This is a genomic window from Vibrio atypicus (genome assembly GCF_009811315.1).
Lineage (GTDB): Bacteria > Pseudomonadota > Gammaproteobacteria > Enterobacterales > Vibrionaceae > Vibrio > Vibrio atypicus.
This window is the reverse complement of sequence record NZ_BLID01000001.1, coordinates 749,730-807,400: the sequence shown is the minus strand read 5'-3', so window position 1 is coordinate 807,400 and position 57,671 is coordinate 749,730. Positions and strand designations below refer to the sequence as shown.

The following is a 57,671-nucleotide window of genomic DNA, read 5'->3' as shown; positions in this document are numbered from 1 at the left end:
TCAGGGCCTTGGCAACATTCTGCTTAAAGGTATCGTGGCACGTGATTACCCACTCATTCAAGCCATTCTGTTGATTCTGGTATCAGCTGTTTTAACAGCCAACTTCATCGCCGACCTGCTCTATGTTTGGCTCGATCCACGTATTTCGAATTAAGGGTGCATCATGGACAAACTCATTAACACAACGTCGTCTTCTGCCCATGCTTTGACTAAACGTGAATCAAAGTTTTCGTGGCAACAAATTAAGAAAACATTGGGTAAAGCTTACGCTTTCTTTTACGGCAATCCACCAGCGATCATCGGCGGCTTGTTGCTCTCTATCGTACTTGCTGGCGCTATCTTTGCTCCAGTACTCGCAACCCACAATCCAGAAAAGCGCGTGGCTCGCCCACACCAGCCACCAAGTGCAGAGCACTACTTAGGCACAACTCGAAGTGGTCGAGATGTATATAGCCAGGTTCTATACGGCGCACGCAAATCACTGTCTGTTGCGATATCTGCAGGTGTGATTGCGATGAGCTTGGCAGTCATTGTCGGCGTTTCTTCTGGTTACTTTGGTGGCAAAATCGATGACCGTCTGAACTTTTTAACCAATGTTTTCTTGGTTTTCCCTCAGCTTCCATTATTGATCGTACTCGCCGCATTTTTGGGGCAAGTCGGGTCCCTGGTGATAACCATACTGCTAGGGGTCACCTCCTGGCCCTGGGGGGCGCGGGTAATTCGGGCACAGACAATGGCAATTCGAAGCAAAGAGTTCATCATTTCAGCTGAAGTTATGGGTGAGTCGAAAATCCGCATCATCCTAGTCGAAATCTTACCGAACCTAGTCTCAATCGTATTTGGTGGTTTCTTAGGCACCGTTATCTACGCAATGGGTTCTGAAGCTGGCCTAGGGATTCTTGGATTGGGTGACGCGACGGAAGTGAGCTGGGGTTCAATGCTCTATTGGGCTCAGACATCATCATCACTCTACACTGGTGCATGGTGGGAGATGTTAGTTCCGGCAATGGCTCTTGCAATTACGGGGGGCGCTCTAGCCCTAATCAATATGTCTATTGACCAAGTCAGTAACCCGAAACTGCGTACTGGCCCACACATCAAACTATGGCATCAACTGAAAAAAGAAGCTGATAAACGCAGAGGTCTAAGATGAGTAAGTTACTAGAAATCAATAATCTATGCGTTGACTATGTCTCACCAAATGGCGTAGCTCGTGCGGTCAATAATGTCAGCGTTTCCATTGCTCCTGGTGAAACTCTTGGTATTGCTGGCGAATCCGGTTGTGGTAAGAGTACATTAGCTTTTGCGATTTCTCGTCTGCATAAGGCTCCGGCTCTGATTTCGGAAGGTGAAATCATCTACAACGGCCAAGACGTGTTAAAGATGAATGATCGCCAACTACGTAAGTTTCGTTGGAATGATGTATCTGTCGTCTTTCAAAGTGCGATGAACTCACTCAACCCAGTCATTACTATTGGTGAGCAATTAACTGACGTGATCCTGGCGCACCGCAAGATCCCGTACAAACAAGCTCATGAACGTTCGGTAGAACTGCTCAATATCGTGGGTATTCACGGCGACCGCATGGCAAGTTTTCCTCACCAATTAAGTGGTGGCATGCGCCAACGAGTGGTGATTGCCATTGCTTTGGCTCTTGAACCTAAACTCATCATCATGGATGAACCAACAACAGCACTCGATGTGGTTGTCGAGCGTGAAATTCTTAATGAACTGTACGAACTTAAAAACAAGTTTGGCTTTTCTATTTTATTCATCAGTCATGATTTGAGCTTGATGGGTGAGATTGCTGACCGCATCGGTGTCATGTATGCGGGTAACCTGATTGAGCTCGGGGACGCTCAACAAGTCTTTGGCGATCCTCAACATCCATATACTAAAGGCCTTATCTCATCGTTTCCGACCATCCATGGGCCGAAGGAACGCTTGTACGGCATACCTGGTAACCCTGTCAACCTGCTGCAAATCCCTCAAGGCTGTAATTTCCAAGAGCGATGCAGTGAATGCTTTACCCAGTGTAAGCAAGCAGAACCGACATTAGCACGCGTTGATAACGGCAACTTAGTCTCTTGCCACCTCGTCTAACAGGAGAGAAACATGGAAAAAGCAACAAATCCTGAGGTCATTCTCTCAGTTAAAAACTTGGTCAAAGACTTCCCGCTAGGTCAATCGGTTAAAAGTAACCTGATGCGCGCCGTAAATGACGTATCTTTCGATTTACGCAAAGGTGAAGCTCTTGCGATTGTTGGTGAGTCAGGCTCAGGGAAAAGCACTGGAGCGCGCGTCTTGACGCGAATCTACGATAAAACTAATGGACAAGTCGAATTCAAAGGCCAAGAGCTAAGCGAATATATCGAAGAACATGGTGAGCTTGAATATGCGCGCCAAGTTCAGATGATATTCCAAGACCCATTTGGCTCTTTAAACCCAGTTCATACCATTTATCACCATATCGCTCGCCCGTTGATGATTCACAACAGAGCAGATAAAGAAGCCATTCCACAGTTAGTGTATGAGCTACTCGATCTGGTCGGTCTGTCACCTGTCAAAGAGACCGCAGAGAAGTACCCTCATGAATTGAGTGGTGGTCAACGTCAGCGTGTTGCAATCGCACGTGCTATTGCAGTTGATCCTGAAGTCATCCTTGCTGACGAGCCGATTTCGATGCTGGATGTTTCGGTTCGACTGGGCATCTTAAACCTGATGTCAGACTTGAAAGACAAGCATGGCATTTCGTTCATGTACATCACGCATGACATCGCGACTGCGCGTTACTTCGCAGAGAAAACCGCAGTAATGTACGTAGGGCACATGGTGGAATGGGGTAACAGCGATAGCGTGACACAAAATCCGCAGCACCCTTATTCTCAACTGCTTCTTTCTGCTGTTCCTGAAGTCGGTAAAGCAGGAAAACGTGAGTTAGAAGCAAAAAAAGGTGAGATACCACTATGGAAGCCAAGCAGCGTCGGTTGCCCTTTTGCAAGCCGATGCCTTAAAGCCACTGCGGAATGTACCCAGTCGATCCCAGAGCCAACAAAGGTGGGAGAAGACCATTATGCACGCTGCCACCACCTTTAATTAAATAACGTATTCAAACATACATGTCAGTCCAAGCTCGCAGAGATAATCTCTCTGCAGCTTGGCTAGGGTCTCTATTGCCCAAAATCTACGGCATGTAAGTAAAAAGGAACAAAATAATGACTTTTGAGTATCAATCTCACTTACCTGTCACTGGTCAATTCGTCGATTTAGAAGGCGAGCGATTCTATAAGATCAGCAACGTCGACCAAATGAAACCATTTTTCATCAGTGTTGTTTCAGCAAGCGACCATTGGCTGTTCATCTCTTCAACGGGTAGCTTATCTGCAGGTCGAATTCGCCCTGAAAATGCGCTATTTCCATACCGATCTGTCGATCATATTCATGAAAGTGCGGACAATACTGGTTCAAAAACCATCGTTAGGGTGCAAAGAGGGGACGGTGCCGTACTGTGGGAACCATTCAACCCTCATCACGATGGTCTTTACAAGACTGAACGTAATCTCTACAAAAATACCGTGGGGGACAAGCTCGTTTTTGAAGAGATTAACCACTCTCTAGAGCTAAAATTTAGCTACAGTTGGAGTACCAGTGAGCGCTATGGCTTTGTCCGCCAGTGTGAGTTTACTAACTTAAGTAACGAGCAGCGAAATCTAGAATTAATCGATGGCGTACAAAACCTGCTCCCTTCTGGTGCTCCTTTATCGGCACTGCAAACACGCAGCGCATTGGTTGACGCATACAAATGGAACGAACGTGTTGATTCATCTTCGCTCGCTCTTTACACCATGTACGCTAAGCTTAGTGACCGAGCTGAACCTGCAGAATCTCTACTTGCAACGACAGTCTTCGCTCTAGACCAAGGTGAGCACCAATTACTTCTTAGCAGTGAACAACTAGGCGCATTCCGTCAAGGTCGAGCTATCCATCAAGAGCCACTCACTAAAGGCGTTCGCGGCAGCTACCTCATTCACAAAACGCTCAGCTTGAAACCGACTGAGAATCAAGGCTGGGCCATCGTAGCTGATATCGATAAAAACCATAAAGAAGTCTGTGAACTCACTGACCTTTTAGACAAACCCGCAGATCTACGTCTAACCGTTGAGCAAAGTATCGCCGATAATCAAAATGATCTGGTTAAGTTGATGTCAGGCGCAGATGCATGGCAGTTAACTAACGAAGAAAGTACCAGTGTGCACCATTACGCCAACGTGCTGTTTAACAACATGCGTGGTGGTGTGATTGAGAATAACTACGACTTAGATAAACAAGACGTAGTGAAAACGCTGCATAACGCAAACAAACAGATTGCTGAAAAGCACCACGCTTTTTTTGCTGATTTGCCAGACAGTTTCACTCATGCAGAACTTGTCGAAGCCGCGAAAAAAGCTCAAGACCCGCAGTTGGTTCGCTTAAGTTATGAGTATCTACCCCTAACTTTCGGCCGTCGTCATGGCGATCCTAGCCGCCCTTGGAACCATTATGAGATCAAACTAAAAGACGAAAATGGTGAGCGCTTGCTCTCTTATCAAGGTAACTGGCGCGATATCTTCCAAAACTGGGAAGCCATCGCTTTAAGCTACCCAGGATTTATTCAATCTTTCATCGCGAAATTTGTGAATGCCTCAACCATTGACGGTTACAACCCATATCGTATTACTAAAGACGGCATCGACTGGGAACTGCTTGAGCCTGAGGATCCTTGGAGCAATATTGGCTACTGGGGCGATCACCAAATCATTTATTTGCTTAAATTCCTAGAACTGGCGAAGCAATATCAAGGTGACGAACTGACGGCTCAGTTAACAAGTGATATTTACAGCTACGCGAATGTCCCTTACAAGCTTTGTTCAGTAGAGCAGCTATTTGTTAATCCAAAAGATACCGTATCATTTGATCAAGAGTTGCAAGACGAAATCGAACAACGTGTCGATACATTGGGCAGCGATGGTCGTCTGCTTGTGGAAGGTGGCGACCAAGTTTATATGGTTAACCTAACGGAAAAAATTCTCGTTCCTTTACTGTCTAAGTTGAGCAACTTAGTCATTGATGGCGGTATTTGGCTCAATACCCAACGACCAGAATGGAACGACGCTAACAACGCCATTGTCGGCAACGGCTTATCTATGGTCACCTTGTACTACATGCGTCGTTACGTCGCGTTTACTATGGAACTACTAAAAACGGCGCCAGACGCGATTTCTATGTCGAAAGAAGTGCTGGATTGGATGCTATCCATTCATAAAGTTCTACAAGACGCGAACAAAGAAATCCGTCAAGAGACCGTTACACGTCAAACTCGCAAAGCAATTCTGACTCAGCTAGAAAAAGCATTCGAGCTCTACCGCAACCGCGTTTATCGTATGAAAGGCTTCTCGGGCAAAACTCAAGTTGAGCTCAGTGCAATCCAAGAAATGCTCGCCACCAGCTTAGATGTATTAGATTCAAGCATTAACAATAACTTACGCCAAGATGGATTGTTCAATGCCTACAATATCGTCACGTACACTGGTGAAAGCCTAAACATTGAAGAACTCTACCCTATGCTAGAAGGCCAAGTTGCAGCTCTAAGCTCTGGTGTTCTTTCTCCAAAAGAAGCAGTCGCATTGCTTGATCAACTGTTTTCAAGTGGCATGTACCGCGCCGATCAGCACAGCTTTATGCTTTACCCTGATCGTGAACTTCCGAGCTTCATGGCTAAGAACCAAATCGATGCTGAACAAATCGCGGCTTCACCACTGCTTTCAGCCATGCTTAATGCGGGTGATCAACGTATCATCAATCAAGACGCAATGGGTCAAGTACACTTTAACCCAACATTTGAAAATGCCGATTTCCTATCCGCGGTATTAACGTCTATTGGTGATAACGAGTACAAAGAGCTGAATGACGAAGCGTTAGAGTCGGTATATGACCTATATGAGCAGGTCTTCAACCACAAAGCCTTCACAGGCCGCTCAGGTACCATGTTTGGCTACGAAGGCTTAGGTTGTATCTACTGGCACATGGTTTCTAAACTGCTACTGGCTGTGCAAGAAAACTACCTAGCGTCACGCGACATCGATCCAAACAGTGAAGAAACCGCTAAGCTGGCGAATTACTACTATCAGGTACGTGCAGGCATTGGTTTTAACAAAACACCAGATAACTACGGTGCCTTCCCAACAGACCCATATTCGCATACACCGAAACAAGCAGGTGCTCAGCAACCAGGTATGACAGGTCAGGTGAAAGAAGAAGTTATCACCCGATTTACTGAGCTAGGCATCGAAGTCGAAAATGGAACCATTGGCATTAATCCAACATTGCTGACCAAGCAAGAGTTCTTAACCGAAGATGCTCAGTTCAACTGTCTCAATGTTTTGGGTGAACAGTGCAGCTATAAAGTAGAACCAAACCAATTGGCATTTACCTACTGTCAGGTACCGTTTATTTATCAGCTCGCGGATACTGCAAGCGTAACGTGCTTCTTTACGGATGGGAGCAGTCAGCAAATTGATGGCTTAGTATTAAGCGCACCTCTTAGCGGACACCTGTTTAAACGTGATAACCAAATCAAAAAAATAAAGGTGTTACTTCCTAAACACCAACTTCTAAATCGCTAGTTCTAGCAACTTAGACTTTGCGGGCCATTAAGTTTTTCGGGGGAGAACTTAGTGGCCTGCTTTTTTATCTAAATACAAACCGAATAGTAAGCACACACCTAATTGATTGGTGTCACCGTTACTTCACCGTCTATATCCCATTTTGCTAATTGGTACTCGACCAACACTTCATTGCTAAAAGTAAAGGTAAGATCGTGCTGATCATCATAAGGATAAATTAGAAGATCAACTTCTTCGATAGTGACGGTTTGTTTGGGCTCTCCATAACCTTGTTTAAGTTCGTTAATTGTCGTTTTCCCTACCTCAATGACTACCTCATCTGACGCAATGACAGAACCAAAAGAAAACATTAACACCATAATCAATAGTAACTTTTTCAACTTCATGACCTCTAGATTGCTCTAAATACAAACCGTTATATTTTAACTTAGCTGGAAAGATGCTTAGGTAAGAATTGAAAGAAACCAAGTAAGATTTGTAAGCATACAAAGACTCTAAATCTGTTGCCTTTTACTATAAGAAAAGTTTTTAATTGAGGATATTAGAGTGAAAAAGCTACTCATACTTATGCTGTTCAGCATGCCAGTCTTGGCAAATAATATTTCAACCGGATACCTCGGTGTCGATAGCTTTTTTAGTGGCTCTAAAGGTTCTATCCAATACGGCGCTCAGTTTTCAACTGGAAATGAGATGAATTTTGGTTATGAACTCGATTACACTCGATACGAGTCCCACTATTCCTACGGTGTAAACATTAAACCAAGCTTTTACCTTGTAAATCGCTTTTTTATCTCTCCAATCGCTGGCTTCCACAAATTCAGTAGTGATGAATACAGCCCTATCTACGGTTTGGAAGCTTCCCATTACTGGCAATTTATTGAACTGAAAGTTGGGGTCAAGAAAACAGATGCCAGTATTGAAGACGACGTTAATTATTATGCTGGCGTGGCACTAAGATTTTGATCCTCAAAGCTCCGGTTATTCTTATACTCGCTTGATTTGCAAGCGTTGCTGATACAATCCCTAACAAACAAAACCATGAAAATGCCTTACCAACAAAGATAAGGCATTTTCATTGCGCGAAATCACTTGAGCAATCCATATACTCAGGTAACTTAGAGAGTGAATTCCAATTACTGAAGTCCTCTGACTCACTCCGAAAACACTATGTCACAATCTACTATTAAATTCGTTGCCGCCGATATGGATGGCACGCTGCTTGATGAAAACAGTCAACTCAACCCTGAGTTTTTCAACCTATATGAACAACTTGAAGAAAAAGGGATCATTTTTGCTGCGGCTTCTGGGCGCCAATATTACAGCTTGATTGAAACGTTCGCACCCGTAAAAGATCGCATGATGTTCATCGCCGAAAATGGCACGCTTGTCATGCACAAAGGCGAAGAGCTCTATAGCTGTGAAATTGACAAACCTTCTATTGAAAGCATCATTAAAGAAGCTCGCGCGATTGAAGGTGCTCATATTGTGCTTTGTGGCAAAAAATCCGCTTACATAGAGACCCAAGATCCAAAAGCATTGGCAGAATTTGCTAAGTATTATCACCGATGCCAATACGTTGAAGACTTATTAGCTGTTGAAGATGATTTTATTAAAGTCGCGATTTGCCACTTTGATGGTTCTGAACAATTAGTTTACCCAACCATCAATCAAGCCTTTGGCAAGTCGCATCAAGTTGTTGTCAGTGCAAAGATCTGGCTAGACGTAATGAATGCTCAAGCATCAAAAGGAGCGGCTATTGAGCACCTACAAAACAGCTTAGATTTTACTTACGAGCAAACGATGAGTTTTGGGGATTATTTAAACGATCTAGAAATGCTCAAGGCAAGCTATCATTCATATGCGATGGAGAACGCTCACCCAGTCGTCAAACAAACGGCTCGCTTTGGCGCACCAAGTAACGTTGAAGCCGGCGTGTTCACTGTTATTCAGCAGCAACTGTTAGCCGACTAACTACACTTCATAAAGCTCTAGTGGTAAGCCGTCAGGATCTTGAAAAAAGGTAAACGGCTTACCTGTGAACTCGTCGATTCGGATCGGCTCTACGAGAACATCTTGGCTTTTAAGATAACCAACATACTGTTCAACAGAGTCCACTTTAAAAGCCAAATGCCTTAATCCTCGAGCCTCAGGCCTGGAATGTCTTTGTGGTGGGTGAGGGAATGAAAACAGCTCGATTTGACTACCGTCAGGCAATGCCAAATCAAGCTTGTATGAATCTCTTTCTTTCCGGTAATTCTCCGCAAGCACCTCTAGTTTGAGTACATGCGTGTAAAAACGTTTAGATGCATGATAATCAGAACAAATTACCGCAACATGATGGATACCAAGCAAGCTCATCCTAGCTCTCCGTCACTAATCAATAACTAACGAGCCATCATCATTGAAATCCCAGCAATCTCCATAAGCGACTTCCCATAAATAGCCATCAGGATCAGAGAAATAACCGCTATACCCACCCCAGAACACATCTTGCGCAGGTTTTTCTAACTTGGCTCCAGCGCCGACGGCTAAAGCAAGTACATCATCAACAGCTTGTTTGGAGCGAGTATTGTGCGCGAGTGTTACACCACTAAACCCTTCACGTGTCGAAGCCATTTGTGGAGAAACGTCCTCCGCCAGCGCTTCTAAAGGGTACAAAGCAAGGCAAACACCACCAGTTTTAAAAAAGACGATGCCATCTTCTGGTGTCTTAGAGGAAGGAAAACCCAACTGAGAATAAAACTGGAATGAACGGGTTAAATCTTTGACGCCCAAAGTGATGATACTAATTCTCGGTTCCATGGTTTTTCCTTAAACTCGTAGCTAGTGATGTTGAATCACCATTATGACTCTTTATTATCGGAAAACATATCGAAGCTCATACCAAATGTAGCAAAAATCAGATCTTCACCCGCTCGAACTTCTGCAAAATACTGATCAGAACGGTAACCAATAAAGCCTGCGAGCTTATCTTGCATTAGCGCAGGATCGTTTAAATCCGTTGCAGCTTCAAAACCTAGGTATAAAGGCAAATCAAAGTTTGGCTGTAGGTTATATTGATAGCGACCAATCGCCCACATCGCCCACTCACCATTAGTGATTGAGTTTTGATGCTCTGGATCAATGATGCGATCATCGATTTGATACTCTTCCTTAGCAAAGGTTCCTTTCCAACGTGCGCTAAACCAATGGCTTTCATTTAAACGGTAACGAGCGCCCGTTTCCCAAGTATGTGAATGGCGAAGTTCTGAATCCCCCATTGAAAACTTAACCATTGCATCCCAATTCTCAAAATCATGGATGTACTGGATACCAATGCCCCACTCGACACTGTTCTTTTGATGATAAAAACCCGGCAAGTCACTGTAGGGCAAGTCGTAATAATACTTAGATTCCCCTACGTAAGTACCATCTAACAGATCCACAGACACTTGTAATTCTGAAGCAGCAACATTTGCCGAACAAACCAACAGCGGCACTAAATATTTCTTCATTCTATTACCTTTATAAAAGTTAGAAACATTCCATGTTTTTGTTTTGACCTATTGGCTATATCAATCAAAACTCCACCTGCCCATTCAGTATATGAACAGTGTTTTATTATCAATACATTGTAGTTTTATAAATTCCAACTTCAATAAGAGTTATACAATTGATTTATTAATATTGATTAATTAAAGGCGTTGTACAAATGAGACAAAAACGATATTGGTATTGACATGCCATATATAAAAAAAGCGCCCAACATGAGTTGGGCGCTTTTTACTTTAACTGATGTGTTTTATTTTAGCTTATAAAAGACTGTCGCCAATGGAGGTAAGCTGATCAATAGAGATTGCTCAAGACCTTCACTTGAGACACTCTCAGTCTGAATATTCGCTTTCACAGCAAAGTCACTACCATTGTATTCTGCCGCATCCGTATTCAGTAATAACTCATAACGACCTTGATTAGGAACACCAATGCGGAACGACTCGTGAGGAACAGGTGTAAAGTTACTGATCACAAGAATGCGTTCACCTTCTTCACTGATACGTTCATGCGCCAAAATTGATGCATCAGCAGCATCTTGCAATCGCCATTCAAAGCCTGATGGATCACAATCCAGTTCATGCATTGCTTTTTCATTTCGATATAGCATGTTGAGGTCACGCGTGAGTGCTTGTACACCTTGATGACGCTCAAACTCAAGTAAGAACCACTGCAACTGATCATCGTGATTCCATTCAGCAGTTTGACCAAGCTCAGCGCCCATGAAGTTCAGCTTTTTACCCGGCTGCGCGTACATATAACCCAAATACGCTCGTAAGTTAGCCGTTTGCTGCCATTCGTCACCCGGCATCTTATTGTGAATAGAGCCTTTACCGTAAACAACTTCATCATGAGAGAGAGACAACACATAGTTCTCGCTATGCGCATACACCAATGGGAAAGTGATCGTATTGTGGTGGAATTTACGATGGACAGGGTCTTCTTGAATGTAAGAAAGTGAATCATGCATCCACCCCATATTCCACTTAAAGCCAAAGCCTAAGCCGCCCATGAACGTTGGTGCAGAAACGCCTGGGAATGCCGTTGATTCTTCAGCAATCGTCATCGCATTCGGGAAGTACTTATACACTTCCTCATTCATCCATTTTAGTGTCGCAATCGCATCATAGTTCTCGTTACCGCCATCCACATTCGGAATCCACTGATCGTGGCTACGTGAATAGTCGAGATACAGCATTGAAGCAACCGCATCAACACGAATGCCATCAATATGAAATTGCTCAAACCAATACAGAGCGTTAGAAACAAGGAAGCGGCGGACGTGCTCACGGCCTAAATCGTAAATGTAAGAATTCCAGTCTTGGTGCCAACCGCGACGAGGATCAGGATCATGGAACAGCGGCGTACCATCAAAGTTCGCCAAACCGTGATCGTCCGATGGAAAATGCGCTGGCACCCAATCTAGCACCACGCCAAGACCCGCTTGGTGACACTGATCGACAAAGTATTTGAAATCATCAGGTGAACCGTAACGGCTAGTTGGCGCAAATAAGCCTACAGGTTGATAACCCCACGAACCGTAAAATGGGTGTTCGGAAACAGGCATCAACTCTACATGGCTATAGCCCATTTCTACTAGGTATGGGATCAACTCATCGGCTAACTCTCGGTAATTTAAGAAATCACCATTGTCGTCGCGACGCCATGAACCAGCGTGTAACTCATAGAAAGAAAGAGCCTCTTTGCGCTTTTCGGTTACTGGACGAGTCTGCCATTTATCATCTTGCCATGCGTATCGGTCATGGTCATAAGTAATCGACGAAAATGATGGGTATTGCTCAGAGTACGCCCCCCAAGGGTCGGCTTTATGAGGTAAGCCTTCCCCATTTGGACCTTTCAGTTCGAACTTATATTGAGAGCCTTCTGGCAGGTTAGGTATAAACAGACCCCAAATTCCGTAATCAAGACGCTGCATTGGGGTACGACGCCCATCCCACTGGTTAAAGTCACCGACTAAACTGCAAGCAGTAGCATGAGGAGCGTAAACGAGAAAACGTGTGCCAGAAATCTGTTTGCCATCGCGTTCAAGAGTAATGAATTGCGCGCCCATGTGCTTGTACATTTCTTTAGGCGTATGCAGGTCATCGTACTCTGCGTAAATGGTATGGTATTGGTAAGGGTCATCAACGAGCTGCTCTGTGCCTTCCCAGTTGACTGCAAGTTGATAATGGGTGAAGTGTAAATCACGTTCTTGCTTTAAAACGAATCCCGACGCATCTTCACGTTCTAGTTGAATACGCTCTTCACCTTCAATCACTAATTCCACAGAATCCGCGCCTGGCATCCATACACGCAAAGCGCCATCTTCAGGGTCAAGAAACGGCCCTAAGAATGAAAAAGGATCGACAAATGCCGCGTGAGAAAGCTGGTTATATGCCTGTGTTTTTTTATCCAGAGTTGCCGTTTTCAAGTGTATTTCTCCCTAACCGAACTTTCTTATTGTTCTAAATTATAAAAAGCCCGCTAAATAGTGCGGGCTTAAACTAGCGTGTCGAAAGTTTACTGAATTACGGGTTTACTTAGAGTGATAGAGTCGATACTTTTCTATGTAACCCATGAAACAGAGTGACTATTTGCTTACCTTAGTACGCACTTCGGTAAGTTGATGCGCAATTCGATTAACCCCTTCATGTGCAAAGACTTCATCAAGGTTCATGGTTAGCTTACGGCGCCAGTTTGGATACTCATCAACAGTGCCCGGAATGTTGACCGGATTATCCATTTCTAACCAGTCTTCCAACTGAACACTGAGCAGTGTTGAAGAACCCGCTGCAACATGCAGTTGTAGCGCTTCTGCTAGATGTGAGTCCATTGGCACATACTGAGCATCACGCCCTACACCATCAGGTAAGTAACCATGCCAAGCAACGGAATCTAAAATACCTTGCTTACACTCTAAACGATTTGCAAACAGCGTTTTTAGCTGCTCCTCATCTGGGTATAAGCCTAGCTCTTGGCCCATCTTCAGGTCATCACAATGCCAGAATCCGCGCAGAGTTGGCATATCGTGCGTACACAAAGCTGACATAGATTGCTCAGCGTAGTGTGCCGGAGAAATAAAGCCACCGTCCTCTTCTGATGTTTCGAAGAAGAATACCTTGTATGAGTGAACGCCCGCTTCACGCAGAATCTCAACAATCTCATCAGGAACTGTGCCTAAATCTTCACCAATCACACTGCATTGATGACGATGTGATTCTAGGGCCAAGATTGCTAGCATATCTTCTACTGGGTAGTAGATGTAAGCACCTTTAGTTGCGTTTTCACCTTTTGGAATCCACCAAAGACGAAGTAAACCCAATACGTGGTCAATACGTAGAGCACCACAATGCTTCATGTTGGCACGCAGTAGCTTGATATACGCGTCGTAGCTGGTCGCTTGAAGCACTTGTGGGTTTAGTGGAGGGAGCCCCCAGTTTTGACCAAGAGGACCAAGGATATCCGGCGGAGCACCAATGCTCGCATCCATCACTAGGTTACCGTCATCAGCCCAAGTTTCACTGCCAGAATCTGCAACGCCTACCGCAAGGTCTCGGTATAAACCGACAGACATGCCTTTCTCTTCAGCCAGGACTTGCGCTTCATTAATTTGCGCATCGGCGACCCACTGAAGGTACATGTACAGGTGCACTAGCTCTTGATTTTGTTCGATAAACTTCGCAACCGCAGGGTTCTCAAAGCTACGATATTCTTCAGGGAATACAGGCCAGCCCCAAACATTACTGTCTTCTGCATGTAACTTAGAGTGAAGTGCATCAAAAGCAGCTTGGTGAACTAAACTGTCACCACCTTGCTCAACAAACGCTAAAAATGCCTGGGCACGTTCGCTATTCTTGTCTAAGTGACGCTTTTTGAACTCACTGAACAGTAGTGGCAGAACGCTCATTTTTAGATCTGACACTTCAGTGTAATTCACCCAGTGAGATTCACGCGCTTTTTGCAGACGTTGCTGGAACTCAGCACTGCCCACTTTTTGTTGCGCTTCAATACTCAAGGAAAACTCAGGTACCGAGCTCACATCAATATATAGAATATTCAACCAACGACGTGAAGATGGGCTGTATGGGCTTGCCCCTTCTGGGTTTGCCGGGAACAAAGAATGAATCGGGTTCAAACCAACAAAATCACCACCGCGAGAAGCGATATCTGCAACCAACTGTTTCAGATCCCCAAAATCACCGATACCCCAGTTATGCTGAGTACGCAAAGTGTAAAGCTGTACACTTGGGCCCCACATTTTTTTACCACGTTCAATTTCACCCTGCTTGTAACACGCTTTAGGTGTCACAATCAGCGTCATCTCATATGGCGATTTACGACGCTTACGAGTGATCGTTAGCTTGTGGTAACCCCAAGCCAAATCACTCGGTAATGCAAACACTAAAGGGCCACCCTCTTTACGTTCATCACGTACAATTTGAGATTGAAGATAGCCTTCAAGTACCTCTCCCTGCTCAGTATCTAGCTGCCAGCTAAACTCACTTTCACGGGCACTTGCACCAAGATTTAGTGCAACTTCTACTGGCTCTCCATCGCGAACAACAAGCACGGGATCAAGAACATCCTTCTTGTGCTTTTTCTCCGCTGATTGAAGAAGAGTTTCATCGTTGGTTGTGTCGTAGCCTAGAGACGCAAGCAAGTGACGAATGGTTTCGTCTTCAACTTTTGCTTCATCGCCCCACGCGCTTACGTAGCTGTCGGCGATTCTAGCCATTTCTGCGACTTGTTTTAATGCGTTTTGTTCTTTCATCGCTCTCTCCGAAGGACTGCATATACCTTCAAAATGTAGGGTAATTAATTATTTAAAGAGATGAGCCAAGGCATATTGCCTTGGCTTTTTTTATCGAATTAGCGTTTTACCGACTCTAATTTCCAAATGTTATTTACATAGTCTCGAATTGAGCGGTCTGATGTAAATTTACCAACCAAGGCTGTGTTAAGAATCGCTTTCTTAGCCCAACCTGCTTGGTCTTGGTATTGCTTGCTCATATCTTCGTGCGCTTGAACATAAGAAGCAAAATCTGCCAAACATAGGTAAGGGTCACCGCCATCTAATAGGCTATCGAACGTAGCTCGTAAAAGACCAGGTTGACCTGGAGTAAACTCTTCACCCACAAGTAGATCAAGAGACGCTTTCAGTAGCGGGTCTGCGTGGTAGTAGTCATAAGGGTTGTAACCTTGCGCTTTCACTGCTTGTACGCCATCAACATCTAGGCCAAAGATGTAGATGTTTTCGTCACCCACTTCTTCACGAATCTCAACGTTCGCACCATCCATAGTACCGATAGTTAGTGCACCGTTTAACGCCATCTTCATGTTACCTGTACCTGAAGCTTCTTTACCCGCTAGCGAGATTTGTTGAGAAACGTCTGCTGCAGGGATAATGATTTCAGCCATGCTCACACGGTAATCAGGGATGAAGACCACTTTCAGCTTGTTGCCAATACGTGGGTCGTTGTTGATCTTCTCTGCCACCTTGTTCACCGCGAAGATGATCTCTTTCGCTAGGTGGTAACCTGGTGCTGCTTTTGCGGCAAAGAAACATACGCGCGGCGTACATTCGAAACCTGGTTCGTTAAGGATTCGGTGGTATAGAGAAAGAATGTGTAGCAGATCTAAGTGCTGACGCTTGTACTCGTGTAGACGTTTAATTTGAACGTCAAAGATAGCGTTAGTATCTAGCTCAATACCCATGTTTTCCTGAACCCAATCCGCAAGGCGCTGTTTGTTTTGCTTCTTAACAGCCATGAATTCTTTTTGGAATTTCGCGTCTGTCGCAAACTGAGCAATACCTTCAAGCTGTTCTAGTTTCGCCGGCCATTCAGTACCAATCTTCTCAGAGATAAGGTTCGATAGGCCTGGGTTACAGAACTTCAACCAACGACGTGGGGTAATACCATTCGTTACGTTTGTCAGTTTACCTGGGAAAATCTCGTTAAATTCTGGGAAAAGATCTTTCTTAACCAATTGTGAGTGAAGTGCAGCCACACCGTTCACTTTGTAAGAGCCGATCACACATAGGTTAGCCATGCGAACCATGCGGTTGAAACCTTCTTGGATGATTGAAAGCTTCGCTTGCTTCTCACCATCACCAGGCCACATCTTACGAACTTCTTGTAGGAAGCGGTGGTTGATTTCAAAGATGATTTCCATATGACGAGGAAGTAGACGCTGGATTAACGACTCTGGCCATGTCTCTAATGCTTCTGGAAGTAGCGTGTGGTTAGTATAAGCGAATGTATTCGCGCTGATTTCCCACGCTTTGTCCCAAGATAGGCCTTTCTCATCGATCAGAATGCGCATCAGTTCAGGGATCGCGATCGTTGGGTGCGTATCGTTTAGCTGAATCGTCTCTTGTTTAGGAAGATCCGCTAATGCGTAACCTGCCGCTTCGTGACGACGGAGAATATCGCGAACAGAGGCAGCTGAATGGAAGTACTGCTGCATTAGGCGCAGAGTTTTACCTTTCTCGTGGTTATCATTTGGGTAAAGAACTTTAGTGATGTTACCTGCATCAATCAGAGAGTGCTGAGCTTCAAAGTAATCACCGTTGTTAAAACTTGCTAGTGAGAATGGAGCAATTGCCTGACATTCCCAAAGACGCAGCGGGTAAACCGTGTCTGATTCATAGCCTACAATTGGTAGATCCCAAGGCATCGCTTTTACTTCCATACCAGGAACCCAAGTACGAACTTCGCGGCCGTCTACGTATTCAACATCCACATGACCGTAAAAACCGATGTTTTGTGCCAGTTCCGGACGAGCCACTTCCCATGGGTAACCTTCAACACCACGCCAAGCATCTGGCGCTTCTTTTTGGCGACCTTCTTGGAACGATTGCTTAAATAGACCGTACTCATAGTGCAGACCGTAGCCTACTGTTGGGAATTCTTGTGCAGCACATGAATCCATAAAACATGCCGCTAGGCGACCTAGACCACCGTTACCCAGTGAAGGGTCGCGTTCTTCTTCAAGCAAGTCAGTCAAGTTATGACCTAGCTCTTGCATCGCGTCTGTAATCTGTTCGTAAAGACCCATGCTGATTAGGTTATTACCCGTTAGGCGACCGATTAAGAATTCTAAAGATAAGTAGTTAACACTTTTTGCGCTTTGGATTTTAGGATCTTGTTCAGTCTTAAGAAGATCCAGCGTTGTCAATTCAGCAAGTGCTCGGCCCATTGCCAAATACCAATCACGCGGAGTCGCGGTCGCTTCTGTTTTTGCGTAAGTCGTGGAAAGGTGTTGTTTTACGCTTTCTTGGAATGAAGCTTTATCAAATTTTTTCTGTTGCGTAGGTTTCATTAGAGAAATCTCACTTATTAGTTCTAATCCATCTGAGACATATCGTGCATGTGCTCGGCTAGCAAAACATCCTCCTCCTAAACGGCGTATTGGGAGGAGGACAAAGGGCGTAGAGGGCGTATTCATTTAAGCTCAGTGATCTGACTCTCAATTCAATATTGTTCAAGCAGTACACTGGTGATTAAGATCACACCATCAACGAATTTAACCTACATCTTGTATATGAAACTTAGGTGTATAGAAAAAATAACAATTGCTCAATATGCATACTTGATCACAATAAGATTTCCGTTGTTACTCACGTTTCATCGTTTTTGGTGTAACCAAGTACTCACATCGCACTTATAAAATAGATAAAGAGTGACAAGATTCACAAATACAGGGCGTAGAAGGCAACAAAATGTGAAATAGCCAAAAAAGTAGCGGTTGATCAATAACTGTCGATGATGTTCTCAAGTAACATCCCTTGCAATAAGGTTATATTTGCCTAATTTTCAACCAACCACTTACGCTATCAACAATTACAAATGAGTGGTTCAGAGCAGGGAAAAGAAGATGTGGATTCCTTCTAAATTAACTCGCCCAGGCCGGTTACATAATGCGATTGTCCGCCCAAGAGTGCTTGATTTACTCCAACAAGCACCATGCTACAAACTCATCCTGTTTCGCTCACCAGCTGGCTATGGAAAAACCACCATGGCCGCGCAATGGCTTTCTGATAAAAATCATGTGGGATGGTATAGCATAGACGAAAGCGATAACGATTCGTTTCGCTTCATGAATTACCTTTTACAGGCATTAAACAAGGCGACAAATAACGCTTGTCCAAATTCTCAAAAGCTGGCAGAAAAACGCCAGTTCTCGTCACTTCACTCCCTTTTTAGTGAAATTTTCTCGGAGATGGCCGATTTTCATCAAGAATGCTATTTAGTTTTAGATGATTATCACCTCATCAGCGATGAAGACATTCATGAGGCTATGCGATTCTTTTTGAAACACATGCCTGAAAACCTAACACTCGTCGTAACAAGCCGCGCAGCGCCACCACTCGGCACGGCTAACCTGCGTGTTCGCGATCTCATGATCGAAATTGGTAATGAATTACTCGCGTTTGATACAGAAGAAACCACGCGATTCTTCAATCAACGTGTTGCTGATGGTATTGATGACACTACCGCCGATAACCTACGCAGTTATGTCGAAGGTTGGCCATCCGCATTACAACTGATTGCGCTTCAAGCTCAGCATCAACATAAAACGCTTGCACAGTCGGCAGAGTCCTTCTCTGAGTTCAACCATGCACACCTTTGGGATTATCTAGTCGAAGAAGTCTTTGACCTGTTAGACCCAGAAACGCGTATGTTCTTATTGCAATGTTCCGTCCTCGATCACTTTAACGATACCTTAGTATCAACACTGACTCAGCGTGATGATGCGCTAAGTATGATTGAGTCGCTCAACCGATTTGGCTTGTTTATTCACCCTTTAGAAGGTGAGCAAAACTGGTACCGATTCCACAACTTGTTTGCTGAATTCCTAACTCATGAGCGCTCAGCACGCATCCCGCAACAAGAGACGGAACTTCACCATACGGCTGCTCAAGCTTGGCTAAAATTATCATCACCGCATCAAGCGCTCTCTCATGCTCAGAAAGCACAAGATAGTCAGCTAGTCGCAGATATTTTGGTTCAGTATGGTTGGAAGATGTTCAATGGCGGTGAGCTACAAACCGTTGAAAAGGCGATTGAGAGTTTAACACCAGAACAACTCTACACTGAACCTAAGCTTTGTATGTTGCAAGCTTGGCTCGCGCAGAGCCAACACCGTTACAATGATGTGGGCGACCTGCTGTCAAAAGCTGATGCGCAGATGAAATCCTTTAACGTCACCTTAAGCAGTAAAGAACAAGGCGAGTTCAATGCATTACGCGCACAAGTTGCCATTAACCAAAATGAGCCTGAGAAAGCGTTAGAACTCGCTGAGCTAGCACTAAGCCAACTTGATAGCACGGTTTATCGTAGCCGAATTGTGGCCACTTCTGTTGTCGGTGAAGTCAACCACGTACTAGGCCATCTAAGCCGTGCACTACCTATGATGCAGCAAACCGAAAAACTGGCGCGTCAATACCAGGTTTATCATCAAGCCATTTGGGCGATGTTCCAACAAAGCGAGATTTTAATTGCTCAAGGCTATGTGCAAGCGGCATTTGAAATACAAGACAATGCCTTTAAATTGATTGAAGAGCAGCAGCTTCAGCAAGTGCCATTGCATGAATTTGTACTTCGCGTACGCGCGCAAATTTTATGGTGTTGGAACCGATTAGATGAGGCTGAAGAGTGCGCCTATAAAGGGCTCGATATATTAGGAAACCATAGCTCTAGCAAACATTTACACAGTTACTCAATGCTCGCTCGTATTGCTATTGGCCGCGGTGAACTAGATAAAGCTGGCAAATTTATTGAGCAAATCATTCATTTGCAAAAACAGTCAACCTATCACGTCGATTGGACAGCCAATGCTTCGCTTTCTTTGATTCTATTTTGGCAAGCTCGCGGAGATTTAGATTCGATTCAGCAATGGTTAGAAACCGCTGAACGTCCAGAGCAAGCTCGCAATCACTTTACCCAATTGCAATGGCGAAACATCACCAGAGCACAAATTGCATTAGAACTGTACGATCAAGCAGAGCAAAGCTTAGCCTTCTTGCAGCAACAAGCTCAAGAATGCGAGTTACTCACCGATACTAACCGCAACTTAATTGTTGAGGCGGTTCTGGCGATTTCCTTGAACAATGAACAAGCTGCACGCGAGTTTCTTAAGCAGGCTTTAGCACTAACGAACCAAACAGGTATGCTGGGCAACTTCCTAGTCGATGGGGCTAAAATTGGTCATATCCTTGAGAAGCTAAATCATAAAAGTGAGTTGGGTGAACTTGAGCGCCACCGCGCACAGCAACTGCTGAAAGATATCTCCACTACTCAGCGTAGCCGTTCTGTTCACTTTGATGAAGAGTTTGTAGAGAAGCTAGTAAACCACCCCAACATTCCAGAACTTGTCCGTACCAGTCCATTGACTCAACGTGAATGGCAAGTATTAGGTTTGATTTACTCAGGTTTTAGCAACGAACAAATCGCCCAAGAGCTGGATGTGGCGGGCACCACGATTAAAACTCACATCCGAAACTTGTATCAAAAACTGAATATTGCTAACCGTAAGGAAGCCATTAAAACCGCAGAGAATTTACTGCAGTTAATGGGGTACTAACAGTGAAACGACTAAGCGCAGCTCATAGAGCTGCGCTTTTGTTTATCCAGAAGAAAATTGAAATAGCAACAGAAGCCCTAGCAAGAACAAAAACAACACAATTGACACATTATCTTTACATGCCGCATACTTTCATCCTAGACCTAAAGAACTATTAAAGTACAGTTAGCTGCTATATGAAGGATGTTTATGCGCCAACTATCGATTGCTTTAAAGATTAAGCTTGGCTATGCCATCTGTTTACTCTTTTTTATCATTTCTGGCATTGTCAGTTTCCAAGGCATCAAAACCTTATCACTAGGATTTCAGGACTATAGGACTCTGAGCCACCAAGCCAGTCAATCCGATGCTATTCAATCCCATTTTTTACAGATGCGCCTTGCATCAGAACGCTTTATCAATACGCTAGATGAGAAATACGACCAGCAGTATCAAGTAAGTCGACAACACATTCTGACCTTACTTGAACAATTGCAAACAAGTAGCCAAACCAGTGAAACTCTCGCAAGTTTAGACCAAGTGAAAGCAAGCGTGACAGAGTTTGATAGCGCTTATCAATCTATGAGCCAAAGTGAGCAATTTATTGACCAACTACTCAACGTTGATATGGTCAAGCGAGAGAAAGATGCTCTGCAAGCCGCACAAAACTTATTGTATGAGTCGTACAACAACAACGATTCCAACGCCAGTTTGTATGCAGGTATGTTGATGGAGAACTTTCTTGCCGCCAAAATTGCTGTCCTGACTTACGCTAAAAATACCAACGAAAAAAACTACGAAGCTGGCTTTGACCTGTTTGAGTATTCGCTGCCCGGCATTGAAGGCGACATTAGCTCACTCAATTCATCTGACTACCAGGCTGAGCTCATCAAAGGTTTTACGACGCAACGTGAAGCCTACGCAAAGAGTTTTGACTTAGTGCATCAGAAAAAGGGCGAAAATGCCTTACTGCAGCAAAACTTAATCAGTTTGGGCGATCAACTTGCTGTTGCTGTGGAAGAAGCAAAAGCAGTTCTCGATCAGCAGCAGCAATCACTAATCCCACTACTTAATGACGGCGAAGAACGTTCTATCCAGATTATTGTGCTATTGACTGGCGTGGCTTTATTTGTCGGTACCATCAGCGCAATATTAATCAATCGCTCTATTTCTAGCGGCATCAAACAAGTCAAAGAGATCACCAATGAACTGGCTGAGGGCAACCTCAATGTCGACGTAAAAATCACGGACAAAAACGAGATTGGCCAGCTGCTAGAGAACATGAAAAAGACCATTGAGTCACTAAGAGACATCGTCAGTCAAGTCAACTCTTCGAGCTTACGCGTTGGGGAAATGTCCCAATCATTAAATCAAGTGACTGACACCAGCTCTGCATATGCTGCGCGACTGAATGAGGAAATGACCAATATTGCTACAACCGTCTCTCAGTTGGCTGCCAGTACATCAGAGATCGCTTCCAATGCCAATCACGCTTCAGAAGTTGCAAATCAGGCTACCTCAAATGTCGCAATGGGGCTGGAAGAGGTAGAGAAAACTCTGCAAGAGATCGATCATGCGGACAAGCAGATGCAGATCAGTAGCCAAAAGGTGGTCGATTTGCATCAAGAATCGATGAACATTGGGGCAATTTTAGAGGTCATTCAAGGCGTCACTGAGCAAACCAATCTGCTTGCACTAAACGCAGCGATTGAAGCCGCTCGCGCGGGGGATCAAGGTCGTGGTTTTGCCGTGGTGGCCGATGAAGTTCGAACGTTGGCGAAAAGAACCCAGGAATCCGCCAGCCAAATTGATGAGCTAATTCGTACCCTTCAGCATGGTGCGAAAGAAGCGTTAGAGTCTATCAAAGAGAGCCACGGAACGGTTTCGCAAGCCTCTACTCAAGCTCAGCAAGCCTCAGAAAACCTGCATGTAATTAATAAACACATTCAAGACCTCAACCAAGCCAACAGCCAGATTGCCAGCTCTGTCGATGAACAAGATAGCTTGACGCAATCACTAGGCGCAAACGCAGAAGATGCCAATACGATCACTCAAAGCAACCAAGAGTCAGTCAATCAGGTCTCTGGCACTGCTGAAGAGCTCACCGAGGTATCGGAACATCTGTCGGGTCAAGTCAATCGGTTTAAGATGGGGGCGTAGTTTTTCTCTCAATTAAATTCTGCGTCTCTCTCGTGTGCTTAAATAAGTAAAGGACGACGCAGATTTAATCATTCCATTAAGCTCAATGCTAAGAGAATAGAATCCTTGCACTCCAATACAGAACTGCCAGAATGTAGGCTGATGGAGTACAACAGGAAGATTTTCAATGAGTTGGTTTAGGATGAAGGCATTAACGATTGCCGTAGGTGCAGTGATGGCTGTACCGCAAATGAGTCATGCAGAAGTTGGGAGTACGCCTTTAATTGGCGGCTTATTTAACTCCTCTGAAGTACTTAAAAACCAGATAACATCTTCCCTCAGTTACTCCACTCGCTTTGCTAGAGATCTCACTCTCTTCACCATTGGCGGCGTTACACTAGAAACCTATTTGCTGACTTTACCGCTCGATGCCGCAACGAAAGCGAGAGTAATGGGGCAGATTGCCGATCCAACTTACGCCATTCCGCTCGCATACTTCTTATACCAATTCTACGACCGCTATACCGGAATCGATGATAAAGATGCCTTCAAGCAGTACTTAAAAACGGTCTACGATCAACAAGCGTTACGCGGCTTTGAACACACGCTATTTAGTCTAAGTGACCAACAACCCAAAGCGAACAAAGAACACCATAAAGATCAAGCGCATCAGGAAGGCTTAAAAATAGATGGTGAATTCATGGCATCTATGGTGACGGTCTACGACGCGCTGGTTCAAGTGGGTGAATGGCAAGAGATGGAAACCTTGCCTGATCAATATACCTATTTGACCAACAATGAAGCCGATTTAGAGCTGGTTGCTAAAATTCAACCTATTGTTGTCAATATCCTTAGCCAAGTCGCCCAAGGCATGGACGCAGGCGACATGAAAAACTCAGTCATGGCGATTGCTGAGGATGGAAAAGCCGTCAACTCAGAGAAACCGAATAACAAGGCTCAAGCGATTACCATCAGCCTTATTGATTTCGTACGACTCAACGTTCTTAAGGCGTATCGACAGTTTGTTTATCAAGATGAGCGCCAAGAAAGACTCAACGACTGGTTGCAAAGAAGCTTTAAACATCAGCCGCAGCAGACCGTAGCGTTTCTCCAATCTCAACAAAATCGTCGCTTGGCCGTACAGATAACGGTTGATGGGCTACAACAAGGCTTAATGGAAGGCTTAGTCGACCCTGACAAACCTTTCATCAAACATGCCTATCAGCAGCACCTAAAGCTATCGAGTGCGACTCCGGACTATGCTCAATCTAAGCCAGAGCATGTGCAAGATATGCGTTTTATAGAAATTTTGTCCGAGCAAACTTATAAAGATCCGAATTACCTACCCTTCTTTAAACGTCTGTATCGCGATCATTCAGACTCCATCGTTCAAGTGGGTGTCTCCTCGACGCCTACCATCAGCGTGCGCAACCTGCCTATCATCAAGACAGGAGCAAAAGTCTCCGGCGATCTAGGAACAGGTATTCCTAACTTCCACTTCGTCGATAGAAGTGAAGACCGCGCTTATTACTTCTTCGGTAACGATGCGCTGCAGCTTGACCGATTGATGCAAGCAAACAAAGTTCAGACTATGTTTGACCGACTGAACTATCTAAAGACTCTAAACTGCAACGCACAATACGATTGGAATGCGCATACCACCTATGATGGTCTGGTGAACCTTGGGGCAGGTGAAGCCCTGAGAGATTTTGGCGAAAAACGCTGTTTACGTGAACTCGATGAAAGAGCAGAGGTTGAAGTAGAGCTAACGCGTAAACGCCAAACGTTAATCGATAACATCGAGAGTTACCAAACCATTCCGGTGTGGGACATCTATACCCGTTTAACCAAGAAATGGAAAATTGAACAAAACCTAGAGCAGTACTCAAAGCTTGATGGCAGAGGTATGCCAGATTTCACCTTAATCTATAACCCTTGGCCAGATCATTTCGCTCATTTCGTCGGCCCATTTAGCGATGAAATCATCATGCCAAGCGGCGAGCTTAATCGCCTCGACTATTGGATTGGTCAAGTCGAACAGGCGTACAAAAAAGCGGGACTGTATCAAAACACCCTATTTGGCATTGCAGGCGATCACGGCTTAAGCCCGGTTTATCACACTTTGAACCCTGAAAAGGCCATCTTTGAACCGCTAGAGCAAGCGTTAGGTTACCCTCTCGTGATCAAGAAGATATCCTCTGATGAAGGCGAAGGGCCAAAGATCACTAATGCTCTCAACTATCCAAGCAATAAAGGTATTGATGTTGTCGTCGCTTCAACAGCGGGCGGCAACTTTATGCTTGATATGTTCAACTCCAAGCAAGGATGGCAAACGCAACCACTTTATCCAGAATTAACCCAATGGCACCCTATCAACGCGCCTAAAGGTGAACGCGTCGATATCATTCAACAAACACTCCACTATTTGGGTGAAAGTCTCGATTACTTATTGGTTCGTAATACGCAATGCAGCGAGCAATCATGCTCGGTACGAATCGTCGGCAGCCGAGATGGACAACGATTGGATGAAGAGATTTTGCGTGATGAAGACCGCTACTTCTATCATTCACTCAATGGAAACGTAAAACTATTGCAACTTCAGGAGCTAAATCCATACCTCCCGAAACCTAATGACAGCGCATTCAACCAATACAGCCAGTTGATCGATCAATGTCTCTACCGAGCAAATATTTCCGCGCCAGAGACTTGGTGTACCAGTAAACAGTGGCGAGAGTTGACCCGTTTTACTCCTCGCCCAGATTCGGTTGTGGAACTTGCACAAATTTACGCTGAAGATCGCGCAGGAACCATCAATCTGTTTCCTGCAGAAGGGTTTGGCTACAATACAAAAGTTCCAGGTAGGCATGCCGGTGAAAGCTACCTAGAAAAAGACGCTTTCCTTGGTTTTTGGGGAGAACCTATTGGTCCAAACCCAATACCATTAACCAGTGAAGCCAATGGTTCATTAGCACCAACACTCTATCAATACCTTACCGATGACAAAGTCGTGGCAGGGAAAAACGGTTGGGGTTACCCATCGCTATTGAACAAACTCGATATCAATCCATAGCTCATGACAGAAACAAGAAAGGCGCATCATCTGCGCCTTTCTTTTTAAAATGTTCTCACTCTAATGGGAGTGATGATGGTGATGTCCACAACCACACCTTGGTGCCGCAATCACACTCTGAAGGGTGTGAAATTCCATCTGCTCTTGCAGCGACTCTGGTGTTAAAGAATTGATTAAGTGGATATTTTCCTCATTTACTTGATCCGCATCTTCAAGCGCTCGCTGTACCTTGGTAATATCAATTAACTGCTGGCTCAATGCTTCTGGTAAAGTAAACTCGCGAATCGCGCACACTAAACTCGTTGCGGTATCCATCGCTACCATAGAAACAGTAAGAGCCTTTTCTTCATCTAACAGAAAGTAATCATCAGGTATTGCCGCTGAATTTAACTGCATCTCAAATGCCAATCCTCCAAAGCAAGCAACAAGCAAACAACCGCCATTTTCTGATGCAATCACACCGAGTTTCGCCGCGGATTGACCCAACACTTCTTGCTCATCAGCGGTGATATTGCCTAGGCCCACATAAAGTAAGTTCGGTAAGTCATTACGAAATAACTCCAGCATCGCACCATCACCCGCTTGAAAAGGGTGGTTGATAAACGTCTGGCCAACTTGGAAGTGTGAGGGATTGTGCTCAGCCATGATAATTGCCTTATTTCTTATTCACTCTATTTGATGAGAGTAAGTGTAATCTTTATTTAAGAAATGACTATCCCACAAAAAATCAAATGACTATTACGTATTTGTAATAGTCATAATTTACTAAAACCGCAATGATCTTGGCCGTTTCATTTATAGTGCGACCACAGCAGCACTAAATCGATTCGCCGGCTTCATCCTCCTCAACTACCTCACTCTCTAAGCTCGCTTCTTCTAACCATTGACGTAAGGATTCACTTGCCAACACTTTTTGCTGATAAGCCATTGCACCTTCTGATAACTCAATACCATAAGTTAAAAAACGTAGCGTAACTGGTGCATACATCGCATCCACGATCGACCACTCGCCAAACAGCCATTCGTTTGGATACAAAGTCGCTTGCTCTGCCCATATCGCATCAATACGCGCAATATCTTTTAACGCTCCAGAGCTTAACTCAACCTTACGACGCGCTCGAATATTCATGGGTAGCTCGTTTCTTAAATAAAAGAATCCAGAGTGCATTTCTGATGCGATAGAGCGCGCTTTAGCTCTTTCATTCACTTCACTCGGCCACGCTTTTCCATTGAGGTATTGCTCGTTGATATACTCCAAAATCGCCAGAGAATCCCACACAATGAGTTCACTATCTATTAGCGTTGGTACTTTAGCAGCTGGTGTAATAGGCGCTAAAGTGTCGTAAAACTGTTGAGTACCTAGCCCAAGCTTGGTTACTTCCACATCTAGTTGATATTGCGAGAAAATTAGCCATGCTCGAAGTGACCAACTAGAGTAATTCTGGTTGCCTATAAAGAGTTGCATTTGTGCCTCCATGCTGTGTTTACAATGATGAGTGAAGATACAAACCACAATATCTGATTGTTATTTAGCCGACTAACAGATAGTTTTGATGGAAGACTTCAACAAAAACGATGGATCACGTTGAATATGGATATCGACGCGCTACGTAGCTTTCTTGCATTTATTGAAACAGGCAGCTTTACTCGCGCCGCAAAACAGATAAATAGAACTCAGTCCGCCTTTAGTGCGCAAATGCGTAAGTTGGAAGATGAGCTTAATGTCAGCTTATTTGAAAAAGAAGGGCGTAATCTGGTACTAAGCGAAGCCGGTATCGCGTTACGCTCTCATGCTGAGCAATTGGTAGGGTTACACAATCAAGCGCTCAAGCAGGTCAAACGTTACGAGAACAAGCGACCACTACGCTTAGGTTGTCCTGAAGATTATAACGATAAACTGTTGCCTCAAGTGGTCAAGATTTTACAACAGGCCGAACCTACATGTTCCATTCAAGTGTTTAGCGAGCCCAGTTCAAGTCTGAGAGCCAAGCTAGATGATGGGAAATTAGATGCTGCAATAGTGACTCGCTCAGCGGGCAGTGAAGAGGGCTATTTTCTCGCCAGTGACAAAGGCGTTTGGATCAGCCATGCCGAGTTTGAGTTGGCTCAACATCACCCTATTCCGATTGCACTGTTTCAAAGTGATTGCCAGTATCATGCGGCAGCCATTGATGGCCTAAGCAAGCAAGGGATCTCTTATCAACTCTTAGCATGCTGCAACACCGCTTCAGCACAACGCGCTATTGTACGTTCAAAAATGGCCATTGGCGCAATGGGAAGAATGAGTGTGTCAGATGATTTAAAGATACTGGATAACATGCCAGCTTTGCCCGCTGTTGATATTGTTTTAATTACTGGTGTCGAGCCTCACCCTGTATTAGATAAAACCTGTCTCGATCAATTAATCAACCTACCGAATAGCCGCGAAGCTAACGTTGCGTTTTTCTAAGCCATAAATCAAAAAAGCGCCCTTAGGCGCTTTTTATCAACTTGATTGATTTAGTTAATCAACAAATTAGAACTTTTTCGGTGCGTAGCCTGTCATCACTTTGATCTGTAGCTCTTTACCAAGCTTAGTCATTGGGTGTACAACAACTAGCCCTTTTACTGACTTCTTCAGCTTACCCATATCTGCTTGTTCTGCTTTGGTGATTTCACGAGAAAACGGCATATCAAGTAGGCTCTTGCGCTCTTTGTTCATGTCGTATTGCTGCTTATGCTTCATCGAGCTTGCTTTCTTGTTCAGTTTTTCCATTTCATCAGTGAACTTTGAAATCATTTCCTGATCACCACGACCTTTCGCTGCATCTAGCTTACGCTGGCAAGTATCTAAACGGTTGTGAAGATTTTGAAGTTCTTTCTTAAGGCTCATGGTGTTCATCTCATTGAAACGGAAAAGGGCGGCGAGTGTAGCATAAGCTCCTCGGCGGCACTAACTATATAATCAGTAAATCTATGCCACTAAGGTAGACAACTTTTGTTCAATAAGCGAGCTGCTCATTTTTGTGTCAAAATGATGCTATTGATTAATAAAAGAAATACCAAAGGGAATGTCTATGCTCTTCCGCTCAATATTCACAATTGCTCTTGTTTTTTCAGCCTCGTCCAATGCAGCTAACGAGAGCATTTCTATTCAATACCTTGCTCCCAAGGACCAAAGCGAAAAACTGATTTTAAATGAAATCAAACAAAGCAAAGTAAACGAAACACTCATTGAGCTCTCTAACAATTTAATGCCTTTTAGTCAGCCTCTGGTTATTGAATACGGTAGCGATGATGGTCCCTTATATGATCCAGAAAAACATGTTGTTCAAATGCCCTACTCTTTCTACGAAGAGGCGCTTAGTTACTTTATAAAAAATAAATACGAAGAGAAATACGGCAAATCAGCGCAGTTAGGCGCTGTCGATACTATGCTACACACGCTCATCCATGAAGCTGGGCACGCCTACATCGCAGACCAAAACATTCCTATTCTGGGTAAAGAAGAAGATGCCGTCGATAACCTTGCAGCCATACTGATGATTGATTACGTAGAGAATGGCGATGCCGCGGCCATCAGTGCTGCTGATATGTTTGCTTTTGAATCGGATGACAGACCTGATTACTACGATTTCGGAGAATATATTGACGAGCACAGTTTTGATCTACAGCGCTACTTCTCGACCCTTTGCCTAGTCTATGGCAGTGATCCAGAAAAACACGCTGCGTTGCTCGATGAAGTAGAGAACGATTACCTAGCTGAACGCAAAGATTTTTGTGTTTATCAATATCAGAGTTTAAGCCAAAACTGGCATCACTACTTAAAACAACCAGAAACTATCGAATGATAAAATGGCAAGATTTATTTTAGTTAACACTAATATAAGTAGCTGAATCAAAAGAAAATATGTGATACCAGTCAATATTTCATCACATACAAGACCAATGTCTAATATTGACTATTAATTAAGCTATCAAGAATCACGGTCAATGGACGATAAATTAGCTAATCTTATAAGATAAACTTTTGGTTGGATAAAAATAAGTCAACAACAACCAATGTAACTAAACACATAACAGTAGCTGTTGTGTTAAGACCTCACAGAATCAGGATGTTTGTATGAGTCTAACAATAAAAAGCCGCCTTTATATTTTAGCGCTTGTTCCACTGCTAGTCATCGCTCTGGGTATGCTTGGAGTAACCTACCTCAAAACTCAAGAGCTCAATGAGCGTCAAGTTGATGTTACCCGCACCAACATGATGAATATGAAGAAGGAAGAACTTAAAAACTATATTCAAATGGCGAAGTCTGCCGTTCAACCTTTCCTTGACCGTGGTGCAAGCCTAGAGGAAGCGTATCCAACCCTCATGACATTAGAGTATGGGGAGACCGGGTATGTTTTCGGTTACGATTCCAAAGGTAAAAAAATAGTACAAGGAACCAACAAAAAAGGAATCGGTGAAAACTTTTGGAACCTACAAGATAAGCAAGGAAATTATCTTATCCAAGATTTGATTCGCAATGCAAAAACCGGTGAATTCACGACCTACTACTTCCCTAAGCTTGGCCAAACCGTGGCTCTACCAAAGTTGAGTTACTCCATCTATATTCCGGAGTGGGATCTCATGCTAGGTACAGGCTTCTACACTGATGATATCGATGCCATTATTGCCGATATGGAAGCTGCAACAACGGAAGCTTTACAAGAAACACTCTCGACCATTTTTGCCTTCTGTTTGGTTATTGCTGCTATCGTGGCCGCTTTCGCTGTTACTGTGAATCGCACCATTATGAAACCACTGGAACTTTTCGATAACTCAATCAGTTCCTTTGCCAGTGGTGATGCCGACTTAACTGCGCGTATGGAAGAATTTAAAGCGCCAGAGTTTGCCAAGCTAAGTAAAAACTTCAATGCGTTTGTCTCGAGTTTACAGGATATCATTCGCAACGTGAGCGATGTTGGTCAGCAAGTGGTATCAGAGACAACAAATATGTCTCATCGCGCGGCTAAGGTTGATGAGTTGGCGTCGGGTCAACGTGAAGAGACTGAGCAGGTTGCAACAGCAATGACTGAGATGACGACAACAGCAAGCGAGATTTCAAATAACGCAAGCCAAGCTGCTGATTCAGCAAAAGAGGCCGATGATAATGCGAAAAATGCACAAAACATCGTTAACTCTGCTGCTGATTCAGTTGAAGCCCTAGCAGAAGAAGTTTCTCGCGCAAACACCGTTATTTCTCGCTTGGAAGGCGATGTGCAGAACATTTCTTCTTCTCTTGAGGTCATCCAAGATATTGCAGAGCAAACCAATCTACTCGCACTTAATGCAGCAATAGAAGCCGCTCGTGCAGGTGAACAAGGACGTGGCTTTGCGGTTGTTGCCGATGAAGTTCGTAAACTGGCAAGCCGAACTCAAGACAGCACAGGCGAGATCCACCAGATGATTGAGCAGCTAAAAGCGGCATCGGATGACGCAGTCAAAGCGATGGAGTCTAGCCAAAAACGCGGGGCAAGTACCGTCGAAGAAGCCAATGCCGCCGCCCAAGCTCTGATTCAAATTCAAGAGTCCATTGGCACCATCATGGATATGAACTCGCTTATCGCAACCGCGACTGAAGAGCAAAGTTTGGTTGGCCAAGAGATATCAGAACGTATCGTCGTAATTTCAGATCAAAGCTCACAGTCAGCAGAACTTGCCAACGAGAACCGTTCAGGCAGCCAAGAACTCAACCAACGCGCAAATGAACTGTACGAATTGGTAGACCGATTTACAGTGTAATCTCGCCAAAGTAAATGACCAAAAACCCGCTAACTGCGGGTTTTTTTATGGCAAATCCTTCGTCGTCATTGAGTCAAAGATCGCAAAACACGCACCGTGCTAGTCACCTGTATACAAAGTAAAGTATTATTGTTTTATTAGGGAAATAAATAGGTTGAGGATTACGCCCTTCTATGGCCAATCTAAAAAATTCTGTGGCAAAGAACATCAAGACGAAGGTCGCAGGTCAAACACAAGATGACGTGGTCTATTGCCACATTTTTGATGCAATTCTAGAGCAAAGATTACCTCCAGCAACCAAGCTCAACGAAGAAGCACTGGCCGAGATTTTTGGTGTCAGTCGCACCATCATTCGTCGCGCCTTGCTGAGATTATCCATGGAGCAAGTCGTTAGTATTCGGCCAAACCGTGGCGCAATGGTGTCTGCTCCAACCAAAGAAGAAGCAAAACAAATCATCAAAGCTCGTGAGGTAATGGAGCTTGCGATAACCGAATTGGCAGTGGAACATGCCACCCCCACCAAGATAGAAGAGTGTCGTCGTTTAGTCGAAAAAGAAAACCAAGCGTTTGACAATGATGATTACGGCAAAGGGCTTCGTTTATCGGGAGAATTCCACATTAAGCTGGCTGAAATGGCAAACAATGCGCCACTACTGGCTTTTCAGCGTAGTCTTGTGTCACAAACTTCACTGTTGATTGCTCAATATGAGACTGGCAACCATTCAAACTGTTCGTTAGATGAGCACTCGAATCTCTTAGATGCTATCGAATCAGGTGATTCCAATCAGGCAATCGCATTGATGCAAGAGCACATTGATCATATTCGTTCAAAACTCAACCTCGACAGCAATGCCGCTTCTAATGATTTGCATGTCGTCTTCTCAGATTTGCTCAACAATCGCTAAAAACTAGGTTGAAACATCAAACCTAAAGCCCAGCGCCATGCTGGGCTCATACTACCTACCCAATACTGTCTCACCGTCCCTTCCCCATGCGTTCATTGATTACGACTAAACCTTACTTTTCAATTGATTGTACACAATAAAAAATACAAAAAATAAAAACTTTACGTGAAGATTCTTTATCGGAGATTTATAAAACATATCATTAAATTCAGATAGTTAAGATTATATTTCTCATTTTACTTTCTAATAAACCATACTTTTAATGTTGCATTTTTGTAAATTTAAAGTTGACCTTGTGGTCAATTTAACCAATTATTGACCTAAAGGTCAGAAAATAATTACGAAACAAAAGTGTCAATACACAAGGAGGTCTCTTGATTACTTTCCTACTCAATCAAGAACTCAGACAAGAAAGTGAGCTGTCGCCAAATATGACGGTCCTTCAGTACCTGAGAACAGAAGTACAAAAAACAGGTACCAAAGAAGGTTGTGGTTCAGGTGACTGTGGTGCCTGTACAGTCGTACTAGGTGAAGTAATCGACGGTCAGCTTCAGTACCGTTCAGTCAACTCTTGTTTGACGTTCGTCTCAAGCCTACACGGTAAGCAATTGATTACTGTGGAAGATCTTCAAAACAAAAATAAACTGCACCCGACTCAGCAAGCTATGGTTGATTTCCATGGTTCACAGTGTGGTTACTGTACGCCGGGCTTCATTATGTCGATGTTCGCCCTAAGCAAGAATAAACCAGCAGCGAACAAAGAAGATGTAATGGAATCATTAGCGGGTAACTTATGTCGTTGTACTGGTTATCGCCCAATTGTGGATGCAGCGTTATCTCTAGCGTCTGACGAGCCATTAATGGATCAATTCGTAGAACTAGAGAAGACCACCATCGCAAGACTACAAACCCTACAAGAACAGCCAGCAAGCCTGAGCCATGGCAACTTAACCGCGTACCTTCCTCGTAGCGTTAACGAGCTGGCTGATCTTTACTCTTCACACCCTAACGCCAAACTAGTGGCTGGCGGTACCGATTTGGCCCTTGAGGTGACTCAGTTCCACCGTGAAATCGAAACACTAATCAACGTCACTCAAGTTGAAGACATGAAAGTGTGTGAAGAGAGTGAGGACGCGCTGCATATCGGCGCTAACGTTGCCATCAGTGATGCGTACAAGCTTCTTACTAGTCACTACGCCGATTTTGGTGAGTTGCTGCACCGCTTTGCCTCTCTGCAAGTGCGTAACCAAGGCACACTAGGTGGCAACATTGGTAACGCTTCGCCAATCGGTGATGCGCCTCCACTTCTGATCGCTCTCAACGCCCAAGTAAAACTTCGTCGTGGTAAGCAATCACGTGTTATGCCAATCGAAGATTACTTCATTAGCTACAAAGTCACGGCTCAGCAAGAGAGTGAGTTTATCGAGCAAGTCATTATTCCTAAACCGAAATCAAATGAGACGTTCCGCGCTTACAAACTTTCTAAGCGTTTGGACGATGACATCTCTGCGGTTTGTGGCGCATTCAACATCCAAATTGAAGACAACAAGGTAGTAAATGCGCGCATTGCCTTCGGTGGTATGGCCGCGACACCAAAACGTGCCACGCGCTGTGAAAACGTTTTGCTTGGTAAGGAATGGACGGAAGCGAACGTCAATGAAGCAATGCAAGAAATCCACAACGACTTTGAGCCGTTGTCCGATTTCCGTGCCAGCAAAGAGTACCGTTCAATGACCGCAGCCAACATGCTGCGCCGCTTCTACATCGAACAGAACCATCAGAATAACCAGATTGAAACAAGGGTAACGTCTTATGTCTAACGCACACCAGCCGACTCTCTCTCATGATGAGATGGTCGCCATCGTAAAGCAGGATCTGAAAACTGGCGTTGGTAAAAGCGTAAAACACGACAGCGCCCCAAAACAGGTTACTGGTGAAGCGGTTTATATTGATGATCGTTTAGAGTTCCCAAATCAGCTCCACGTATACGCTCGTTTAAGTACCCAAGCGCACGCAAAAATTACCAAGCTTGATGTATCACCATGTTACGAGTTTGAGGGTGTCGCCATTGCGATTACCCATGAAGACGTACCGGGACAACTCGATATCGGTGCCATCCTACCTGGCGATCCTCTACTTGCAGGCGGCCTAGTTCAATACTATGGCCAGCCAATCATTGCGGTTGCCGCGAACGACATGGAAACAGCACGTAAAGCCGCTCAAGCGGCTATCGTCGAATACGAAGCGTTGCCACCCGTTCTCGATGTCAAAGAAGCACTGGAAAAAGAGCTGTTCGTAACAGAAAGCCACCAGCAAAAACGTGGCGACTCAGCAACAGCCATTGCCAACGCAAAACACGTGATTGAAGGCGATATTGATATTGGTGGTCAAGAGCACTTCTACCTTGAAACGCAAGTCAGTAGTGTCATGCCAACCGAAGATGGCGGCATGATCGTTTACACCTCTACGCAAAATCCAACTGAAGTGCAAAAGCTGGTTGCTGAAGTGCTAGGCGTACCAATGCACAAAGTGGTGATTGATATGCGCCGGATGGGTGGTGGTTTTGGGGGTAAAGAGACCCAAGCCGCAGCACCAGCGTGTATGGCAGCCGTGATTGCTCACCTAACTAAACGTCCGACAAAAATGCGCCTGCCACGCGCAGAAGATATGACCATGACGGGTAAGCGCCACCCATTCTACAACCAATACAAAATTGGTTTTGATGACGATGGCGTGATTCAAGGATCAGAAATCATCGTGGCTGGCAACTGTGGTTACTCACCAGACTTATCAAGCTCGATTGTAGACCGTGCGATGTTCCACTCAGACAACGCCTACTACCTAGGTGATGCGACAGTCACTGGTCACCGTTGTAAAACTAATATCGCATCAAACACCGCTTATCGTGGTTTTGGTGGCCCGCAAGGCATGATGACGATTGAACACATCATGGACGAGATCGCACTCTATCTGGGTAAAGATCCACTCGAAGTACGCAAAGCGAATTACTACGGTGGTGAAGGACGTAACGTCACTCACTACTACCAGACGGTTGAAGATAACTTCTTACCAGAGATCACCGAACAACTTGAGCAAAGCAGTGACTACCACGCTCGTCGTAAAGCCATTGCTGAGTTCAACAAGCAAAGCCCTATCTTGAAAAAAGGTTTGGCAATTACTCCGGTGAAATTTGGTATTTCATTCACGGCGACTTTCCTAAACCAAGCAGGTGCTCTAATCCACATCTACACCGATGGCAGTATTCATTTGAATCACGGTGGCACGGAAATGGGACAAGGCTTGAATATCAAAGTGGCACAAATCGTTGCACAGGAGTTCCAAGTTGATGTTGAACGTATCCAAATCACCGCTACCAATACCGACAAAGTACCGAACACATCGCCAACCGCGGCCTCATCGGGCGCCGACCTCAATGGCAAAGCAGCCCAAAACGCCGCTCTGACGATCAAACAACGTCTGATTGATTTTGCATCCAATCACTTCAAGGTGTCACCGGAAGAGGTGATATTCAAAAACGGCATGATAATGATCCGCGACGAGATCATGACTTTTGAATCCTTTGTTCAACTTGCATACTTCAACCAAGTATCGCTATCAAGCACTGGCTTCTACCGCACACCGAAGATCTACTACGACCATGAGAAAGCACGCGGTCGTCCGTTCTACTACTACGCCTACGGTGCCTCTTGTTCAGAAGTTATCATTGATACGCTAACCGGTGAGTACAAGATCCTTCGTGCAGACATCCTTCACGATGTAGGCGCTTCGCTCAACCCAGCTATTGATATCGGCCAGATTGAAGGCGGCTTCTTGCAAGGTGTTGGCTGGCTAACAACTGAAGAGCTGGTCTGGAACGAGCAAGGCCGTTTGATGACTAACGGCCCCGCAAGTTACAAGATTCCAGCAATTGCGGATATGCCGATTGAGTTCCATACCCATCTACTGGAAAACAGAGCCAACCCTGAAGATACCGTATTCAACTCGAAAGCTGTGGGCGAGCCGCCATTTATGCTCGGCATGTCCGTATGGAGTGCACTAAGAGATGCTATCGCATCTGTCGCTGTCGATGGAGCAATTCCAAAACTGGATACGCCAGCAACACCAGAGCGCGTTCTGATGGCGATTGCTAAGGTGACGCAGCCGAAGAAGACCTCACAGCAAAGCACTCAGGAAGCATAACCAAGGCTCAACCGTTCAAGGAGAGACGTATGTTTAAGGACAATTGGATTCATGAACTGGCACAACTAGAAAAAAACAGCGAACCGTGTGTGATGGTAACGGTATTGGAAGACCGTGGCTCTGTGCCAAGGGATGCCGGAACCAAAATGCTCGTGACCCGTGATCGCTTGATTGCCACCATTGGCGGTGGTCATCTAGAGCACGTAGCGACCAAAATGGCGCGTGAAATGCTCATTGCGGGTGAACGCTCCCTCAAAGTCGAACGCTTTAATCTTGGTGCTCGTTTGGGGCAGTGTTGCGGCGGAATGGCAACACTGAGCTTTGAACCGATTGGCACCGCTCAAAAGCATCTGGTTGTGTTCGGTGCTGGTCATGTTGCCAAAGCCCTTTTGCATATCGTCTCCACTCTTCCTTTCCGAGTCACTTGGATTGATGAACGAGATGACGTTTTCCCTGAAGATCTGCCACGTAATGTGACGAAGTTAGTGACCGACGATCCGGTGGGCGAAGTTCGTGACCTGCCGCCAAACAGCTACTACTTAGTGATGACTCACAACCACCAGCTCGATTTTGATTTAGCACGCGCCATTATTGACCGTGATGACAGTGTCTATTTCGGCATGATTGGGTCGCTAACCAAGCGTAAGAAGTTCGATATGCGTTTAGCGCAGCGTGGTTACAGCGATGCACAAATCGACACTATGATTTGCCCGATTGGTGTCAGCATGGTGAATGGAAAACACCCCGCAGAAATCGCGGTCTCCGTAGCAGGTGAACTAATCGCACACTATCAGGGCATCCCCCTTGAACAAAAACGCCCTACGGCACACAGTAAAAGTAACCAACAGAGCGATTCCCCATTGGAAGAAAAAATCGCCTAACCCAAGCAGCGGTAAATTTGGGTTTAAAAAGGAAGTAACAATGACAACGCAACGTAACGCTTATCGTGCAGCTATTTTGCACAGCATCGCTGATCCGAAAGATGTCGGACTAGAGAATTCTTATCAATTCTTTGGTGACGGAATGATCGTCGTCGAAGATGGGCATATTATCGATATCGGTGAGACAGAAACCGTCATCGCTCGCCAGCCAAACGACCTTAAGATTACCGAATACGAAGACAAACTCATCACCTCAGGCTTTATCGATACCCATATCCACTACCCTCAAACCGGTATGATTGCCTCGTATGGAGAGCAGCTTCTCGATTGGCTAGAAAACTATACTTTCCCAGAAGAGCGACGCTTTAAAAATCCGATTTACGCCTTAAAAGTCGCACGGCTTTTCTTTGATGAGTTGGCCAGTAACGGCACCACCACGGCGCTGGTTTTTGGTACGGTACATAAAGAGTCTGTGGATGTTTTCTTTGGCGAGGCAGAGCGCCGTAACTTACGTATGATCGCAGGTAAAGTCTTGATGGACCGCAATGCGCCAGACTACCTAACAGACACTCCTGAATCTGGCTACCAAGCCTCGAAAGAGCTCATAGAGCGATGGCACAATCGAGGCCGTCTGCTCTACGCGGTGACACCACGCTTTGCCCCAACCAGTACTCCAGAACAGCTCGCGACAGTCGGTAAGCTGCTGGAAGAGTACCCAGATGTTTACATGCACACGCATTTATCTGAAAACAAGAAAGAGATTGAATGGGTGCTCGACCTATTCCCGGAGCGCGACTCTTACCTTGATGTCTATGACCACTACGGCTTACTGCACAAACGTTCTGTCTTTGCTCACGGTATTCACCTGTCTGATTGCGAGTGTCAGCGCTTGGCCGATACCGAATCTGCTATCGCCTTCTGTCCAACTTCAAACCTCTTTTTAGGCTCTGGCCTATTCAAACTTCCTAAGCTTGAAGAGTATGGTGTCAGAATCGGAATGGGTACTGATGTAGGTGCAGGGACCAGTTTCTCGATACTACAGACCATGAGTGAAGCGTATAAAATCATGCAGCTTCAGCAAGAAAAGCTCCACCCTCTTAAATCCCTCTTCTTAGCAACACTTGGCGGTGCTCGCTCTCTACATCTAGAAGATAAAATTGGTAACTTAGAAGTGGGTAAAGAAGCCGATTTTGTCGTGCTCGATTTGCACGCTACCCAACTGATGCGCTTTAGAATGAAACAAGCAACTACGCTTGAAGAAAAACTGTTTGTTTTAATGAGCTTGGGTGATGACCGCACAGTGTGTAAGACGTTCATCTATGGCGAAAAAGCCTACGATGCGCAAGGTAACATCGACGAGAAAAAGTTCGTTGGTTAATCAAACATTCCCTTCCTAGTAACACGCTTCTGAATCCCTTGCTGCTTTCATAAGCACAAAGCCTAACTTCTCCCAGTTAGGCTTTTCTATATCAGCCCAAGTAACACCAACGGCCTGACACAGGCTCGTCAAACGCACGTTAAACCAATCCCTTTCGATTATTACGAATCTGCAAAAGTGATTTAATAAAAGGGCTCTATATCAAGCCGGCGTGTTCTTCTACTATTCCGCCATCGCAACGCCCTTGCTTGAGCATAATTACTCTTCTCAGGCACGCCTTTGAATAATGGCGACTGTTGCCGATGAAGAACATGACTTATCAAGACTGTATAGAGAGCAGCGAATGAACATCGTAAAAGTTGACGCCAATAACCATCATGTTTACGCCAATTTGTACCAAGGCTATGCCGCTGAGTTTTCGAAAATGATTGATGACAAGCCAAACCAAGATGGCCTGTTTGAGATCTATCCGAAAATAGAAGCCAATGTCACAGGTTACCTTTTGTACTTGGAAAGCGTTCCAGCAGCTCTCACTGCCATCGAAGAAAAATCGGTCAATGAATATGAGATCTGCGATTTCTACGTACTGCCCTACTTTCGCAAAAACAAAGTTGGTAAGAAGTTTATCTCGCAACTGTTTGAGCATTTACGTGGCACGTGGGAGATAAAGCAAGTCGCAGGCGCTAACCATGCGGTGCATTTTTGGCGTGATGTGGTCAGTGATTACACCGCCGATCAATTTGTCGAAGATATTTATCATGATCATAAGTGGGGGACAGTGACAAGACAGCGCTTCACCCACGACGCCCTCGCTTAAAATCCAGATTTACTGGGGGCATAAAAAACCCGGAACAGGTGCCGGGGATCTCACTTACCGGACTTAGCATCCGATAAGCGGGATTTGGTTGTTGGCGATTAGTTGATCGCCGCCCCTTGCTCAACCCAATTGCCGATAAGCTCTCGCTCGTCTTCGGTCATTTGGGTCATGTTGCCTAACGGCATGTATTTAGTCGTTACCGTCTGAGCTATTCTAGGGCTATTGGCTTGAATCTCCTGAGGCGTGTCCAAAATGACACCTGCTGGTGCTGCTGCAAAAGCATCATGAGTTGGCGTTGCTGCATGGCACACTGAGCAGCGCTCCTGAATCACCTGATTAATGATTGCAAAGTTCACTCCATTATCCGCAGGAGTGGTTTCTGTCGCTGTTTCCGCAGGTGCTTCAACCGCGACTGGCGCTTTCGCTAGTGGAGCGGCTGGTCTGTTGGCATACGGTGAAGTCACAAACGCAAGCGTGATCATACCAAGCGCTGCCACAGGAACAGTCCAAGCAAACTTTTGGCTACCATGACGAGTATTAAAGTAATGGCGAACCAAGATACTAAAGATGGCAAGGCCAGCAAGAATCGCCCAGTTGTACTCTGAACCATACGTACTCGGAAAGTGATTACTGATCATAATGAACAGCACGGGTAACGTAAGGTAGTTGTTGTGACGAGATCGCAACAAACCTTTCGCTGGTAACGCGGGATCAGGTTCTCGATTCTCTTCAATCGCACTCACGAGGTTACGCTGCGCTGGCATAATCACGCGGAATACATTACCCACCATGATAGTGCCGATAGTGGCCCCAACATGAATGTATGCACCACGGCCACTGAATACTTGAGATAGGCCATACGTTGCGCCTACTAGCAGCACGAACAGCACCGTCCCTAGCAGCATTGGCGTTTTACCTAATGGCGATTCACACAGTAGGTCGTAGATAAACCAACCTGCAACCAAGGCGCCAATACCAATGGCAATCGCAGTACTCGGCTCCATACCAGAACCCGGAGCAATCAAGTAGATCTCGGCGTTAAGATAGTAAACAACACCCAGTAGTAGCACACCTGTTATCCACGTAAAGTACGCTTCCCACTTAAACCAATGTAGGTGCTCTGGCATCTCTGGTGGCGCAAGTTTGTACTTCTCTAGGTGATAAATACCACCACCGTGAATCGCCCATAGATCTCCTGATAATCCTGTTTTTGGGTTGACGCGATTTAAGTTGTTCTCTAACCAAACAAAGTAAAATGATGCACCAATCCATGCAATGCCAACTATCATGTGAACCCAGCGAATCGCTAGATTCAACCACTCCGTGATATGTGGATCCATAATAAATTCCTTCTTACAGCATTCTTTCTAGACTGCGTTGTTTCCTATCCAGTGTGCGTTGGTAAATCTTCTAGGTGAAGAGAAACCAACTCTTGCTCAAAGAACACCTCATCACAGTTATGCCCTTCTCCGCCTCTATCAACGATAAGGAATTGATCTTGCTCAGTTAGGGCAAGAACAGGGTGATGCCAAACACCTTTGTGGTAATTCACGCCTTGACGTCCATTACTAAAAAAAGCACGGCATTCTGACAATGATGGGGCGTCACCTTTCGCGGCAACAACAATGAGATAAGGTTGACCAAGCAAGGGAACAAATGCTTGCGATCCCAATGGATGACGCTCTAACATTTTTATCGTTAATGGGTAGCTAAGCGGTGTCGCCTGAAAGATACTGATAATGGCTTCACCACTTTGATCTTGTACATCCGTCGTAGCCAATCGGTGATAACGACGAGTCGAACCGTTGTTGATCATGAAGTAATCGCTATTATCCACTTCAATCACTTCACCAAACTCCGCAAAGGCTTGCTTAGTTAACGGCTCGATCATTAAACGACGAGGTCCATTGCTCATAGTCACTTCCTCGCTTATTTCGCTTTTGTGCCAAACAAACGCAAACGGCTAATTCCGCCATCGGGGAAAATGTTTAGGCGTACATGCGTGATTGCACCCAAGTCATTCACTTCTGAGCTGAACTCATGAATATCGTGCGCCTTGAGCTTTTGCGCGGGAAGTAACTCACGCCAAAATAGGCTTTGAGTCGCCACTTGATCATCTGTGCCACCTTTTACGTAGGCCGCTTGAATCGAGCAGCTATCTGGAAAATTCCCCTTAAAATGCGCGGTATCAACCACAACACGCTCTACATTACCGGCATGACCCAGAGCAACAATCACCCAGTCATTACCAGGAGTACGGCGACGTGCGGTTTCCCAACCATCACCCATGTTCTCACCACGCCCCGGCCCAAGAATGTTGGCTTTGCGTCCATAATGCTCATCACTACACGCCAGTGCTCGACCGCCATTTTCAACGGACGCAAGATCAACTTGTTGTTGAGGTGCTATACGATCCCAATCCACACTAGGACGACCATAAACACGTAAACGAGCCACGCCACCATCTGGATAGATGTTTAGACGTAGGTGAGTGAATACTTCTTCGCTCGCAATTTCTTCTAGATGATGATGATCACCTTGAAGACTCATTGATGGCAGGATCTCTTGCCACACTGTCGCATCCGTTGGGTCACCATCTGGTGAATAACATGCATCGATTGACGCTGATGGTGGAAAGTTACCCGTAAAAAATGAAGTATCAATATCAACACCAGCAATCGTGCCAGCAAGACCTAATCGAATGACACAATAGTCGTAGCCTTCACCACGTTTACGGCGGCTTTCCCATCCGTCCATCCACTTGCCATGGTCATCATATAAGTCAGCTTTCCACTCCGGGGCTTCACGGCGAAGTAAGCGGCTTTTATCTGCAAAAAAATCATCAGTGGCAAAAATCGCTTCTGCACCAAGTTTGTCGTCAGCCAGGTTCGTGTATTGTTCAAAATCTAAGGACATGTCCTTTATCCTTCCAATTATTCAAAAATAGGGTTAATGAGTTATGCTCTTTTCAGAGCGCTATACCCTTTATGTCGGGCAAATACCTATCGGTATTAAAGCGAGATAGTCGACCTCTGTGTGACTTACATATCTCGTAGGCGAAACAGAGCGATTTTATTAATCTCCTGAATCGCAGTAGCAAACTCAGTTTCACTATCATTGCCTAATCGCTTCTCGAACGACTCAAGAATTTGGTAACGATTGGCCCCTTTCACTGCCATGATGAAGGGAAATTTGAAGCGACTTTTGTAACTGTCGTTGTACGTTGTGAATTTATCGAACTCAGTCGCGCTACACTGGTCAATGCCTGCACCAGCTTGCTCTGCGGTCGAGGCCGCCGTGAGTTCACCATTGATTGCTGCTCTCCCTGCTAGATCTGGGTGAGCGTTAATAAGTGCGAGTTGTTTCTCTCTATCTGCTCCTAATAGCGTTTCCGCCATCCTTAAATGCAGATTCGAAATCATATTATCTTGCTCGCTCAGCCCCTGTTCAAAAACGGACTCTGCTACCCAAGGGCTGTGTTCATAAACATCACCAAAATGAGAGACAAATTCGTCGCGCACCATCTCTGAAGGTTTACAAAAACGGAATTCGGTCATATTAACTCTCCTCTAATGGTGCGTATGGGTGGTGCTCATGCCAATGGCGAGCAATATCAACACGACGACATAGCCACACGTCATCATGCTGTTTTACGTAATCTAAAAAGCGTTTCAGTGAGGCAATTCGTCCTGGACGACCAATCAAACGACAGTGCAAACCCACGGACATCATCTTGGGTGCTGTTTCCCCCTCTTGGTACAAGGTATCGAACGTGTCTTTTAGGTATTGGTAGAACTGCTCACCAGAATTGAAGCCCTGCACCGTGGCAAAACGCATGTCGTTAACATCCAAGGTATATGGGATCACTAATTGTGGCTGACCCGTTTCAGTGTGCCAGTAAGGTAAGTCATCGTCATAGGCATCCGAGTCATAGAGAAACCCACCTTCTTCAGCCACAATACGACGAGTGTTTGGGCCAGTCCGCCCTGTGTACCAACCCAGAGGCCGCTGACCAGTAATCGATTTGATGATATCAATCGCTTTCATCATGTGGTCACGTTCTTGCGACTCATCCATGTACTGATAGTCAATCCAGCGATAACCATGGCTACATATCTCGTGCCCAGCTTGTATCATCGCCTCCGCAACGTCAGGGTGACGCTCAATAGCCATTGCAACAGCAAATACCGTCAACGGAATTTCATAGTCATCAAACAGCTTTAAGACGCGCCAAACTCCTACACGACTACCATATTCATAAATAGATTCCATGCTAATGTGACGCTCACCTTTAATCGGCTGTGCAGCTGGAATCTCAGATAAAAATGCTTCTGACTCATCATCACCGTGTAAGAGACAGCGTTCACCGCCCTCTTCATAGTTCAATACAAATGACACAGCAATACGAGCTCCTCCAGGCCATTTAGGGTCAGGAGGATTCGCCCCGTAGCCAATCAGATCTCGTGAATAATCCTTATCCATTCAGGCTTCTCCTTAAAGCAAAACATTTTGTGGATGCCTTTTATTCCATACATTCATTGTATACAATAAATTATCTTAATGTAAAGATTTTGTTGTTGAAGTTAATTCCTTACAACAAGCACATTGAATTCAATAGGTTAAGCAAAATTATAATCATTATATGAGCATAATCGCCTTCACACTTATTACCTTTGGTGACTTTATGTACTAACATTTTTATAACAACGAGCTTTACTATCTGAATATTTTGTGTACATATATAATGAAAGAGAACAAACACCATGCGTCATTGTATACAATTTAAATTCACTCAAGCTAAGGAGAGCGCGTCGCGCGAAGTAGGACTATGGGAAAACTCACCACACATGTATTGGATACAATGCACGGCATACCAGGTGCAAATATTCAGGTTGAACTGTTTCGTATAGAAGGCGAAGTCCTAACTAAAGTGAAAGCCTTGACGACCAACGCTGACGGCCGCACAGATGCACCGGTATTAGCAGGAGAAGACTTTGTCATAGGCAAGTATCAACTCGTATTTCACGTCGCCAATTACTACCGCGATAAAGGTGTAGAGATCGATGAAATACCGTTTCTTGATGACGTCGTGATCCGCTTTGGTCTAAATGAAAAAACATCACACTACCATGTACCACTGCTTGTCTCCCCCTACAGTTTCTCAACGTATCGCGGCAGCTAATTCAACACAGAACTTTTTATCTAACAACGTCAAACATCAGAAATCAGGAGAATTGGAGTCTGAAGGTAAGCACTATAGCGACCACAGAAAGCAGTATTCAATTTCAGGAAAATCAAAACAAAAGGACTTGCTGACATGAATGAAAGCAAAGCAGAAGTGCTGAACAACGAAAGCCAATCCGGCGGCTTTTTAGAGCGCTTTTTCAAACTGAAAGCACATGGAACCAGCGTAAAGAATGAAATGATCGGGGGGATCACGACTTTTGCCACAATGGCGTACATCATTTTTGTAAACCCTCAGATCATGGCTGCATCAGGTATGGATACTGGTGCCGTATTCGTTGCCACATGTATCGGTGCCGCAATTGGTTGTTTGCTAATGGGCTTGTTTGCAAACTGGCCCGTCGGTTTGGCTCCGGGCATGGGACTGAACGCATTTTTCTCTTTCACTGTCGTCAGTGAGATGGGTTACAGCTGGGAAGTGGCATTAGGCGCAGTTTTCCTCTCTGGTATCCTATTCGTTGGCATGAGCTTCTATAAAATTCGTCAATGGATTATTGAGAGTATTCCCGTCAGTTTACGCTTTTCTATGACTGCTGGAGTCGGTTTGTTCCTTGGTCTTATCGGTCTTAAAACAGCCGGGATTGTCGTTGAAAACCCAGCAACTTTGGTGTCATTAGGTGACTTTACTAAACCTGATGCGATCCTTGCTGCGTTGGCCTTTTTGATCATTGCGGCTTTAAGTGAACGTAAAGTATTTGGTGCCGTACTGATTGGGATTTTAAGCGTGACTATCATCGGTATGATGCTAGGGCTAGTACAATACAATGGATTCTTTGCCGCTCCACCAAGCATCGCGCCAACCTTTATGGCAATGGATATCTCTGGCGCATTTAACATCTCTATGGTCAGCGTTATTTTGGCGTTCTTGTTCGTCAACATGTTCGATACAGCTGGCACGCTAATGGGCGTTGCTGAGCGCGCACACTTAGTTAACAAAGAAACAGGCAAAATTGAAGGGCTTAGCAAGGCGTTAAAAGCAGATTCGATTTCAAGTGTTGCCGGTGCTTGTGTGGGTTGTCCGCCCGTAACTAGCTACGTTGAGAGTGCAGCAGGTGTGGCTGCCGGTGCTCGGACTGGTCTATCGGCGATAGTCGTTGCAGCACTATTCTTAGCCGCTATTTTCCTTTCGCCATTGGCAGGAATGATTCCCGCCTATGCGACAGCGGGCGCATTGATCTACGTAGCTTTCGTCATGATGAGTAGCATGCAACACGTCGATTGGAAAGACTTCACCAACGGCGCTCCAGCCGCCATCACGGCACTGATGATGCCATTGACCTTCTCTATCGCAAACGGTATTGCTCTAGGGTTTATAACTTACACAGTATTGAAAGTAGCGACAGGAAAAACCAAAGATGTGTCCATCTCAATGTATATCTTAACGGCCATTTTCGTCGCCAAACTTGTTTATATTTAGCATCTAACCACCTGTACCTAGCCCTATTTTGGGCTAGGTACTCTCAAGGCCTGAAAAAACTGTTTATCCAACAATCATCATTTAATGCCGTATTTCGCTAAAATACTGTCAAACGTCCCATTCGATTTTATCTCAGCCAGACCTTTGTTAAACGCCTCGACATACTGCATATGGTTCGGGTTTGCCAAACCGACTGTGACATGCAATGGGTTGACTGATAGCGCATTACTGGTGAACTCAAAGTCAGATAAATTCATTCCCGCACCAGACAAGGTCGATTTCGCCACTAACTCATCTTCCAGCGTCAGATCAATACGTTTTGCCATTAGTTTTTTCGCATTTGCGACCAGATCATTTGCTTCAGGTTTCTTAAAGCTCTTCGCCGCTAAAAACTCATCGCCATACCCGTAGTTACGGATAATACCGACCGTTTTCCCTGACAAACTGTCCATACCATTGTATTCAAACCCATCGCCTTTACGTTTAATAAATTTAAGCGAGTTTTCTAGATAGGGATCGCTGTACTTAAGAAACGATGTCCGCTCATTGGTAAACCAAGTGGCCACCAACACGTCAACCTTACCGCTTTTTACTTCATTTAGTGCACGGGTCCACGGCATAATTTTAAAATCGACAGTATGACCTTGAGTTTTGAACGCTTCGGTAATGATCTCAACCGATACTCCAGGGTTTGCCTTATCTTTCTGAACAAAAGGAGCCCAAGGGTCTTGTGCAGCCGTTATGGTCGCAGCATGAGCCACAAAAGAAAGCAGCATTGTGGTCGCCACTAATAGGATATTTCTCATAACATGTCCTCTGTTTAATCTACCTAAGTACGGAATTTGGTCATATGGTTCGCTATTTGCTGACTTAAGCTAAGCACTTCTTCCGTTCGTGTTGCATTCTGTGTCGCCCCTTCAGAAACTTCGTTGGACGCTTCTGATGCCTCTACAATGGCTCGGCTGATCTCTTCAACAGCCATTCTTTGCTCGTCTGTAGCTTGTGAAATTTGGCCACTTCGATCCGAGATGATAGAAATAAGGCTTTGTACCTCCCCAACCGAGCTTTGTGATTCACTAACTCTAGAAGCGGTCTGCTCAAGGAGCGTTGCAATTCGAGTCAGTTCATCCTCAACCGATTTGGTTGCGGCTCCCAGCGCAGAAATATTCTTTTGAATTTGCTCAGTAGATTCACTGGTTTTAACAGCAAGATTGCGCACTTCATCAGCTACAACAGCAAACCCACGACCTTGTTCGCCCGCTCTCGCGGCTTCAATAGCAGCATTAAGAGCGAGTAGATTGGTTTGCTCGGAAATATCATTGATAACGTTGAGAACGGTCGTGATCTTCTCGCCTTCATCTATCAATATGTGCATTTCTGCATTTACGTGATTCATCTCTTCACGCATGTTAATAATGTCACTGGCAGAGTTTTCGATTGCGGAGTTCACATTGGATGCAAGCGATGTTGCGGTATGCGCTTGTTCGGCCGTTTCAGAAGCCGTATCGGCCACAGTTGAAACTGAGTGATTGAGCTCAGTCGCTGCCGCAGCGACCGTGGTTAATTGATGCTTTTGCGATTCTAATTTCTCAGCGTTCATCTTCGCTGTCGCCCCATTAGCTTGGGCTTTTTCTCCCAAGGATTCAGAAGAATCATTGACGCCCTGAACAATGACGCGAAGAGACTCGGTAAAACTGTTTATACCATCTGTGATTTCAGCAAACTCACGATATCTCGCAGGCGCGAGTTTATTGGTTAAATCCCCATCTCCCGATGCCAAGTCTTTTATAACTTCGGTCAACTGTGCAATGGGGCGAATCACAGTAATAGAAAGCGCTAAGACGATCACTATGGAAATAATGATATCCAGTACTACCAACTCAATAATGTTGGTTCTAAGAGAATCTGCGAGTTTGGTATCTAAGGCATGAGTATCAAAATAAACCACAACCTTACCCACATCATTCTCTTCACCATATTCGACAAACATCAAATTGGCACTAAGACTGCTCTCTATCTGAAATGCATCTCGATCTTCTACATCAATCGTTTCGGGACCATCTTTAGCCTGCTGCTGGGTTAAGAACAACAGATCATTCCCCTCGTTATCAATCAATTGAATGGCAGAAATTTCGGCTAGATTTAGCTCAGCCGTAATCGATACTTTCGCTGCATCCAAGTCGAAATCCCAAACAGATTTGGGCAAACTGATCATCATTCGCTGTGTTGTGTTCTCAACCGAATGTTGCAGTTCTTGATAAAGATTCTCTTTAAAGTTCTGATACTTGATAAATGCAGACACAAGCAAAACTAGAGTCAGAGCAATGATGACCTGTACGAGAAATACAACTTTTAACCTTTTCAAAACTTGCCCCTAGTATTTTCAGCTGTTACTAAAAAAGTAGTAATTGATTAATCAATAATCAACAAAAGGCATTAATGAGACGTTAATCACTAAAGATTAATTTATTTCTGGTTCTTAAAATCAGCAAACAAAATGACTCTCAGTTTGCAAAACCTACGAATGATTTGACATGCAAATCAATTAAAGACTTATTTTTCATATAGTTATAAGAAGGTAGGGAGCTGGCACATAACCTGCAAACTTCTGAGAAACGGTAGGAGGCCATATGTCAGAAGAAATCAGATTACTCGACGCAGAACAAACGGCAGCATTTGATGAAGAATACATTAGTAAAGAGATGTTCGTTCAAGTGACAGAAACACTGGATCGACACCTTAACACCCCTGAAGTAAGCCGCTATTTGGATGTGGGCGGCGGCAATGGTTTATACGCTGACAAACTGTTAAGCCGATACCCAAACAGTTCTGTCACCGTTGTCGAGCCTGAGCCTTCTTTACTTCAGAAAAATCGCCCCCACGAAAATAAAGTACTTAGAGAAGGCATTTTTCAAGATGTGGACGATTTATCCGATTTGGATCTCATTCAGTTTAATTGGGTTTTGCACCACTTCGTTAGCTCAGATTACGCATCAACATGTAACCTTCAACTTAACAGCCTTAAACAAGCACACAAGATGCTCGCTCCCGGTGGTTTAGTCATTATCTTTGAGAACTTTTACGAAGGCATGGAGTGCAGTGATAAGCCTGGAGAGCGCATTTATCACCTTACTGCGTCTAAGCTACTTAAGCCTTTTACATCACGTTTAGGTGCTAACACCGCAGGTGTCGGGGTTGCCTTTCATTCAGAGCTTTACTGGCGAGAACAATTGATGAAAGCGGGCTTCGACCAGATGTTTTCTACTCATTGCTATGATTTTGGTAATTTGAGTCCGCTCAAAAGAAAGCTACTCAGAATCAAAGAACAAAGAGTAGGTATGCTAGTAGGCATTAAATCATAACCGCATTGATAGGCAGACAGAGTAATTCGCTGTAACTCTGTCATGCACTTGATGCTTTACTCACTTGATCATAAATCTACGATTGGACATTCCGTTAGACTTGATTGTAAATCACTGGCGTTTGACCTCGCCATTTCTGCCATAAGTCTTCTTCCATGACCAATCGGCATAACGCATTTGCGACATTAACTCGGCTTGTCTCACCTGCATCAAAAAGTGCGCTACGCGTTGGACTCTGGTGCCATTGATATTCACTCACTTCCGATTGATCCAATAACGTATCTGGGCGGACAATTACCCATTCTAACGGCTTATTCTTCGTTCCCATTCGCTGGAGAAGTTTCGCTGCTTGTTCGTTATCTCGGTGTGGTGGCAATAACCAGCGAAGCAAAGAAACAACGGCTTTTTCTTTTGATGTTACTTTCTCTCCGGCTTCCCGGTTACGAACGCCAGTTGAGCTCATTAACGCCAACTTAAACGGTCTAGAACGTTCAGTTGTTATACTGTCGGCCAAACGCTTTATACTATCTCGAACCAACATTCTTGGTGCACCATACACACCTTGCAAAGTGAGATTATGGCCAAGGCAACATATTGCGGCATCACTCTTTGCCAGTATCGATTTGAGTTCGCCTTCTTCTATCGTCAGTGCAGTTTTAGTCATTTGCGTTAAGCCGTGGTGCTCTGCCAACACATCTGTAGTTCTGACCAGTGCAATCACTTCGCATCCTGCATCCAGTAACTGCTTCACTGCCAATCTGCCTGTCGCACCCGTAGCCCCCAAAACCACTACTCTCATCGATAAATCCTTTTCATATGTGATGTTGACGAACAGTGTAACAATACAAAATCGTTTGGAAATCCACCAAATGTGTATAACAATCATTCATTATTGAATGGATTTGGAAAAAGCCATGGATTGGAAACACATTCGATTTGATTGGAATCATGCAAGATCCTTCCTTGTTGTTGCCGAAGAGGGTTCGTTCTCTGCGGCTGGCAGAGCCTTGAATATGAGTCAGCCAACCTTAGGGCGTCAAATTGCAGCCTTTGAGCAAGAGCTTAAACTCACTCTCTTTGAACGGGTGGGGAAAAAGCTCGTCCTCACAGAGAGCGGTCAAAAGCTCTATCAACATGTGAGCCAAATGGCAGAGTCTGCAAATCAAGTCCTGTTGACTGCGCTCGGCCAAGACGAAACCATTGCAGGCAAAGTGAGTATTTCATTAACTGAACTCGATGCCTTTTTCCGCTTTCCACCGCTTGTTAATCAGCTTAAAGAGTATGCGCCAAATATTGATATAGAGCTTATCGTCTCCAACCAAGTGAGTGATCTTAAACGTCGAGAAGCTGACATCGCCATGCGCTACCAAAGACCTACAGACTTAGATCTGATTGCCAAAAAAATCGGCCAAGAGACGGTGTATCTCTATGGACATAAAGATTTGGTAAACAGCTTTGAAGATAAGTCACCAAATGATATCGCCGACGTACAGATCATCGGTTTTGACTACGGAGACCATCTAACGCAGCACCTCAAGCGATCACATTGGCTTCTCAAACATAATCCATTCACCATGGTATGTAATAACCAATTGGTACAGTGGCAGTTAGCCAAATATACACGCTCACTGATTCTGCTTCCCGAGCATATTGCGCAGGCAAATCCAGATTTACGCATCGCATTTAAAGATCACTTTGAGCCCTTCAAAATTGATGCTTGGCTCGTAAGCCACCGCGAACTTCACACCAGCAAACGAGTCCGTTTGGTGTTTGATTTTTTGGCTAAATATATGGCGATTTAGAGAGCTAATAACAAAAAATTCAGCAAAACCTTGCCCATTTTTATTTTCAAAGCACCCTGTGTTTTGCTAGTTTAGTGATAAAAGTAGTACATCAGCAGGATGCCTATGATAACCACAAAAGAAACACACTATTGCTCTCAATGCACCGCAGAAACCACTCATATCGTTGTTTTGGTTCGCGACGAGCCGCAGCAAAATAAAGTGAGAGATTTCTTAACCGGTCTGATTAAGAGCGAAGCTGTTGGAGCATTTGAAGCCAGCATGGATGACTTTTCACGCCATAGTATTTGCGAGCAGTGTGGCAAGAAAACCGTCAATGATAACCTGACCTAATAATAACCGCCCCCAAGCTAGTTTGATGACTCACCAATAAACCATTCATTGGGTACTTTCACTGCGATCACTTCTGCTTGGCAGCATAGAGCTTGTTGGGAGTAGAGTTCGCAACTGATGACTATCTTCTTCTCATGCACCTCTGTGATCTTGGCTTTCAAACTCACGTTAGATGTGATTGGAACAGGCTTAAGAAAAGATAGGTTGAGATTCCCGGTTGCGAACCAGACAGGCTCACCTTGCCCCACAGGTTGCCCTTTCATTTGATAGCCTTTAGCAATCGCCATACAGACGCAATGACAGTCAATGATGGTTGAAATAATTCCGCCATTGAGAAAATGTGTTGGGCCCGCACAATGATGATGAGAGGGCTGAAAATCGCAGTAAGCCTCCATCTCAGACTGCCAATAACTCTTTATCTGTAAACCCAGTTCATTTTGCGTTCCGCAGCCATAACAATGGTTATTTGGAATCAGATCTTGCATTGCGATTTGCTGCTGCATAACACCACCTATAGTCAGAGTCCCTTTACTGACTATAGTCGGCTTCTATCGCTATGCTGTTGCTTTCTCAAATAAAAAGAGGCCGCACATGGCAGCCTCTGTTTACAAATCGTAGTCAACTAAGCCAGCTCTCCAGCACCTTGGGCCGACTGCTCGCTGTTCTCAACGAGGAATACAGTCGCGCTCCTTTTCAACGCTTCCCACTCGTTGTCTTCAACAAAAATACCCTCTTGCCACGATGTTTTTTGCGCGCGGCTTAGCTCCTCACTATCAATATGAATTGCATACCCGTCAGAACTGGTTTTGATATCAAAATCGCTCACGGAAAGCTCTATCAACATGCTGTGATAATCGGGGTTATCGGCCTCTATTTGATCTGAGAAGAAAACCTCTGGCGCGATGCACCCACGGTTCAACACATAAAGTGTTCTCTTCGGGCTCGTTCCGTTAGTCCACTGTGCTCGACATGCTATGCCTTTTGCGGACAACCTGACTAGCTCACTAAACGCCAGCCAACGGTTATGGCACTGCTTTAATTGAATCGTAATCGACTTATTGCCGACCATCTTTTCTAACGCAAAATCGAGCACTGCTGGTAGATGACAAGCGACGCTGCCATTATGTAACTCCACATCAAAGCTTGTAGATGTACTGTTGGTAATGGAAACCGCGCAATCGGAATCAAAGCTTAAGAATGAACTGGCGTTGTTAAAATGGCGCACACCATTCAACCCAACCATCTGCAAATCCGCGACCATGTTGGCGATCACATCCGCTTCACCACAATGGCGACGCATACCTAGAAACGCTTTGTTGACTACCGCAACAAGTTCATTGTGAGAAACGATCATAGTGTTTGCCCTCCAGCGATAGGTTGATTCTCACTCCGATCCACTTCATCTTGGTTTGGCATCAGTGGGAATATCCAAGTATCCATATAATTATCGTCATTGATTTCATCAAGCAGTGGCGCGCCTTGGAAGAAAGTCACACGCACCCAACGATCTGAACGAGGGTCAAACTTTGTCGCGCCAAAAATAGCTAACTTACAGCGCAGTAAGTGCATTGGCAGCGCATCTTCTCGTAGTACGTTCATTTGAATATCACCCATTTCACGATGGCCCAATGTCCATACTCGACGAGTAATCGCTCGGTATTGAGGGCTTTGAAGCAAAAACTCCGCCAATGAAGTGATCGCCGGGCAAGCCGAAATCGCATGATAAAGACGATTCACTTGGCGGCCAATATCGAGTGGTAATTCACGCTCTTCCCCTTGCTCTTGACCACGAACGCCAAGGCGCGGCTCTTCTTTATCTTGAGAGCGATACCAGAACCAATAATTGTTTTCCGCCAGTGAGTAATCAGCATCAATTGCCCAGCGATAGTTCTCTTCCAACACATTCAGCAAGTCTTGAATCGTTTTACCGCCTGGAATCGAGAGTGCTTCTTCTGTGTTCATCTGATTTTCAAACTCATCAACCAATTCTGGATATAACTCAATCAAACACGAAGTTAGGATTTCTTGGGCTTCCAAACTCATTGTTGTGGTTTGTTCAATTAAGCTCGACCAGTTGGAATGCTGAGTCATCATCAGCCAAAGGTTTTCATTGAGTGTTTTCAGCTCAGCAAGCGCCTTATCATTCAATAGATCTTGATGTTCATTGATAGTAATAACCTGAGTTAAATGACAGATCGCTTTGTTTATCAGACCTTGTAACCCATCGTAATACTGAAGATCACACGGCATTGCGAGTACTTGACCAATCGCTTTTTCACGCGAGGTCATCCACTGATCCACAATACACGGGTGATTAATCAAATATGGCGCCATTCCAAGGCCAGTGGCATTGCCCACCCCAAGGTAACGCTGCAAACCGCGATGCAGTGAAATAGCCTGCTCGCCACCTTGCTGCTCTGCCAAAAAATGTACCCAATCTAGGCTAAACTCGCGCAGCATATACACAGCGCACATTTGAGCGCTAAAGGATTGGTTGAAATCCGGGTTATCTTCGAGCAATTTAAAATCAGCAATTCCAAACTTACCGTTACCATATACCGCGGTGGTACGCAGAATGTAGCCCACATCAGCGAGCTCTTTCGGATCTGGCTGCTGGCCTTTTGCAAGTGCACTCACCAAATGTTCGAACACACGCACACTCTTATTTGCTCGGGCTAACACGAGAACATTATTTGGGTTTCTGCCTGCTTCTTGTAATGGCACATTGGCTCTTAAACGTTCTAGCAGGTTCACATCAACGTCCCCTTTCACTAAAGCGAAAGTTACATCCCACTTTTCGGCAATCACGCGGTCATTGCGCTCATGGTCGGCAATCTCATCGCAAAATACCACTAAATGATAAACGTGCTCAGGGGTTACCAGTTTGTAGATAACATGGCCAAAGCCACGCGTACACAGTTGCCACTCATGCTTTGATACTTGCCATTGTTGATGCGCCATTTTACGAATCAAGCTGCGTACAAAACTGATTCGATTTTGGTGCATAGCGCCTAGCCTCTCGGGTGCCATGACGATCTCTGCATTGCGCAGTTTGGTTTCTTTGTAAGTAGAACGATGTGCATCCATTTTGCTCACCACCTATTTTTTATTGTAAGAATGGTAGAGCTTTGCGGGTATAGGGGAAATTCCCGCAAGCTCTAAGTTATTGGATTAAAAGGGCTATAACCCCTGCTCTTTTGCCATCTTGATTGCGATTTGCGGCGCATTCCAAAGAGAAGGCAGAAGAATAAGTGATACAGGCACTGCGGTGATCACAATGAAAGATTGCAGCGCAGAGATACCACCTGAACCAAGCGAAATAAGGATTAATGCCGTCACACCCATTGCAACACCCCAGAAGGTACGAATGATGGCATTAGGCTCCGTTTCACCACTTACAACCACACTAATCGTGTAAGTCATGGAGTCACCGGTTGTGACAATGAAAATGGTGGTCAGAATCAAGAATAAAATCGAGATCAATAATGGGAATGGCAATTGCTGAGTCACCGCCAGCAGTGCGCCAGGTAAATTGAACCCTTCAAATGCGGTACTCACACTGCCCGGGTTGGCAATTTCAAACGCAAGGCCCGAGCCGCCAACAATCGTAAACCAGAAACACGTTGTCAGTGGTGCCACAATGCTGATCGTTGTGATGATTTGGCGAATGCTGCGACCACGAGAGATTCGAGCAATAAAGATCGCCATCATTGGTCCATAACCCAAGAACCAGCCCCAGAAGAACACTGTCCACCAGCTGAGCCACCCCTCATCACCACGATAAGTCGCCATAGGGATGAAGTTGTCTAGCATGCTGCCAACGCCTTGAATGTAGCCGTTGAAGATAAAGTTAGTTGGACCAAATAGCAGGATATAAACCATCAGAGCCACCGCAAGAATCACGTTATAGCGGCTTAGCATCTGCATACCACGGTTCAAGCCACTCAATGCTGATAAGGTATAAAGTGCGATAGCAAAAAGAATGATAATAAGCTGAGTGGTAAAGCCATCTGGAATATCAAACAGAGCATTTAACGCGTAGCTAACCTGTAGACCTAAAAAGCCAATAGGACCAATGGTTCCGGCCGCAACTGCGACAATACAGCAAGCATCAATCAAGGCGCCTGTATGGCCTTTGAGTGCACGCTCACCCAACACTGGATAAAGCAAAATTCGCGGTTTGAGTGGTAGGCCTTTGTCATAATGCAGGTGCATCACTACGATAGATGTCAAGCTGCCTACGATTGCCCAAGCTAAAAAGCCCCAGTGCATAAAGGATTGCGAAAGAGCATTCACAGCCCCCTGCTGAGGGTTGTCTTGCACGCCATATAGGGGGGGCGGACTAACATAATGGGCAATCGGTTCAGCAGCGGCCCAAAACACACCGCCACCCGCAAGTAGCGTACAGAAGATAATCGCCATCCAGCGAAAGCCATCCATCTCTGGCTTGGGAATACCTCCCAGTACCACTTTACCTGTACGTCCAGCTGCGAGGCCAAGACCAATAAGGAATGTCAGTAATAAGAGTATTTGCCAATAAGGGCCGAAAACCGCTACCGACCAGCCGAAGCCTGCATTCACTAATGAAGATAGAAGCTCACCGTCATAAAGAGCGATAGCAACAAACAGAGCGATGAATCCGCCGCTGTACCAAAGTGCTGGGTTACTTAAGCCGAGTTTATCTTGTGTATCGGCTTGGGAGGTTTCGTTTTGTTGTGTTTGATGCTTTTCTGATGAGACATTCATCGTTGAAGCTTTCATGCTATTGGTTAGATCAGACATACTCTGACTCCAGAGGTTCTTTGCAGCAGCGATTGACTAGCAGCAAAAGTTAACTTTAACGCCTACCTTATTGTTATTTTGTTGGCAGACTCTTCCATGTTTAGGTGGTGTTTACGAAATAGGCTCAAGTCCTTCTTTTAAGAAGTTAAACCAGTTCTCACCCAGTATTTTTCCTGCCTCAGATTCACTGAACCCGTGGCGCATTAAGCCGTTATAAATGTTTTCCATGCCTGAACTGCCGCTAAACCAAGGCAGTGCATCAGGCCATCCTGAATTGCTTGCGGATCCTTCACCGTAATCCATTTTCTTAGACCAGCGACCGTTGCGCATCCACTCCAACACTTGCTGAGGTTGATTCAGACACAAGTCACTACCGATACCTAAATGATCGACGCCAAACAGATCGGCGGTTTTCGCAACCATTTGGCAAAAGTCATCTAAGCTACATTGGCTACCGTTTGGTAAATGGAACGGATAGAGGCTAAAGCCAATCAAGCCACCGCATTCGGTCAAAGCTTTGATGACATTGTTTGACTTGTTACGCAGCGCATCATGCGCAAAGGTTGGGTTGGCATGACTAATACAAATAGGACGAGATGAAAGATCGATCGCTTCTAGCGTTGAACGCTCTGCGCTGTGAGACATATCGATAATCATGCCCACACGATTCATCTCTTGAATGGCTTGCTTACCAAAGCGAGTAACGCCCGTATCATTTTGCTCGTAGCAACCCGTCGCGAGTAAGCTCTGATTGTTATAAGTGAGCTGCATGATCAACAGACCTTGGCGGCGCATCACTTCAATCAAACCAATTTCAT

47 protein-coding genes (2 of these 47 cut by a window edge) are annotated in these 57,671 nt (G+C 44.9%); 24 read left to right on the top strand and 23 right to left on the bottom strand.

Annotated elements, in window-relative coordinates; translation table 11 throughout:
* The 5 genes from GVO60_RS03615 to GVO60_RS03595 all read left to right on the top strand — a co-directional run.
* Positions 1–154, top strand: the final stretch of a protein-coding gene (locus tag GVO60_RS03615) for an ABC transporter permease (RefSeq protein ID WP_159651226.1). Its footprint begins 821 nt before the window's first position; 154 of the gene's 975 nt are visible here — the last part of the coding sequence; its start codon lies off the left edge, out of view; the stop codon is at positions 152–154.
* A gap of 9 nt (positions 155–163) precedes the next feature.
* Entirely contained in the window at positions 164–1,153 is a 990-nt protein-coding gene (locus tag GVO60_RS03610; RefSeq protein ID WP_159651225.1) for an ABC transporter permease, read from the top strand.
* A complete protein-coding gene (locus GVO60_RS03605; RefSeq protein WP_159651224.1) occupies positions 1,150–2,103 on the top strand; it encodes an ABC transporter ATP-binding protein in 954 nt (317 codons plus the stop codon). Before GVO60_RS03610 ends, GVO60_RS03605 begins: the two co-directional genes overlap by 4 nt.
* 12 nt (positions 2,104–2,115) lie before the next feature.
* Positions 2,116–3,096: an ABC transporter ATP-binding protein gene (locus tag GVO60_RS03600; protein WP_159651223.1), complete on the top strand. Its 981-nt coding sequence runs from the start codon at positions 2,116–2,118 to the stop codon at positions 3,094–3,096.
* A gap of 119 nt (positions 3,097–3,215) precedes the next feature.
* Complete coding sequence (locus tag GVO60_RS03595) at positions 3,216–6,662, top strand: 1,3-beta-D-glucan phosphorylase, GH149 family (protein ID WP_159651222.1); 3,447 nt, start codon at positions 3,216–3,218, stop codon at positions 6,660–6,662.
* 98 nt (positions 6,663–6,760) lie between these two features.
* On the opposite strand, the gene GVO60_RS03590 is transcribed toward GVO60_RS03595, so the two are convergent.
* Positions 6,761–7,042 (bottom strand): hypothetical protein, encoded by a 282-nt coding sequence (locus tag GVO60_RS03590; protein WP_159651221.1) that lies wholly within the window; start codon positions 7,040–7,042, stop codon positions 6,761–6,763.
* A gap of 166 nt (positions 7,043–7,208) precedes the next feature.
* Here GVO60_RS03590 and GVO60_RS03585 point away from each other — a divergent pair, with 166 nt between their 5' ends.
* Entirely contained in the window at positions 7,209–7,625 is a 417-nt protein-coding gene (locus GVO60_RS03585; RefSeq protein WP_159651220.1) for a hypothetical protein, read from the top strand.
* A 204-nt stretch (positions 7,626–7,829) separates the two neighbouring features.
* Positions 7,830–8,633 carry a Cof-type HAD-IIB family hydrolase gene (locus GVO60_RS03580; RefSeq protein WP_159651219.1) on the top strand — a complete coding sequence of 268 codons (804 nt, stop codon included), beginning with the start codon at positions 7,830–7,832 and terminating at the stop codon, positions 8,631–8,633.
* On the opposite strand, the gene gloA2 is transcribed toward GVO60_RS03580, so the two are convergent.
* The 6 genes from gloA2 to GVO60_RS03550 form a co-directional block, all read right to left on the bottom strand.
* The gene (gloA2, locus tag GVO60_RS03575; protein ID WP_159651218.1) at positions 8,634–9,020 is read right to left on the bottom strand and encodes an SMU1112c/YaeR family gloxylase I-like metalloprotein; all 387 of its coding nucleotides are present in this window, start codon (positions 9,018–9,020) and stop codon (positions 8,634–8,636) included. It lies immediately after the preceding gene.
* A 15-nt stretch (positions 9,021–9,035) separates the two neighbouring features.
* Complete coding sequence (locus tag GVO60_RS03570; RefSeq protein ID WP_159651217.1) at positions 9,036–9,464, bottom strand: VOC family protein; 429 nt, start codon at positions 9,462–9,464, stop codon at positions 9,036–9,038.
* Positions 9,465–9,505: 41 nt separating this feature from the next.
* Positions 9,506–10,156, bottom strand: coding sequence for a hypothetical protein (locus GVO60_RS03565; protein ID WP_159651216.1), 651 nt, complete (start codon positions 10,154–10,156; stop codon positions 9,506–9,508).
* Positions 10,157–10,443: 287 nt separating this feature from the next.
* Complete coding sequence (gene glgB, locus GVO60_RS03560) at positions 10,444–12,624, bottom strand: 1,4-alpha-glucan branching protein GlgB (protein ID WP_159651215.1); 2,181 nt, start codon at positions 12,622–12,624, stop codon at positions 10,444–10,446.
* Positions 12,625–12,783: 159 nt separating this feature from the next.
* Complete coding sequence (malQ, locus tag GVO60_RS03555) at positions 12,784–14,964, bottom strand: 4-alpha-glucanotransferase (protein ID WP_159651214.1); 2,181 nt, start codon at positions 14,962–14,964, stop codon at positions 12,784–12,786.
* A gap of 98 nt (positions 14,965–15,062) precedes the next feature.
* Positions 15,063–17,516, bottom strand: a complete 2,454-nt coding sequence (locus tag GVO60_RS03550; protein WP_159651213.1) for a glycogen/starch/alpha-glucan phosphorylase — start codon at positions 17,514–17,516, stop codon at positions 15,063–15,065.
* A 555-nt stretch (positions 17,517–18,071) separates the two neighbouring features.
* Here GVO60_RS03550 and malT point away from each other — a divergent pair.
* From malT to GVO60_RS03535, 3 genes are all read left to right on the top strand, one after another.
* Positions 18,072–20,780 carry an HTH-type transcriptional regulator MalT gene (gene malT, locus GVO60_RS03545; protein ID WP_159651212.1) on the top strand — a complete coding sequence of 903 codons (2,709 nt, stop codon included), beginning with the start codon at positions 18,072–18,074 and terminating at the stop codon, positions 20,778–20,780.
* Between the two features lie 189 nt (positions 20,781–20,969).
* The gene (locus GVO60_RS03540; RefSeq protein ID WP_159651211.1) at positions 20,970–22,919 is read left to right on the top strand and encodes a methyl-accepting chemotaxis protein; all 1,950 of its coding nucleotides are present in this window, start codon (positions 20,970–20,972) and stop codon (positions 22,917–22,919) included.
* Positions 22,920–23,085: 166 nt separating this feature from the next.
* Complete coding sequence (locus tag GVO60_RS03535) at positions 23,086–25,968, top strand: alkaline phosphatase family protein (RefSeq protein WP_159651210.1); 2,883 nt, start codon at positions 23,086–23,088, stop codon at positions 25,966–25,968.
* Between the two features lie 60 nt (positions 25,969–26,028).
* Here the strand turns inward: GVO60_RS03535 and GVO60_RS03530 are convergent, their stop codons facing one another.
* The gene (locus tag GVO60_RS03530) at positions 26,029–26,613 is read right to left on the bottom strand and encodes a hypothetical protein (RefSeq protein WP_159651209.1); all 585 of its coding nucleotides are present in this window, start codon (positions 26,611–26,613) and stop codon (positions 26,029–26,031) included.
* Positions 26,614–26,785: 172 nt separating this feature from the next.
* Positions 26,786–27,433: a glutathione S-transferase family protein gene (locus tag GVO60_RS03525; RefSeq protein WP_159651208.1), complete on the bottom strand. Its 648-nt coding sequence runs from the start codon at positions 27,431–27,433 to the stop codon at positions 26,786–26,788.
* Between the two features lie 126 nt (positions 27,434–27,559).
* Between GVO60_RS03525 and GVO60_RS03520 the strand changes: the two genes are divergently transcribed.
* Positions 27,560–28,417, top strand: coding sequence for a LysR family transcriptional regulator (locus GVO60_RS03520; protein WP_159651207.1), 858 nt, complete (start codon positions 27,560–27,562; stop codon positions 28,415–28,417).
* 66 nt (positions 28,418–28,483) lie between these two features.
* Here GVO60_RS03520 and GVO60_RS03515 read toward each other — a convergent pair whose 3' ends face one another.
* Complete coding sequence (locus GVO60_RS03515) at positions 28,484–28,840, bottom strand: YibL family ribosome-associated protein (protein WP_159651206.1); 357 nt, start codon at positions 28,838–28,840, stop codon at positions 28,484–28,486.
* Positions 28,841–29,024: 184 nt separating this feature from the next.
* On the opposite strand from GVO60_RS03515, the gene GVO60_RS03510 reads away from it, so the two are divergent.
* The 8 genes from GVO60_RS03510 (at position 29,025) to GVO60_RS03475 (ending at position 39,913) form a co-directional block, all read left to right on the top strand.
* Complete coding sequence (locus GVO60_RS03510; protein WP_159651205.1) at positions 29,025–29,798, top strand: DUF4344 domain-containing metallopeptidase; 774 nt, start codon at positions 29,025–29,027, stop codon at positions 29,796–29,798.
* A 272-nt stretch (positions 29,799–30,070) separates the two neighbouring features.
* Positions 30,071–31,732 (top strand): methyl-accepting chemotaxis protein, encoded by a 1,662-nt coding sequence (locus GVO60_RS03505; protein WP_159651204.1) that lies wholly within the window; start codon positions 30,071–30,073, stop codon positions 31,730–31,732.
* A 173-nt stretch (positions 31,733–31,905) separates the two neighbouring features.
* Positions 31,906–32,637 carry a GntR family transcriptional regulator gene (locus tag GVO60_RS03500; protein ID WP_159651203.1) on the top strand — a complete coding sequence of 244 codons (732 nt, stop codon included), beginning with the start codon at positions 31,906–31,908 and terminating at the stop codon, positions 32,635–32,637.
* A gap of 374 nt (positions 32,638–33,011) precedes the next feature.
* Positions 33,012–34,457, top strand: a complete 1,446-nt coding sequence (xdhA, locus tag GVO60_RS03495; protein WP_159651202.1) for a xanthine dehydrogenase small subunit — start codon at positions 33,012–33,014, stop codon at positions 34,455–34,457.
* Positions 34,450–36,837: a xanthine dehydrogenase molybdopterin binding subunit gene (gene xdhB, locus GVO60_RS03490; protein ID WP_159651201.1), complete on the top strand. Its 2,388-nt coding sequence runs from the start codon at positions 34,450–34,452 to the stop codon at positions 36,835–36,837. Before xdhA ends, xdhB begins: the two co-directional genes overlap by 8 nt.
* A gap of 29 nt (positions 36,838–36,866) precedes the next feature.
* Positions 36,867–37,718: a xanthine dehydrogenase accessory protein XdhC gene (gene xdhC, locus GVO60_RS03485; RefSeq protein ID WP_159651200.1), complete on the top strand. Its 852-nt coding sequence runs from the start codon at positions 36,867–36,869 to the stop codon at positions 37,716–37,718.
* A 40-nt stretch (positions 37,719–37,758) separates the two neighbouring features.
* Positions 37,759–39,096, top strand: coding sequence for a guanine deaminase (guaD, locus tag GVO60_RS03480; RefSeq protein WP_159651199.1), 1,338 nt, complete (start codon positions 37,759–37,761; stop codon positions 39,094–39,096).
* Between the two features lie 343 nt (positions 39,097–39,439).
* Positions 39,440–39,913: a GNAT family N-acetyltransferase gene (locus GVO60_RS03475; RefSeq protein WP_159651198.1), complete on the top strand. Its 474-nt coding sequence runs from the start codon at positions 39,440–39,442 to the stop codon at positions 39,911–39,913.
* Between the two features lie 98 nt (positions 39,914–40,011).
* Here the strand turns inward: GVO60_RS03475 and GVO60_RS03470 are convergent, their stop codons facing one another.
* From GVO60_RS03470 to puuE, 5 genes are all read right to left on the bottom strand, one after another.
* Entirely contained in the window at positions 40,012–41,253 is a 1,242-nt protein-coding gene (locus GVO60_RS03470; RefSeq protein WP_159651197.1) for a urate hydroxylase PuuD, read from the bottom strand.
* 44 nt (positions 41,254–41,297) lie between these two features.
* On the bottom strand, positions 41,298–41,828 hold the full coding sequence (locus GVO60_RS03465; RefSeq protein ID WP_159651196.1) for an ureidoglycolate lyase: 531 nt from the start codon (positions 41,826–41,828) through the stop codon (positions 41,298–41,300).
* Between the two features lie 14 nt (positions 41,829–41,842).
* Positions 41,843–42,829: an allantoicase gene (alc, locus tag GVO60_RS03460; protein WP_159651195.1), complete on the bottom strand. Its 987-nt coding sequence runs from the start codon at positions 42,827–42,829 to the stop codon at positions 41,843–41,845.
* Between the two features lie 125 nt (positions 42,830–42,954).
* Positions 42,955–43,470 carry a 2-oxo-4-hydroxy-4-carboxy-5-ureidoimidazoline decarboxylase gene (uraD, locus tag GVO60_RS03455; RefSeq protein WP_159651194.1) on the bottom strand — a complete coding sequence of 172 codons (516 nt, stop codon included), beginning with the start codon at positions 43,468–43,470 and terminating at the stop codon, positions 42,955–42,957.
* 1 nt (position 43,471) lies between these two features.
* Positions 43,472–44,395, bottom strand: a complete 924-nt coding sequence (puuE, locus tag GVO60_RS03450) for an allantoinase PuuE (protein ID WP_159651193.1) — start codon at positions 44,393–44,395, stop codon at positions 43,472–43,474.
* Between the two features lie 346 nt (positions 44,396–44,741).
* Here puuE and uraH point away from each other — a divergent pair, with 346 nt between their 5' ends.
* Both uraH and GVO60_RS03440 read left to right on the top strand, forming a co-directional pair.
* Complete coding sequence (gene uraH / locus GVO60_RS03445; protein WP_159651192.1) at positions 44,742–45,095, top strand: hydroxyisourate hydrolase; 354 nt, start codon at positions 44,742–44,744, stop codon at positions 45,093–45,095.
* A 135-nt stretch (positions 45,096–45,230) separates the two neighbouring features.
* Positions 45,231–46,574, top strand: coding sequence for an NCS2 family permease (locus tag GVO60_RS03440; RefSeq protein WP_159651191.1), 1,344 nt, complete (start codon positions 45,231–45,233; stop codon positions 46,572–46,574).
* 77 nt (positions 46,575–46,651) lie between these two features.
* Here GVO60_RS03440 and GVO60_RS03435 read toward each other — a convergent pair whose 3' ends face one another.
* Both GVO60_RS03435 and GVO60_RS03430 read right to left on the bottom strand, forming a co-directional pair.
* Positions 46,652–47,380: a transporter substrate-binding domain-containing protein gene (locus GVO60_RS03435; protein WP_159651190.1), complete on the bottom strand. Its 729-nt coding sequence runs from the start codon at positions 47,378–47,380 to the stop codon at positions 46,652–46,654.
* Positions 47,381–47,403: 23 nt separating this feature from the next.
* Positions 47,404–48,939 carry a methyl-accepting chemotaxis protein gene (locus GVO60_RS03430; RefSeq protein ID WP_159651189.1) on the bottom strand — a complete coding sequence of 512 codons (1,536 nt, stop codon included), beginning with the start codon at positions 48,937–48,939 and terminating at the stop codon, positions 47,404–47,406.
* A gap of 265 nt (positions 48,940–49,204) precedes the next feature.
* Here GVO60_RS03430 and GVO60_RS03425 point away from each other — a divergent pair, with 265 nt between their 5' ends.
* Complete coding sequence (locus GVO60_RS03425) at positions 49,205–49,936, top strand: methyltransferase domain-containing protein (RefSeq protein ID WP_159651188.1); 732 nt, start codon at positions 49,205–49,207, stop codon at positions 49,934–49,936.
* Positions 49,937–50,030: 94 nt separating this feature from the next.
* Here the strand turns inward: GVO60_RS03425 and GVO60_RS03420 are convergent, their stop codons facing one another.
* Positions 50,031–50,735 carry an NAD(P)-dependent oxidoreductase gene (locus GVO60_RS03420; RefSeq protein WP_159651187.1) on the bottom strand — a complete coding sequence of 235 codons (705 nt, stop codon included), beginning with the start codon at positions 50,733–50,735 and terminating at the stop codon, positions 50,031–50,033.
* Positions 50,736–50,850: 115 nt separating this feature from the next.
* Here GVO60_RS03420 and GVO60_RS03415 point away from each other — a divergent pair, with 115 nt between their 5' ends.
* Together GVO60_RS03415 and GVO60_RS03410 are read left to right on the top strand one after the other, a co-directional pair.
* Positions 50,851–51,738: a LysR family transcriptional regulator gene (locus GVO60_RS03415; protein ID WP_159651186.1), complete on the top strand. Its 888-nt coding sequence runs from the start codon at positions 50,851–50,853 to the stop codon at positions 51,736–51,738.
* A 105-nt stretch (positions 51,739–51,843) separates the two neighbouring features.
* A complete protein-coding gene (locus GVO60_RS03410; protein ID WP_159651185.1) occupies positions 51,844–52,071 on the top strand; it encodes a hypothetical protein in 228 nt (75 codons plus the stop codon).
* A gap of 17 nt (positions 52,072–52,088) precedes the next feature.
* On the opposite strand, the gene GVO60_RS03405 is transcribed toward GVO60_RS03410, so the two are convergent.
* The 5 genes from GVO60_RS03405 to GVO60_RS03385 form a co-directional block, all read right to left on the bottom strand.
* Complete coding sequence (locus GVO60_RS03405; RefSeq protein ID WP_159651184.1) at positions 52,089–52,574, bottom strand: PaaI family thioesterase; 486 nt, start codon at positions 52,572–52,574, stop codon at positions 52,089–52,091.
* 119 nt (positions 52,575–52,693) lie between these two features.
* A complete protein-coding gene (locus GVO60_RS03400; protein ID WP_159651183.1) occupies positions 52,694–53,425 on the bottom strand; it encodes a DUF3726 domain-containing protein in 732 nt (243 codons plus the stop codon).
* A complete protein-coding gene (locus GVO60_RS03395; protein ID WP_159651182.1) occupies positions 53,422–55,158 on the bottom strand; it encodes a hypothetical protein in 1,737 nt (578 codons plus the stop codon). Before GVO60_RS03395 ends, GVO60_RS03400 begins: the two co-directional genes overlap by 4 nt.
* Positions 55,159–55,251: 93 nt before the next feature.
* Positions 55,252–56,853 (bottom strand): BCCT family transporter, encoded by a 1,602-nt coding sequence (locus GVO60_RS03390; protein ID WP_159651181.1) that lies wholly within the window; start codon positions 56,851–56,853, stop codon positions 55,252–55,254.
* Between the two features lie 111 nt (positions 56,854–56,964).
* Positions 56,965–57,671, bottom strand: the 3' portion of a protein-coding gene (locus GVO60_RS03385; protein ID WP_159651180.1) for a membrane dipeptidase. It continues 283 nt past the right edge of the window; only the last 707 of its 990 coding nucleotides appear in the window; the start codon falls outside the window, past its right edge; its stop codon occupies positions 56,965–56,967.

What these genes read in the sequence shown, in the direction of transcription:
- GVO60_RS03520 (WP_159651207.1), top strand. Translation starts at nt 27,560, where the DNA reads ATGGATATCGACGCGCTACGTAGCTTTCTTGCATTTATTGAAACAGGC.
- puuE (WP_159651193.1), bottom strand. Translation starts at nt 44,395, where the DNA reads ATGGATAAGGATTATTCACGAGATCTGATTGGCTACGGGGCGAATCCT.
- GVO60_RS03415 (WP_159651186.1), top strand. Translation starts at nt 50,851, where the DNA reads ATGGATTGGAAACACATTCGATTTGATTGGAATCATGCAAGATCCTTC.
- GVO60_RS03390 (WP_159651181.1), bottom strand. Translation starts at nt 56,853, where the DNA reads ATGTCTGATCTAACCAATAGCATGAAAGCTTCAACGATGAATGTCTCA.
- GVO60_RS03505 (WP_159651204.1), top strand. Translation starts at nt 30,071, where the DNA reads ATGAGTCTAACAATAAAAAGCCGCCTTTATATTTTAGCGCTTGTTCCA.
- GVO60_RS03540 (WP_159651211.1), top strand. Translation starts at nt 20,970, where the DNA reads ATGCGCCAACTATCGATTGCTTTAAAGATTAAGCTTGGCTATGCCATC.
- GVO60_RS03420 (WP_159651187.1), bottom strand. Translation starts at nt 50,735, where the DNA reads ATGAGAGTAGTGGTTTTGGGGGCTACGGGTGCGACAGGCAGATTGGCA.
- GVO60_RS03580 (WP_159651219.1), top strand. Translation starts at nt 7,830, where the DNA reads ATGTCACAATCTACTATTAAATTCGTTGCCGCCGATATGGATGGCACG.
- GVO60_RS03405 (WP_159651184.1), bottom strand. Translation starts at nt 52,574, where the DNA reads ATGCAGCAGCAAATCGCAATGCAAGATCTGATTCCAAATAACCATTGT.
- GVO60_RS03465 (WP_159651196.1), bottom strand. Translation starts at nt 41,828, where the DNA reads ATGAGCAATGGACCTCGTCGTTTAATGATCGAGCCGTTAACTAAGCAA.
- GVO60_RS03475 (WP_159651198.1), top strand. Translation starts at nt 39,440, where the DNA reads ATGAACATCGTAAAAGTTGACGCCAATAACCATCATGTTTACGCCAAT.
- GVO60_RS03530 (WP_159651209.1), bottom strand. Translation starts at nt 26,613, where the DNA reads ATGGCTGAGCACAATCCCTCACACTTCCAAGTTGGCCAGACGTTTATC.
- xdhC (WP_159651200.1), top strand. Translation starts at nt 36,867, where the DNA reads ATGTTTAAGGACAATTGGATTCATGAACTGGCACAACTAGAAAAAAAC.
- uraD (WP_159651194.1), bottom strand. Translation starts at nt 43,470, where the DNA reads ATGACCGAATTCCGTTTTTGTAAACCTTCAGAGATGGTGCGCGACGAA.
- GVO60_RS03515 (WP_159651206.1), bottom strand. Translation starts at nt 28,840, where the DNA reads ATGAGCCTTAAGAAAGAACTTCAAAATCTTCACAACCGTTTAGATACT.
- uraH (WP_159651192.1), top strand. Translation starts at nt 44,742, where the DNA reads ATGGGAAAACTCACCACACATGTATTGGATACAATGCACGGCATACCA.
- GVO60_RS03610 (WP_159651225.1), top strand. Translation starts at nt 164, where the DNA reads ATGGACAAACTCATTAACACAACGTCGTCTTCTGCCCATGCTTTGACT.
- GVO60_RS03425 (WP_159651188.1), top strand. Translation starts at nt 49,205, where the DNA reads ATGTCAGAAGAAATCAGATTACTCGACGCAGAACAAACGGCAGCATTT.
- xdhB (WP_159651201.1), top strand. Translation starts at nt 34,450, where the DNA reads ATGTCTAACGCACACCAGCCGACTCTCTCTCATGATGAGATGGTCGCC.
- malT (WP_159651212.1), top strand. Translation starts at nt 18,072, where the DNA reads ATGTGGATTCCTTCTAAATTAACTCGCCCAGGCCGGTTACATAATGCG.
- GVO60_RS03565 (WP_159651216.1), bottom strand. Translation starts at nt 10,156, where the DNA reads ATGAAGAAATATTTAGTGCCGCTGTTGGTTTGTTCGGCAAATGTTGCT.
- gloA2 (WP_159651218.1), bottom strand. Translation starts at nt 9,020, where the DNA reads ATGAGCTTGCTTGGTATCCATCATGTTGCGGTAATTTGTTCTGATTAT.
- GVO60_RS03535 (WP_159651210.1), top strand. Translation starts at nt 23,086, where the DNA reads ATGAGTTGGTTTAGGATGAAGGCATTAACGATTGCCGTAGGTGCAGTG.
- GVO60_RS03395 (WP_159651182.1), bottom strand. Translation starts at nt 55,158, where the DNA reads ATGGATGCACATCGTTCTACTTACAAAGAAACCAAACTGCGCAATGCA.
- GVO60_RS03440 (WP_159651191.1), top strand. Translation starts at nt 45,231, where the DNA reads ATGAATGAAAGCAAAGCAGAAGTGCTGAACAACGAAAGCCAATCCGGC.
- GVO60_RS03550 (WP_159651213.1), bottom strand. Translation starts at nt 17,516, where the DNA reads ATGAAACCTACGCAACAGAAAAAATTTGATAAAGCTTCATTCCAAGAA.
- GVO60_RS03470 (WP_159651197.1), bottom strand. Translation starts at nt 41,253, where the DNA reads ATGGATCCACATATCACGGAGTGGTTGAATCTAGCGATTCGCTGGGTT.
- alc (WP_159651195.1), bottom strand. Translation starts at nt 42,829, where the DNA reads ATGTCCTTAGATTTTGAACAATACACGAACCTGGCTGACGACAAACTT.
- GVO60_RS03600 (WP_159651223.1), top strand. Translation starts at nt 2,116, where the DNA reads ATGGAAAAAGCAACAAATCCTGAGGTCATTCTCTCAGTTAAAAACTTG.
- GVO60_RS03510 (WP_159651205.1), top strand. Translation starts at nt 29,025, where the DNA reads ATGCTCTTCCGCTCAATATTCACAATTGCTCTTGTTTTTTCAGCCTCG.
- GVO60_RS03595 (WP_159651222.1), top strand. Translation starts at nt 3,216, where the DNA reads ATGACTTTTGAGTATCAATCTCACTTACCTGTCACTGGTCAATTCGTC.
- GVO60_RS03525 (WP_159651208.1), bottom strand. Translation starts at nt 27,433, where the DNA reads ATGCAACTCTTTATAGGCAACCAGAATTACTCTAGTTGGTCACTTCGA.
- GVO60_RS03435 (WP_159651190.1), bottom strand. Translation starts at nt 47,380, where the DNA reads ATGAGAAATATCCTATTAGTGGCGACCACAATGCTGCTTTCTTTTGTG.
- GVO60_RS03410 (WP_159651185.1), top strand. Translation starts at nt 51,844, where the DNA reads ATGATAACCACAAAAGAAACACACTATTGCTCTCAATGCACCGCAGAA.
- GVO60_RS03605 (WP_159651224.1), top strand. Translation starts at nt 1,150, where the DNA reads ATGAGTAAGTTACTAGAAATCAATAATCTATGCGTTGACTATGTCTCA.
- GVO60_RS03500 (WP_159651203.1), top strand. Translation starts at nt 31,906, where the DNA reads ATGGCCAATCTAAAAAATTCTGTGGCAAAGAACATCAAGACGAAGGTC.
- guaD (WP_159651199.1), top strand. Translation starts at nt 37,759, where the DNA reads ATGACAACGCAACGTAACGCTTATCGTGCAGCTATTTTGCACAGCATC.
- GVO60_RS03570 (WP_159651217.1), bottom strand. Translation starts at nt 9,464, where the DNA reads ATGGAACCGAGAATTAGTATCATCACTTTGGGCGTCAAAGATTTAACC.
- malQ (WP_159651214.1), bottom strand. Translation starts at nt 14,964, where the DNA reads ATGAAAGAACAAAACGCATTAAAACAAGTCGCAGAAATGGCTAGAATC.
- GVO60_RS03400 (WP_159651183.1), bottom strand. Translation starts at nt 53,425, where the DNA reads ATGATCGTTTCTCACAATGAACTTGTTGCGGTAGTCAACAAAGCGTTT.